Here is a 54347-nt window from a genome sequence, read left to right on the forward strand (position 1 = left end):
GGCGGAGACGGCGGAGACGGCGGAGACGGCGGAGACGGCGGAGACGGCGGAGACGGCGGAGACGGCGGAGACGGCGGCGACGGCGGAGACGGCGGCGACGGCGGCGACGGCGGAGACGGCGGCGACGGCGGAGACGGCGGCGACGGCGGAGACGGCGGCGACGGCGGAGACGGCGGCGACGGCGGAGACGGCGGCGACGGGCCCGACCGCGGCCACCCCGGCAGGCAGTGAGTGATGTTCCTGCACGTTCCAACTGGTCACCGCGTTGAGGGAACACGCTTCGGGCACGCGTGACAGTTTCACGATTCCCCGAAACGATCCCTTCCCGGAGGACAAGGCGCGGACGGCCCGCAGATGCCCCGGGGACCCCGGATCTGTTCGCACAACCCGTTCTCACTCAAAGTCAGGGCGCACCCCCTTGTGGGAACTGGGTTGTGAGGGCATCCGGGCCATGACGGGCCCGCACAAAGCCACTCCGTCCGACGCCGACGATGTCGAGCGTTACCCGTGCCCGCGGTACGCGGGCGAGCCCGGCTCGTCGTGCCACTCGCTCGCCGGGGCGGTGGCCGGGACCTACCACACGGGCCGCTTCACAGGCACTACAGGTCCAGGACGGCGCGCAGCGCCTGGTCCACGCGCACCATGGCCTCCTGGCCGACGTCGCCGCGCAGCTTGGCGCCGTCGAAGCGGCTGCTGCGCAGTTGTACGAGGTTCACGGCCACGGCCGTGCAGGGCAGGGGGTCGTCGATGACGACGGACATCGCGGTGTCGGGGTAGCGGCCCGCCGGGTGCAGCACGATGACCAGGACCGCGCCGTAGGCCTCCTCCAAGCCGGTCAGGGAGACGATCAGAACGTCCCGGCCATCGGGCAGCGTCCAGATCTCACCGCGCCTCACAGGCTGTCCCCCTCGCCCGCCAGGTCCTCACCCAGGCCGAGCCCGGCGAGCTGGTGGGCCGCGTCCAAGGTCGCGGCGCGCCGGGCCGCGCGCACCACGTAGGCGTTCACGCTCAGGCCCGCTTCGGCCGCCGCGGCCCTAATCGCGGGCGCGAGATCGTCAGGAACCCGCAGGGTCATTGTGGTCACAGACATGCCACCACAATAGCCACCACACTGTGGTGGCACGGGAAGATGGCAGGGCCCAGAGTCTGGTCCTGCGCGGGCTTGGAGCTCGGTAGGGCACGCACACCCGGCTCCCCGCCTGTCCCGCGGCGGCGTGTGCCGGGTCAGTCCAGGGCACCGCCGAGGGCCGTCAGCAGTGCGCGCTCGCATGCTCCGGGGCCGTTGACGAAGTCCACGAAGTCCGCGATCAGCGCGAGCGCGCACCCCATCGCGATCCGCTCACTATCGGGGACTGCCCCGGCCGCATCGCGCCAGGCAACCGGATCACGGTCCTCGAAGGCCACGGTCACCACCTGGCGCACCATCGGCAGATCGGCCGCATCCACCTGCTCCGGCCACTGCTTGACGATCTTGTTCATCAGCTTGTCGATGAACCGTTCGGTGAACCCTGCACCGCCGGGGCGGCCCGCGCCGAGCAGGTCGACCGCGCCGCCGATCAGTGCCACGGTCCCCCGGGCCACTTCGTCGGTGCCGTAGAGGGCCGTGGCCTTCGCGATGCGATCGGCCAGGGCAGAAACCCGTTCCAGGTCCTCTGCCGAGCGCAGCACACACACCTGGTCCCATGCCGCCTGCACCGCACCGACCCTGATCCGGGCACCGCTCGTCGCCATGAGAGGGAGCCTAGCCACGCGCCCCGGCCGCCAGAGGGCGATCGGCACATGAAGGCCGGGGCGGGCCGCTGGTCGAACTCTTGCGTCACTTGTCTGTATATCCTGCTCAAAAGTGGCTGATTTCAGCCACCCAGAACAGGACACAACACCATGACCACGACGCCCCCGCCACCGGCCACCGAGCCGGACCCCTCCACCTTCCACTGCTCCAGCGACCAAGTCGGACTCTGCGCCGCCTGCCACCGCAAGACCCAGCGGTACGGACGCGGCGGATCACCACTGTGCCAGTGGTGCGCGGCGCCGGTGATGGCGCAGTGGGGCCCCAACGTGCGCTTCACCGACACCCGCGGCCAGCGGTAGCGATCGGCCCGACGGGTGGGGGGCGTGGCTGCTCCTGGCGTGCCGCGCCGCCGGTGGCCGGGGCAGGGTGAGGGTGGCCGCATGGGACGTGAGACGCCGATGGGTAGGGAAACCGCCGACCGGATCGGCGCCGCAGCCGAGCAAGATCCGCACAGCGCGACCGCCGTGTCCGGGTTCGACGAGCGGGCCGACGCAGCCGCAGAGCGCAACGACCCTGACGGCTACGACGACCTGGACGACGATCTGGACGACGCCTGACGCCGGTGCCCGCGCCGTGGCCGCTCCCGGCCCCCATGCTCGCGGCCTCCGTGAACGATCCGGAGCTCCCGGCGGGCTGGGCAGCCGAGGTCAAGTGGGACGGCTTCCGCGCCCTGCTGTCCGTCGACGGCGGCCAGGTCGTGCTGCGCTCACGGCGCGGCACCGACATGGCGCCCGCCTTCCCCGAGATCGTGAGCGCCGCAGCCCATCAGTTGCCGGACGCCACCGCCCTGGACGGGGAGTTGATCGTGTGGGAGGCGGGCGAGGCGGGCCGGATCGCGTTCGAGCGCTTGCAGAACCGGCTGCACCGCCGCGGTGCCGGCGCACGGCAAGCCGCCGCCCAAGCGCCCGCCCACTTCGTGGCGTTCGACCTGCTGCGCCGCTCCGGGACCGACACCACCCACTGGCCCTACCTCCAGCGCAGGACCGCGCTGGAAGCCCTCTTCCGGCAGCAGCGGCTGACGGCACCGTGGGCACTGTGCCCCTCGACCACCGACCCAGCGACCGTGCGCGAATGGCTGACGACCTGGGGAGCGGTCGGGGTGGAAGGTGTCATCTTCAAGCGGCTTCAGGACCCCTACCGGCCCGGGGTGCGGGGGTGGCGCAAGTACAAGGTGTACGAGACCGGCGAGGCCATCGTCGGCGCCGTCACCGGCCCGCTGACCACCCCGCGCACCCTGCTGCTCGGCCTCTACGACGACACAGGCCGCCTTCAGTACACCGGCCGCACCACCACCCTCGCCCGGACCGCAGGCACTACTACCGGAAACCTGCTCACGGCCGCGGGCCCAGGGCACCCATGGACGGGCTGGACGTTCTCTGCCGGTTGGGGCACCCGCACCACGCTGGACGTGACACTGGTCGACCCCGAGCTGGTGGCAGAAGTCGGCGTCGACGTCGCCCGCGACAGCTCCGGCCGATGGCGGCACCCCGTGCGTTTCCACCGCGCACGCCCCGACCTCTCCCCCACCGACATCCCGCGCCTGTCGCCATCGCCACACTGACGGCGGTGGGGCGAGGCTTCGGAGACCGCGCCGCCGGGCATCGAGGAGCCGTCACCCCTGCTGGGTTGAGTCCAGAAGATGAGCAGCATGGTTCGGGTCTGGTGTGCGTGCTGTCCGGCTTCGCCCAACTTCAGTGTGACGGTTGCCACTTGCCGGAAGGGAACTCGTCATGTGTAGGTAAACGGCAGTTCACTGGCGCAGCTCAGAGGGTCTTTCTGGACGGTTGTGCACCACTCGTGAACACGTTCCGCAGTTAATCATGATCACAGGGTCATTTTTTTGTGCAGTCGTTGAGTGAGCGGGCGCGTTTCTCGGCAGGGTGGTCATTAGAGCCGCCCGGCTCACCGGTGAGCGCCCTGGTGGGACACGCGCCGCCAACCTCCGTACATACAGGGATATGTGATGACCACTGTGAGGTCTGCGTGACCGATGACGATCACGCGCTGACGGACGCGTTCGGGTTCCCCCTGCAAAGCGGCCCCGACACGCCTTCCGCGCTGCGCACAGGACTGCCCATCGACTACGAAGGGTTCTACCTGGGCCAGCAGGAGTTCTTCCACGCCTTCGCCGAACTCCACCTCGGCCACCGCAGCGCGGCCGAACTCGTCGTGCACGACGTGTTCCTGGAGATACTGGCGACCTGGGACGACCTGCTGAGCGAAGCCGACCTCGAGCAGCGCGCGATGGCGGTCCTGAGCCGTCACGTCAGCGGGCGCCTCACCCAGGAGCAGCGTCCCCCGGCGTTCGTCATCAACGCCCCCATATCCCGCAACCTTGCCGCGATCCGCGCCGAGATGGAGCTGGCCCCCAGCAACGCCGGCCTGTACGAGGCCATGCTGGACTTGCCGACCCGCCAGTACAACGCGGTCGTGCTCAGGTACGTACTCAACTACCCGGTTACGCGCATCGCCCGCTACATGGGGCTTGACACACGCACCGTGGACTACCACATCCGCAAGGGCCGCGAACGCCTGCGCGTCCTGCTGCAGCTTCCCGCCGACGGGGACCGCCGCAAGAAGGCCGCCCCGACCAGGGAGAACACCAAAGAGACCAAGGGGGAATGATGAGGACGCTCGATGACGTGCTCGCCGGCGCCGCCATGCCGGTGCACACGCCCAGCAAATTCGACGTCGGCGCGGCACTCAAGCGCCTGGCCGTCGACGCCGGCCGCGCAAGGACCACCGCGGACACCCAGCTCGCCGCCCAGGCCGGACAGCGCCTGACCGTGATCGCCCGCTGGATGCTCAACGCACCGCACGCCGCTCACCACGTCGACCAGCTCGCCCAGGGCAACCCGGACCTGCCCGTCGAGGAGACCAACCTCGACGTCGAGGGCGCCGCGGTGTTCGCCTCGCTCCTGCACCTGACCGGACAGCACCCCGAATCCGCCCAGTTCTGGTGGCAACTGGCCGCAGGCGCCGGACACCGCGCCTCCGCCTACTGCCTCCACCTGCACCACACCGCCCTCGGCGAGCAGCGCGAGGCCTCCCACTGGTTGCACCAGGTCATCTACGACCTCGGAGAGAAGCTCGACGACGCCTACTTCGAGAAAGTCGAAGCGATCACCCGCTACCTCTACCCCCGCCCCGCAGGGACCGCACCCCTCACCGGAGGCCTGGAGATGGAAGTCGACCGCCTCGCCGACGACGGCGCCCCGTGCGTGATCGTGCCCCGCCCCGACCGGCGCCTGGCCCAGGCCCTGCGCGAACACAGCCGCACCTGACCCCGACAAGCAGCAAGGAGCCCCTCCTTTCGCGTCCCCGGTTTCCTAGGCCAACGGGACGCAAGGGCTCCTCGCATCGCACGACATCCCCCGACACACCGCTGCGACGAAGGACGCCTCTATGAAGGTTAGCCGCTGGCACCGGATCGCACACCGCATCCGCCAGACCACACTCGACACCAGCCGCGCCATCGCCCGACGCGGCCGCCGCACCCGCGACTGGGCCCACGCCCGCCGCCGCCCCGCCCTCAGCCAGGTACTGCGCGGCATCTGCTTCGGCTTCGGCAGCGGCCTGGTCACCCTCACCGTCTTCTGGCTCACCCACCGCTGACCCCCGGCACCCCGCCGTGCGGCGGGCAGTGTTCCGCCTGCGGCTGCCCGCCCATGTTGGGTAGAGCGCGGGTCCTGTTCCTCGGGTATCAGGCCGTTACGCCGCCGAACGACCGAAGCACCATGCACCGCCGCCCGCCTCATGTGTGTCAGTTACCGACACCTGACGCTGAGTGACGCAGCGCCTCCAGGCCCGCGTTGACGATTGGGTGGCTGGTGCTGCCGCGCCGTACGGCGGTGAGCAGTTGTCGTACGGGAGTCGATTCGCCCAGCAGAGGGACTCGCTCTACGGCGTGCTGTGGCAGGGGCACGATCCTTGGCAGGAGGCAGACGCCGAGCCCCTCCGCGACGAGCGAGGAGACTGCGTACCACTCCTTGACCTGGTGGGTGATGCGCGGGGTGAAGCCGGCGGCTGCGCACGCCGCCAGGAGCAGGGGGTAGGAGTCGTTGTTGTGTTTCTTCACGATCCACGCTTGATCGGCCGCTTCGAGGAGGTGGACTCCCTCGGGGCGGGCGAGCCTGTGGCTGGCGGCGACCAGCAGGTCCTGGTGGTCGGTCAACAGCGGAGTCTGCTCGAATCGGGCGTCGGTGACGGGCGGTGCGTCCGGGCCGGGCAGCACCAGGGCGATGTCTGCTTCGTCGGCGAGCAGCAGCCGGTAGCTGTCGGTGCTCTCTTCCTCGGTGATCAGCGGTTCCACCAGCGGATGGGCTGTGCGCAGGGCGGTGACGGCCGGTGCGGCGAGCGTGGCCAGTGCGGAGGAGACTCCGCACAGCCGCAGTGTGCCCTGGACGGCCGCGCTGTGCTGGGCCAGTTCTGCCTGGGCCGCCTCCCACTGGAGCCGGAGCGTGTCGGCGTGCCGGAGCACGATGTGGGCGGCGGGTGTCAGCCGCACGCGTCGGCCCTCGGGTCGCAGCAGTTCCACCTCGAGATCACGGGCCAGCAGACGCAGCTGTTGGGAGACGGCCGAGGGGGTCAGGTGCAGGACGGCAGCGGTGGCCGTCACTGTTCCGTGCTCGGCGAGTGTCCGCAGGACGTACAGCCGGTGGTCGATCATAAAGCCGAGCCTAAACGTTTATCGTCAAAAACCTTTGCTGGACGTGGATGCTTGGGGCGTCAAGCCTGGAGTCATGAACAAGCTTCCCGCTCCCGCGCTGATGCTGGGCAGCGTGCTGAGCATCCAGTTCGGGCAGGCCATCGGCAAACAGCTTGCTGGCGCCGTGGGAGCGTCCGGGGTGGTAGCACTGCGCCTCGGGCTGGCCGCAGTGCTCCTGCTCCTCCTCCACCACCCTGCCATGCCGCGCAGCCGTACGGACGTAAGCGTGATACTCGGCTTCGGTACGGCGATCGCGGGCATGAACTTGATCTATCCCGCGTTGACCCTCTTGCCTCTGGGCCTGGCCAGCGCTCTGCAACTCCTCGGCCCGATCACCCTCGCGCTGCTCACCTCCCGCCGCGTCCTCGATGCGGGATGCGCCGTCCTGGCCGCGGGCGGCGTGTGGCTCTTCTACGCTCCCAGCGGCGCCCGCTTCCCGCTCGGTGGCGTGCTTCTCGCTCTGGCCTCCGGGGCCTGCATGGCCGCCTACCTGCTGCTGAGCAAGCAAGCGGGAGCCAAGAGCACGGGAGGAGGCTCGCTTGCCCTGGCGTTGGCCTGGGCGGCGGCGCTGACGGTGCCGCTGGGCGTGATGCAGGAAGGGACGCACCTGCTCAACCCGCAAGTACTGCTGACCGGCATGGTGGTGGCGGTGTTGTCGGCCGTGCTGCCGTACTCCCTGGAGTTGGCAGCTCTGCGACGCCTGCCGACACGGACGGTAGGCGTGCTGGCCAGTCTTGAGCCAGCGAGTGCGGGCCTCGCAGGAGTACTGGTCCTGGACGAACACCTGAGAATGGTGCAATGGGCGGCCCTGGCATGCGTGACCACGGCAAGCGCAGGGACGGTGATCCGTCAGGAAGCCGAACAGCCCACCGAACCGCCAACGCCGCACCGCCCCATAGGAACCTCCACTGCCAGCGAGTCACCTCTAAAGACGTCATCCCGAACTCTGCCCAAGCGCACCGAATAGCGCACCACCGAAATATCGCCTCTTCACCAGTTGGACAGCAGTGTGGAGGCCGCGGAGTACCGGGCGGGGGTCCGGGCCCCCGAGCACGTGCGGCCGGTCAACGGCATCGACTACGACAAGGTCCCCACCGAGCCTCTTCCGTCAGCGCCGACGTCGATGGTGCGCGAGGCCCTCGGGGAGCGCCGGCTTTCGGGCTGGGTGCTGACGAAGGGGCGGGGCACGGCTCGCGGTGTACTGCACCCGCCGGACTGCAAGGAAGCGCCGCAGGGGGCGCCGCTGCTCGGTGTGGAGCAGGCCCTGAACGTCGCGGAGAACCGGGGGGGCACAGCTGTGCACGCTGTGCGGGTGCGCTCAGGAACTGACGCCGATGCTGCGCGGCTTCGACCACATCGAAGACGCCTGACGCGCGTCGGTCAGGGCGTGTCGCCGGAGTGGAAGCGGCACACCACACCCAGGCCGCCCGATGGGCGCGGGTCGTCGGGGCGCGGGTCGTACAGCGCCCGGCCGCCGAGCCACCGCTCCAGCTCGGGTATCAGGGCGACGCCGTCGTCTATCTCTTCCGGCCGCCAGCCCGTGATGTCGAGCAGCAGCCCGTCCAGCGGCCCGCCGACCAGTGCGGCGTACGTCTGGTGCGGCAACGGGCCCGGGCTGGGGGCGTCGTGGTCACGGCCGTACACCCGGCCGCGCAGCAGTTGCTCGTCATCGGCGTTCATCCGGCCAACCTCCCAGCCACCGCCGACAGCGAAAGGCCGGCGGCGACCAGAAGTCCGGCCTCTCCCGTCCTGCGGGAGGGCACGGGGGCGCCCTCTCGCAGAACGGGCGTCAGGCGCAGGGCAGCCGGTCGCAGGCGGGCCAGCCGATGCGCACCCCACTGCGGATCAGCGCGGTGATGCGGTCGACCTGGCACGTGAGCGGCTGCTCCTGGGTGAAACGGCGCAGCGCCCGGTACACGCCGTCGTGCAGGTGGCCGTCGGTCATCGTGGACGCCTGCTCCTGCAGATCGTCGAGGATCTGCCCGGCACGGGCCGCACGGGACAGGGCGACGTCGGCGAGCGGCCCTTCGGCGAAGCCGTTGCGTATGGACAGGCCGGGCTCGATGGAGGTCATGGTGATGGTCCTTCCCGCCCGGCCGCGCTGGTCTCCCGGTTGGAGACGCCGTCGCGGGACCGAGCAGGCGGGAAGGTAGAACACCGAGTTCGTTGGCGTCGCGTCGTGCGTCTATCGGCGACGCCCGAACAGGCCGCGGCCCTTCTTCGCGTCCGCTTGGGCCGCCTCCCGCGCCGCGGCCTCCTCCGCCTCGCGGCGTGCAGCGCGCTCAGCCTCCGCGCTTGCGACGTCCTCCTGCTGGCACGGCCCGCACAGGGTGTCTCCGGTGCTTCGGCATGAGATCTGGATGACCGACTGCCAGCGTTCGTCGGTGAACTTCGTCCCGCACCGGGTGCACACCGGCCGCTGCGCTTCGCGCTCCGCGGCCTTGCGTTTTGCCTGCCGCCGGCGGGACTGCTCTTCCTCCCTCCGGTAGAGCCGCTCGCCGTCCGGGTTGTCCAGGGCCTCGCTCAGCGTCTGCCACTCCCCGCGCCCGAGCCGCCGCCACACCGGGCCCGCGGCTCCGGCCGGATCGGCGCAGATCCGCTCCAGCTCGGTGACGACCACGGGCACCGCACGGTGGTAGTCGACGGCCGTGAACCTGGCCCACGGGTACGGGGTGCCGGCGAAGTAGCGGCGCGCGGCCTGCTCCAGGCGCCGCATCCGGCTCTCGCGCTGTGCGGCCGTCTTGCCTGTGAACACGAACGCCACCGGCACGTAGCCCTCCCGCCCGGGCGCCGGGTAGATCCGCGACCACAGCCGGAAGTCGTGCACCGCCGCCCCCTGCCGCCGGGCCGCCTTCTCCCTGTCCTTGTCGGCCTTCGGCGCCAGGAGCTCGAACCAGTCGCTGTAGCGGCGCAGCTTCGCCGTCAGGTCGTCGACGGGCTCGTTGACGCGGTCGACCTCCAGGAGCATCGCGGGCACCCCGGCGTCCGGGGCGCGCATCGTCAGGTCGGCGTACTGGGTGTACCCGTACGGCAGGCGGTGGGCGATCTCGGTCTGCCAGGACAGCGGGGTGCCGTACCCGGCTCCGGTGAGCACGGCCGCGGTCGAGGTGACGGCGGCGGCGTGTTCGTCGTAGCCGTCGCCGTCGACCGGCTCTCCGTCGTCGTCGTACTGGAGCTTGCGCAGCACGGACATCCGCGCGCTCTTCGGGAGTAGCTGCTTGGCTTCCTTGTGTCCTCGCTCGGTCAGCACCCACAGCTGATGTCCCGACTCCAGTCGTGTCTCCACCCGGACCTTCCCTTCGCCCTTGAGGGCGTTGAGGGTGTCCCTCGTGCACCGGTCATGCCGGTCGCCGGGCCGGAGCATCCGCCACAGGTGTTCAGCGGTAGCCCTCTGAAAGATCCCCAGAGCCGTCAGCACTTCCTTCTTCCTGGTGTGGGTCGGCTTCCATGTCTGCTTCTGCTTCAAAGACTTAGAAGGGTTGTCGAACGTGCCGGTGGCCCTGTTCTGGCGGGGCTGACCTGCGGATACGCGCCCGGCGGGCGAAGTAGCCGTGGAGGGGGCGATGGAGGGGCCCGTGGAGGGAGCCTGCGGGACCTGGTCGACGTCGCTGGCGGGCGCCTGGTGGTCGGTGTCGCGCGGTTCGCGGGCGGGGTCGGGGGTGAGGTCGGCGGGCACGGTGTCCTCGGTTTCTCCGGCCTGCGGGCCGGGTCGGTGAGTGTCCGGCCCGCACGCGGAGGTGTGCACGAGCCGGGGCCACCGTCGGAAAGCACCCCTTGTCCGCTGTCTGACGCTCAGCCCTGGGAGGTGTCCGTTTCCGCCTTGACTAGGTATCTGCTGAGCGGTTTGTCCGTGAGCGACGCCACAGCCAGCCACCTCGTCCCGGCGGGCGCGGCCTCTGTCCACAGGGCCCGGCTTCGAAGGTGTGATCACCGGCCGGGCGCAGCAGGCGCGCGGCCCCCAGGTAAGGAGTCGTCATGGAGACGACGTCGTCGAAGCTGCCCGCGTTGACCCCGGGGCAGATCTGGCGGGCCGCCGATTACGTGGAGTTGGTCTGGCACGACCAGGACACCGAGGAGGCGCGGGCCCGGCTGGAGAAGTTCCGCCAGGACGGCAAGGACCGGCCCGGCTGATGGGCGAGTTCGGTGCTCTGCTGCTGGCCGACCACCTCACTGCCGTGCCCGATGAACACGCCGACTGTGAGTCCGCGTACGTGATGGACAAGCTCGTGGCGGTGGCGAGCCGGTACTTCAATCGGTGGTGCTACTCGGGCGGCGGGGCAGAGGTCGCCTACATCGCGGCGGGGTTCCTGATCGAAGTCATGCAGGAGGTCGACCAGGTGAGCCAGTTCCGCGCCGACGTCCGCGGGGACGTTCCCCGGTGGCTGGCGGCTGCGGCTTGCTGAGCCGGGCCGCCGTCGGGACGGTGCCCGGGGACGGAGATTTACTCCTCCCCTGGGCGCTGTCCCATTCGGGTGGGATGTAGCAGGTAGCGAACCCGGTCAAGGAGCGATGCGCCGGTCGGGCCCCGGCAGTGGGCATCGGATGTAGTGCACTCTCCACTCCGATGCCGTGCACTCCCAGTCCGGTGTCGCGCATCGGATGCCGTCCACTCTCCGCATCGGATGCGGTGACATTGGGTGGGCTCCACTGCGCACGGTGGCGTCCACCCCCCACCAGTGGTGCGCACCGTCGTTCGCGCGCCGCGCGCCATCGGTGCGGTGGTGCGGTCTGGTGCGCGCACCATCGGTGCGGCCTCGGTGGTGGTGCGCGCACCAGTCGTCCCGCACCGCGGCGCGCGGCGTCCTGCTGGGTGACGCGCAACGCCTCCTTCACGAGGCCGGATCGAGCGAAGTTCCTATATCACAGCCCCCCTTGACTTCGATCCGCCCAAAGTCCCGAATGTGCGTTATGAGACCTCTGCACGTGTGGCAGATCACAGATAAGAGGTCGGGAGGCGGGGCCGGTGGGCGCGCGCCGCACCACGGCCGCGTGGTGCGCACGCACTTGGGCAGGCGGTGCGCTCGGTGCGCGCACGGTGCGCGCGATGCTGTACATCGTCGACATCGGGTGCGCGCACCGGATGCCGAGTGGTCCCACTCCCCCGTCGGCCAGTGCCCTTGGAGTGGGCTCCACTCCCACTCGGTGGACATCGCGGTGGGCACCACTCTCCACTCGATGTGCGCCACGGTGGAGTCCACTCCCACTGGGTGGCGCACCAGGATGGGCTCCACTCTCCGGGCGGTGCATCGTCGGGCCGTACAGACGCGGGCGCCCCACGGACGGCTGGTCCGTGGGGCGCCGGATGTGCCGCGGTCAGTTCTCCAGCATGACCTGGAGGTCGCCCAGGCTCAGCTCGTTCGTCCACGGTCTGCGGCAGTGCTCTGCGTCCAGGCGACGATCGCCGGGTGAGCATCCTCGTACCGCGTGCCGGCGGGCGTGGTCCCTCCGTCGTTGCGGGCGAGCTGGGTGAGGCAGGCGGCCAGGGCGTGCGGGCCGCCGCCGCTGTAGCCGATGTTGTAACCGACGCCGTGCTTCTGCGGCAGGATCGACAGGCCCCCTTGTCGGTCCGGGCCCAGAACAGGCCGCGGCCGGTATGGAAGCTGCTGAAGATGTCGTCAGGGCGCAGTTCGAGCGGGGCGTAGGTGGTGTAGCTCCACTGGTCGCCTCCCTCGCCTCGGAGCCTGCGGTGCTCGCCCACAACCGGCAGCCCGAACTCAGGGTCGTAGAAAGTCCGGCGACAGCGACAACCCGTCCCCGCGAAAGGCCGCCGGGCTGTTCTTGTCCTCCTCCACGCACGGGTGGAACAGCACTGGGATGTCCGTGGGCGTCACCAGCGTGCAGTGCATTGCGTTCGGCTCGCAGCGCTCCAGCCTGATCCGCCACTCCTGGAAGTGCGGTGTCACGGTCTGCTGCGCCTCGATGTCCAGCTCGGCATTCAGCGACGACGCGACGGTGCCGCGCTGGAGCTCGGTGTAGAGGACGAAGTGCAGGTAGCCGGTCGTCGGGTCGGACAGGTTCAGGTCGTGGGCCTCGAAGGTCAACGTGGCACTCCCATGCGGGCTGCGTGGGTCAGGAGAGGCGGTGTTCGGGGCGCAGGACCAGGCCGCGGTCGAGGAACTGGGCGGTGTCGTCCGGTCCGAGTCCGAGGGCGCGGGCTACGGTGGTGCCTTCGTCGTCGCGGTCGAAGGCGAGGAGGATCTTGCGGCTGGCGGGGTCGGCCATGGTCCGGCGGGCGGCTTCGACGGTGTGGGCGACGCAGCCGGTGGTGCCGTCTTCGACGATGTCCCGGCGCGTCTTGTCGTGCCAGACGTTGAGCTGGAGGTTGGCGCCCTCGGTGGAGCAGTCCTTCTTGGAGTCCGCACCGAGCACGCACCGTCCGAGCATCGCGGCGTGGGCGTGGTGCTGGAGGTAGACGGCCGTGGCCAGGAGCCGGTCGACTTCCTTCTCCGTGTTCTCGCGGGCCTTCTCGGGGCTGACGAGGGAGGTCTTCGGGTCGTGGGGCTGGACCCGGATCTTCAGCGCGGACAGGCTGCGGGCGAGGTCGTCGGCGACGCTGAGCATGCCTACCAGGTTCACGTCGCCGCGCTGGCGGGGCGGGGGCAGTTGGTCGGGGTAGTTCTCCAGCGGTTCCAGGGGTTCGTGCAGGTCGGTCAAGGTTCCTTCCGTGCCGGTGCCAACGCCCCGATTTTCAGTCCGGCCCGCCGGGCCTCGCGGGTGAAGTCGCCAATCGGCCAGCCGCTGGCCGATTGGTGTCCTCGTCAGCGGCCCTGGCCCGCTCCCCTGCCCTGCTCCGGCTGCGTCGTGTGGTGCTGCTGACGGGCGGAGTCGTCCGCGTCCTTGGCCGGCTGCTTCGGCTGCGCTCCGTCCGCGATGATGCGGCCGCGGGCTTCGGAAGCCTGGGTGAAGGCGGCCAGCAGGGCGAGGTTCTTCGGGGTGTACAGCCACGTCGCCGGATCCGTCGTACGGCCCTCGAGGTACTCCTCCGGCATCGCGGCCTGCTGATGGGCCTGGACGGCGGCGGCCCGCTGCGCCGGAGTGAGGGCGGCGTCCCGGCCGGGGTGGTCGACGGCGTGCGGCGCCGCCTGGTCGTGGTTGTGGTCGTCGGTGCGCCCGGTGGCCGACGCGGTCGCGGCCGGCGCTTCGTCCCGCGCGCCGGAGAGGATCCGGGCGTCGCGGATCGCGTTCTGCAGGGCGAGGCTGGCGACCCGGGCCCGCTCGTACCGTGACGACTCCCGCGGCGGCTTCCCGTCGATCCCGGCGATCCACCACCGGTGCGGCCAGGCGAAGTCCGCGGTGTAGGTGATCTGGTCCGGAGCCGGGGCCCGGCGGCCGGGCACGGGGACGGTGAGCTGGCGGGCGTGCCTGGACAGGGCCGCATCGGCGATGTAGTCGTCCAGGCCGCGCGTGAAGCCGCGGCCGCGCAGCGTCTCCAGCAGGTGTCGACGCGCTTCGGCCAGGACGTGGCGGCGGGCAAAGGAACGGCGCACCGTGAAGACGATGGCGGCGACGTCGACGGCGGCGAGCGCGGTGTCCACCACCGGCCTCACCCGGGCCCCAATCGCTTTCCCCGCGGCCTGGCACCGCTCCAGGAGCCCGTCGATCATCTCCTTGCCGAAGCGCAGGATCGCGGACGCCCGCCACCACGCGCGCAGCTGCTCCTGCATTTTCGGGGTCTTCTTCTCCCGGCGGGTGTCCTGCGCCGCCCACCACCCCAGGCTGTTACGGCCGCGCTCGCCAGGCAGCCGCTTGTGCTTCTTGACGTACTTGTCGGTGATGCGCTCCAACACCGGCGTCATCTGCTCGCGGCGGGTGGAGGACCAGTCGATGAGGTCCGGGTCGACGCCGGCCACTTCCATGACGGGGCGCAGGCCGGGCGTCACCTCCCGGGGCATGGTCACCAAGCCCAGCTCCTCACACACCTCGGTCGTCATCGTGAGGGTGTAGAGCGTCCCGGAGGCAACTATGTGCTGGTAGAGGCGGCGGGTGTCGAGCGCGCCCCAGGTGCCGTCCGGGCGCTGCACCCGGTTAAGGATCAGCACGTGGTCGTGCAGAAGCGGGAAACCGTCGCGGTTGTCGAAGTGCCTCCACCGCGAGGCCACCAGGGCCGGTGCCTTCGCGCGCCGGCGCCCGGAGGACCACCGGGTCTGTGCGACCTCATCCTCCAACCAGCGCAGCACCGCCTCGATGGCCCTCTCGTGGGCCCGCTCGATGACGCGCCGGGTGCGGTCGTCGCCCAGCGCCCACAGCACGATCAGGGACGCCTGCGGCCGGAACACGAAGTCGAGGGCGAACAAGGGGGTCGCCTTGCGCCTCTCGATCTCTTCGACCGGCTGCCCCAGGACCGTCGCCAGCCGGGCCGTCTCCGGGTCGACGCCGTCGTCCAGGAGCTCGCGCTCGATCCGGTCGGCATCCGGGTGCCGGCCTTCCCCGAAGACGCGCTCCATCTGCCGCTCGGTCACCTCCTGTCCGGCGGTGAACCCGAGCGCGGCCAGGCCGCGCCCCATCCACACCCCGGGCGGTAGCCCGGCCATCTCCTGGGCGTCCTTCAACGCCTGACGGGCCGGACGGCGACCGTCACCGAAGGCGACACCACGGACGTAGTAGCGCCAGGAATTTCGCTTCTGAACCTTCGCAACACTGAGCATCCCGGCAGCGAACACGGCTCTGACCTGCGAAGAAAGACCAATCCCGTGCGGCGGGAGGGTTCACCGGAACTTCACGGCCGATCCCGCCGGGCGGGCGCCTGAGACAACGCCGTGCCCGCCTGGCGAACGCCCCCGGGGCCAGGCAAATGCTGCGCGACCACCAGTCTCACACGCCTCACACGCCCCGAAAACGCCGAGTAACCGACTCCAGCGGTATCCAGCGCACCTTCACGTACCGCTCCCCCACCCAACGGCCAAAGACGCCCCACCCCGCACCACGTCACCGACCCCCTTCAACCCGAGCGAGACACCCATTGCCCCCGGCAACGCCGGGGGCTTCGTGCTTCCTGGAGGACCGACGTGCCGACCTACGAAGCCCTGCCCCGCTTCACCACCGACCTGAACCGCCTCACCCCTGTCCAGCGCCAGCGGTTCCGCCAGGCCGTCGCGGCCTTCGTCCATGACCTGCGTACCGGAGGACGAATCCGCGCGAGCCTCCGCGTGAAGAACGTCAGCGGGTTCCCCGGCATCTACGAGCTCACCTGGTCCATGGGCACCGGCCCCGCCGGACGCGCCACATGGGAGTACGGACCCGAGCATCGTCCCGGCGTGTTGACTGAACTAACTTCGACGTTTTCGCAGGTCAGAGCGACTCTCTGCTAACTTCTCGTCATGCTCGATCACAGCGGTCCCGGGAGGGATCTGAGGAGTTTCGCCCTGCCCGAATCCGGTCAGCTGCTGGCGACAGGAGACGTCTGGGAGCCGTACCGGTTGGTCGATCAGCATGGTCTGCCAGTCGAGCCGGTCGCCGTGTACTTCATGGACCTGCTCGCGGCGGGCACCCCGGCAACCACGCTGCGGTCGTACGGCAACGACCTGCTGCGGTGGTGGCGGTTCCTGTGGGCGCTCGACATCGAGTGGGACCGGGCCGTCCGAGAAGACGCACGGGACTTCATGCTCTGGATGCAGCTGGCCGACAAGCCGGTGCGCGTGCACTGGCGGCGTCGTGACGCACCTGCGGGCGAGGGCCGACCTGCTCCGAAGGCCGCAACGGCAGCCCCCGTACCGGGATCTCCGAACCCGGTGACCGGGAAACCCAGCATCGGGAAGCAGTACGCCGCGAGCACCCGGGCCCACTGCGAGACGGTGCTGCGGACCTTCTACGACTTCCACCTCGCCAGCAACTCCGGCTCGCTCCTGATCAACCCGTTCCCTCTCGACCGTTCGCGGCGCCGCGGGCGAGCCAACGCCCATCACAACCCGATGGAGGACTTCAAGGCCCAGCGGACCGGTCGATACCGCCCCCGCGTCCCCGAGCGGATCCCGCGCCGAATACCGGACGACAAGTACACCGAAGTCTTCGCCGGGCTGCGTTCACACCGGGACCGGGCCCTGCTGGCTTCCTGGGTCTCCACCGGTGCCCGGTCGGAGGAACTCCTGACAAGCCGGGAACGCGATGCGATCCCCGGGCAGCAGCTGATCGGCGTGATCCGCAAGGGCACGAGGGTCTACCAGCAGCTGCCCGCCTCGCCGGACGCCTTCGTCTGGATGCGGCTCTACCAGGAGGAAGCCTGGGCCAACGGAGTGCCCCGAGGCCGTGACCAGCCATTGTGGTGGACCCTCCGGAGGCCTTGGCGCCCGCTGAACTATCACGCTGCACGCGCGATGTTCGTCCGTGCGAACAAATTGCTGGGCTCGAACTGGACCCTTCACGACCTGCGGCACACGGCCACATTCCGCATGACGCAGGACCCGGAGCTGTCCATGGCCTACGTCCAGCACATCCTGGGCCACAAGTACCAGAGCACCCTGCAGAAGTACGTCAATTCCAGCACGGACGAGGTCATCGAGGCCGGGCTCGCCCATCATGCCCGACAGGAGCAAAAGCGGGCCCACCCGTCTCCCCCTCCGTCGGCACCCGCCTACAACCCCGAGTCCCTCGGCATCCTGTTCGGAGGGAACCTCGCATGACGACGTCGAGCCTCACCCACGCCACCTCTGTCCCGGCACCACCGAACCGGGTGCTGTTCGGAGCAGAGGCGGTCGCGCTCCTGAAGCGTTTTCCCGCCCGGCCCCGGCTAACCAACTGGCCCGAGACGGCCGCGACCCGCGACGAGGTCATCGCTCGTCTCAGGCGGCCGCCGCTCAGGGTCGAGGGCCACTCCACACAGGACAGCCGGATGGTCGGGGTGCGCATCCTGCTCTCCTGGCTGGAGACCTTCCCCGGCGATACCTGGCAGCAGCGCTGGGAGGCCAGCCCGATCGCCGCCGAACCGGAACAGTGGTACGAGAAGGTCCGGGAGTGGACACCGACGGTCGACAGGGCAACCAAGACGGGCCATCTCCAGGCCGGGCTGCTGGCCCTGCTCTGCGCGGACGTGGTCCGCCCGGAGACAACATGGCTTGCCGTGAACTACTCCAGACACCTGCGGCCGGCCCTCGCCCGGTCACGCGACCCGGAAGGGTTCGCCAGCCTGGAAGCCTGGATCCCGCAGAACGTGCGCGTCACCCGGCACGCTTCGGAAGCGCTGGCGGCCCTCGCCCAAGTCCTGGCGACCCGGGGCGGGAAGCTCCAGGACATCGTCGTCGGGGACCTTCTGGAACGGTGCTACGCGCCCGTCGTCTACAACCGCACCACTCGGGGAGTACGCCTCGCCTATCTCTGGCTCCGCGAACGCGGCCAGTTCCCCCACGACGCCCCCACGACCCTACTGTTCACCACGCATCGCGCCGGACAGGTCACTCCGGCAGAACTCGTGGACCGCTACGCCCTGAAGTGCCAGCCCGTCCGCGACCTGCTCGTCGACTACCTCACCGAACGACAGCCCACCCTGGACTACGCCACCCTCAAGAGCCTGGCAGCGATCCTCGCCGGCAACTTCTGGGCCGACCTCGAACAGCACAACCCCGGCATCGACTCCATCCGGCTGGCACCAGAGGCCGCCATGGCCTGGAAGACCCGCCTCGCGACGAAGACCGCCCGCCGCAGGCAAGCCGACGGAACCGTGATCACGGTGACCGAACCGCGGACCAGCGCGCCTGCGATCAAGATGACGGTGCGGGCGTTCTACCTCGACATCGGCGAGTGGGCCCTGAGCGAGCCCGAAAGGTGGGGACAGTGGGCCTCTCCTCCCCCGCTCACCGAGGCCGAGTGCTCCGTCAAGAAACTGGAGAAGCAGCAGAAGTCCAAGTCCGACCGGCGCACCCGGGAACGTCTTCCCGTCCTGCCGGCGCTCGTCCGGGTCGCCATCCGCAGGCTGAAAGAGGCCACGGCCAGGCTCGATGCCCTCAACGCGGCGCCGCTGGGATCCACCTTCACGGTCCTCGGCGAGACGTTCACCGTCCCCAAGAGCAGCGTCCGTCCCGACGGCCACCCCACAGGTGTCCTTGACGCCGTAGGCGAGCGGCGCGACCTGGGCGCCGAGGAACGGCGGGCGTTCTGGGCCTGGGCGGCCATCGAGATCTTCCGTCACACCGGGATCCGGATCAAGGAGCTCCAGGAACTCAGCCACCACAGCATCATCAGCTACCGGCTGCCCAGCGGAGACGTCGTGCCGCTTCTCCAGATCGCGCCCTCGAAGACGGATCAGGAACGGCTCATCCTCATCAGTCCCGAGCTTGCCGACGTGCTCAGCGCGGTCATCTCACGCGTCCGCGACAGCACCGGCCGAGTCCCGCTGATCCCCAGCTACGACCTGCACGAGAAGACCTGGAACTCGCCCATGCCCCTGCTCTTCCAGTGAAGCATCAGCCACGAGCGCAGGCCCGTCTCGGGGAGCATGATCCGCAAAGCCCTCGATGAGACACTGAGAGCCTCCGGGATCACCGACAGCTCCGGGCATCCGCTGCTCTTCCAGCCTCACGATTTCCGCAGGATGTTCATCACCGAGGCGATCCTCAACGGCCTCCCGCCCCACATTGCCCAGGTCATCGCCGGCCACAGGAACATCAACACCAGGATGGAATACGCGGCCATCTACCCCGTCGATGCGCTCGAAGCACATCGCGCCTTCATCGCCCGTCGCCGCGACCTCCGCCCAGCCGAGGAGTACAGGGCTGTCACCGCCGCAGAGTGGCAGGAGTTCCTGTCCCACTTCGAGCGGAGGAAGCTGGCGCTGGGCGAGTGCGGGCGGGCCTACGGAACCGACTGCATCCACGAACACGCCTGCGTCCGCTGCCCGGTCCTGATCGTCGCCCTGGACGAGAAGCCCCGCCTGGAAGAGATCCGCGACAACCTCAAAGACAGGATCGCCGAAGCCGAACGCGAAAGATGGTTCGGCGAAGTCGAAGGCCTGTCCACCAGCCTCGCTGCCGCCGAAGACAAGATCGCCCAGATTGAGGCCCAGCAAGAGAAGAAGCAATCCCCCGTCTTCCTGGGCCTACCCAACCTCGCCCAGCTCACCGCCCGCACCGGCAAAGCCACCGAGTAGCCGCGACTGGCGCTTCGGGTGCTCCAAGCGGTCGCACTTTCTTCGGCTACGCGGTGCGCTCGGCCTGCACGATCTCAAGGGCCCGCTCGAAGGAGATGCCGGAGAAGTACTCTCGATGGGTCTTCTGCACGCCAGGGACGGCTTCGATGGCATCGCAGACGCGCTTCTCCCAACGACGGACGTTCGGCCACGGCTTGGAGACCCAGCCATCGAAGATGACGAGCATGCCTAGCTCGGCATCGTGCTCGTACTCCTTGAGACGCTCAGGAAAGATGCGCTCTGTGACGATGCCGGGCTTCACATAGCTCTGAATCCCCTCAAAAGACAGCAGGTACAGGCGCGCGCCGGGAGCATCGAGGGGATCGCCGGATCGGGTCATGGCGTCGTATGCGCTCTGCATCACACGCACAGAATCGTCGATGTGCGGCACGATCTGCTTCTCGAAGCAGTACCGCAGGTGCTGCTTCGAGACCCGCAGCGCGATCTCTTCGAGTCTCGGGTCGACCGGGTGATCGTCGTAGATGGTCACTGTGCTTCCCCCCAATTCCGGGTTACAGCTTGTCTCCCGGGTAGTCACATGATCTGCGGTATGACGGCCAGCGTGACGACGGTACCGGCGCTGGCAGCTACCAAGTCAACGCTCTCCCCCAGGGGCGTCCCGGTCGCTTGATCAACTCCTAGTTCAGAGAAGACACCCCGCACATCATCTGGCGCCGCATCGGCACCCACGACATCCTCGCCGGCCCCTGACCGCGAACAGGGACGCCGACGGCCCACAACAGGGGCGGTCGTGGGCCGTAGTCAGTTCGCCGGGGAGGTCAGACCTTGGGGGCGTGCAGTGCCTTGTTCCGGATCGCGGTGGTCTTCGCGATGATGGCCTGCCGGACCTTCTCGTACTCCACCGCATCGTCGGGGCTGGCGGCAGCCTCAGCGAAGACGTCCTTAGTGACGGCTCGGTTCACCGCGTTGAGCGTCTTGAGCGCGTCCTTGAGGGTGACCAAGTGCTCGGGGACGATCTCGGCGTCCTCGATGTCATCCTCAGCGTCGCCGGAGGTTTCGGACGCCTCCGCCGGCTCCTCTTCGTCGCCGTGAGGGATCTCCCCGAGAGCACCGTCGTTCGATTCGGATTCGAACGCGGGTGTTTCGGTTCCCAGGCCGAGCGTGCGCCGGGTGGTCTGGACGATCACTTCCCGCTGCTGCTCAGGCTCTTCAGGAAGTTGGCGGGGCAGGCTCTTGTGCACCGCCATCAGGCTGTCGGCCGTGGGGTGGGCGCCCAGTTCGAAGCTGACGTCGCGGACGACCTCGTAGAGGGTGACGGCGGCTTCGCGGCCGTACTGCTCCTCGGTCTTGCTGGTGACCTTCACCTGCGAGGGCTTGGGGACGGTGCCGGTCTTGTGGGCCGTCTCCAGGGCGAGCGGCGCGTTCTTGCGGAGCTGGCGGCCGTAGACAGCGGAGCGGCCGATCTTCGCTTCCACGTAGCTGCCGAGGCTGGTGTGGGTGCGCCGCCACCACCGGCCCTTCGCTGCGCGTTCCAGACCCTGCGCGATGACCCAGACGGCGGCATCGCCCGCAGCGAGCGCCGTGCTGATGACGGCCTCGGTCTGCTCCTTCTGCTCCAGCTCCGTCTTGGTCAGCTCGGAGGTGTCGTGGTCGTCGACGGCCCTGACGTCGTCGAGGCTCGGCAGTCCGTCGGCAAGGCGGAGTACGGCGTCGATGCTGGAGGCCGGTGTCGGTCCGTCGAGGATCGCCTCGGTGCGGGTCACCACGGCGGCTCCGCCCCCGGAGGAGTAGCCCTCCTCTTCGCCGAAGAGGTCGTCCAGGGCATCGGTTGCGTCGTAGCTGGGCATCAGGCGACTGCTCCGTTCCCGAAGAGGATGCTGGCGCCGCGGTCGTAGTCCAGGACCGTGGTGGCGCCGGGCGCGAAGATCCGCAGCGGCTGCTTGGCGAGCTGGGCTTCCCCGATGCGCACCGAGGTACGGGCAGGATCACGGCGTTGGGGTACGCCTTGGCGAGCCTGCCGCCAATCTGCCGGGACAGGGTGGACAGCCTCACTTCAGGTGCCGGGCAAGAAAACGGCCCGCTTCGTCGCCTGCGGACTGCGGGACGCCGGTGTGCCCGCCCATGTTGGCGTGCAGGGTCTTCTCCTTGGAGCCGAAGGCGTCGAACAGGTCCAGGGCCGCCTGTCGATCGTTCCCTTCGTCGTCCCACTGCAGCAGGACGTGCAGCGGAATGGTGACCTGGCGGGCCTCCTCGAACATGGCCCGGGGGACGAAACTCCCGGCGAACAGAACGGCAGCCGAGACGCGCGGCTCGACTACCGCCAGCCGGGTCCCGATGGAGATCACTCCGCCCGAGTACCCGACCGGGCCGCCGATCTCGGGCAGCGACAGGAGGGCGTCCAGGGCGGCCTGCCATTCGGGAACCGCCTTGTCGACCAGCGGGAGGATGAGGGCGTCGACGATCTCGTCGCTGATCAGCTCGCCGGCCCCCATCGCCCGGCGCAGGTCAGCGCGGGCCTCCTCGGCAGCGGGCCAACGGGGCCGGTCGCCGCTTCCGGGAAGCTCGATCGTGGCCGTGGCGAAGCCGGCCGCTGAGCAGGCCCGGGCTCGGGCCACCAGTCGGGGGTACATCTTGCGCAACCCCAGGGGAGGGTGACCGAGCAGGATCAGCGGCGCCGGTACGGATGCAGGCGTCCACAGGATGCCGGGGAGTTCACCGAGAGTGAACTCGCGCTCGAGGACGCCGTCGTCGAGGCGCTGCTCGGAAGTGAAATGCATGGTCGTGCCTTTCGGGAGTGCGCTTGAACGGCGCTCCCGGACGACCTGTTTATCGCCCGACCGTGACCCCGGAGGGGAGCACCCATGTCGATACTGCGTTCACGGATACCACCCCCTCGATCTCTGGCACGGCCGCCGGAAACGTAGCAGTGGTCGCCCTCGTCCGCCAACGGGTTTTTGCGGAGTCTCCGTGGCGCCGCCCCAGAGCCGCTACGCAGGAAGTGGGGCGCACCAGCACTGTCGCTTCTCATGAACAACGAACACGACGCACCGCCGACGCCTCCCGAACTCGTGTACATGTGCTGACAGTGCACGTGAACAACGCCAGGTCGGCGTGGTCCGGCTCCTGCCACCGGCCCCGGCCGGGACCTCGATCGTGCTCTACCCGAGCCAGACGATTGTCAGGACGGTACGACTTACCGCCCACACGAGTACTCCTTATCCCCGTTCCGGCCCGCCACCCCCTCTGCTCCCAGTACGAAGATCACGTCTTGTACTCGTGACCTTCGGAGGAGCCCATGCGCATCCGCACCGCCGTCCTGGCCGCACTCGCCGCCCTGTTCACACCCGTCACCGCCGCCCACGCCGCCCCCGGCGACGACGTCCGCATGCCCGTCCGCGACGCCCTCACCGCCCTCGACGTCACCGACGAGTCCCGTGAGGGCTACAGCCGCGACAAGTTCAAGCACTGGACCGACGCCGACAGGGACGGCTGCTCCACCCGCAACGAAGTGCTCCTGAACGAGGCCGTGGCCGACCCCGACCGCGCTGGCCGGTGCACCCTGACCGGCGGGACCTGGTACTCGCCGTACGATGACCGCTACGTGGAGGGACCCCGCACCCTCGACATCGACCACTACGTACCGCTCGCTGAAAGCTGGGACTCCGGCGCCAGCACCTGGACCGCCAAGAAACGCAAGGCCTACGCCAACGACCTTGACGAAGAACGCTCGCTGATCGCCGTCACCGCCGCCAGCAACCGCTCCAAGGCCGATAAGGACCCGGCCCAGTGGATGCCGCCAGCCGCGGGTTACCGCTGCGAATACGCCACCACCTGGGTCATCATCAAGACCCGCTGGCGTCTGTCCGTCGACCCAGCCGAAGCCGCAGCCCTCACCCGCATTCTCGGCGAGTGCCCGAACGTACCGGTGACGGTCGAACGCGCATGATAGGCAACAACCGGCAACTCTGAGCGCCGAGCGCGCGCCGGCCCACCAACGGCTGCAACGCCACGGCCGCGTCGGACTCGGCAGAATGGCACCTGACATTGCCGACAGGCCCCGGGGCGCGCTGTGCGCGACCGGGGCCTGTCCCGGGCTACAGGTCCAGTACGGCCCGCAGGCCTGGTCCACGCGCACCACGGCCTCCGGGTCGACGTCGCCGCGCAGCTTGGCGCCGTCGAAACGGCCGGCACGCAACTGCACCAGACTCACGGCCACAGCCGTACACGGCAGCGGGTCATGGACGGATCAGCAGGCGGCCCAACCATCGAAAATGCAGATTGAGGTGTCGGACTAGGCGGCTACATTCAGTGAATGACCTCGGCTGACCAGATCCTGACGCTGGTACGAACCGCTCTGGACGAATTCGACGACCGCCCGCTTACTGTCTCCGTCCGACGAGCTATACGCATCGCCAGTCTGGCCGGCGACTCTCAAGTCGCGGTACGGCTAGGGATGGAGTTGCACCCTTCAGGCGGTGACCCACAAGCAAACGGCGAGGCGACACGGCGTCTGATGGCCGACCCCGCCCTGTGGGCATCGGCGGACAGTCCCGCAGAGGCCGCGATGCGCGAGTACCTCAGCGACCGCACCCTGGACAGGAAAAACCCCGATTCTCACATCGCAGGGCACTCCCTCAGCGAGATCGATCACCTGCTCGGGATGCTCGAGCCCTCCGACAATGTGTCGCCGAGTTCCTTCGAGAACGCGGCAATGCTCAGGAGAGTCCAGGAGCTGACCCGACATCGGACGTTCGCATATCTGTGCGAGTGGGAGCGGCGCTTCGGCTACAGCTCGATCAACGACTCGATCTTCGGCGACTACAAGGCCGTGGTAGACCGTCTGCTCAGCGTGCACGCACCGGACCTCATCGAACGGTTCAACACGCTCTACCGCCGCCTGAACGAGGCAGCCGACCAGGACCATACCCGCCCGGCGAGCGAGGAGCTGTCGCAGGCACTCACCACCTGCCGCCGAATCCTGGAGGCAGTGGTTGGCCAGGTCCTCCCGGCTCAGGCGGAGCTCTCCGCCGCAGGCTACAAGCTCGACCAGGCCTCCTATCGGAGCCGCCTGTTCGAGTTCATCAAGATTGCGAACGAGAGCGAGAACGTCTCCGCGGCGACAATCGCCATGGCCGAGGGCCTGCACGCCAGATTCGCTGCGTTCGACAAGCTCACCAACAAGGGTGTGCACGCCGACGTCGCGCTCCGGGCAGCCAACATGTGTGCCTTGAACGTTTACATCCTCTGCGGTGAAGTTCTACTCCTTAAGCAGGAGACTGAGACTGACGCCGCAGCCGAAGAGGGAAGTGACGACCTCGGCAGCGACACCAGGTGAGGATCGCGCACGCCTCTCGACGTCCGCGTCCTGCTCCGGCGTAGCCTTCACCTCTGATCGTGGACCGAGGGGGGAACATGAACGAGAGCAATTGCCGTGGTGACGTGGGCTGGGGCCTGTACGGGGACGCGGACCCCGGCTGGGGCTGAACCAGCGGACTACGTGTGTCTGGCGGGCCGACTCGGTGAGTCGGCCCGCCAGTCGCATGCCCGGCCCTGTGTACTGCCCTTTCCTATTCCGCGACCTTGGGCGTGATCTGTTCGTCGCAGACAGGGCAGCGGGCTGTGCTTTGGAGTACTGCTGTGAGGCGGAACCGGCTGACCGCGTCGCACGGAAGGTGCAGGGCGGACCACGAGGCGGCCGGGCCGGGATACTTGTCGAGGGTGATGAGGCCGGCCTCCTCCATGGACTCTTTGGCCTCGGGTCCCGACATCAGGAACAGCTTCTTGCTCGTGCGGGATTTCGTCTGTGCTTCCTGACGCTTTCTTTCCTGCTCGTCCGCCCCGCGAGACACGTCTTGTCTCAACCGGCGGGCAGCGGCATGGCCTTCGTCGGAAACGGCGACGGCCCCCTGGTGGGCAGGGAGCCGTCTGCAGAAGACCGAACATCCCCTGTGAAGGAGAAGCTCATGTCCAAGGGCGAGCGTACGGGCAGCGACCCGCTTCCGGAACCCCCGAACCCGCGACCGACGGGCCGGTGGGGCGCCCGGGCGCGCAGGGTCCGCAACGAGGCCGGCCTCTACTTGCTCCGTGGCGCGGCGACCGCCGTCGGTGGCGCGATCGTGGCGTACGGGGGCGTCTGGCTTCAGAGCCGTTGATTCCTCCCGGACGGCGGGAGGTCGTTGGTGAGTCCGGAACGGACTCCATTTATCGTCACTGTGACGGTAATATGGGGGCGGACGGGCCGCTCCATGCGACCAATGCTCCGTCATGTCGTCGTATGTGGAGGTCAGTTGTGGAACCGCATGTGAATCTCGCGTTCTCTGTGCGTGCCACCCCGGGCGGGTATGCGGTCCTGCTCGGGGCCGGCGTCTCGATCGCGGCGGGCATGCCGTCTGCGTGGGACGTCCAGCAGGATCTGATCCGGAGCGTGGCGGCGGCGGAAGGCTTCACCGAGATCGGTGATCCGCACACCTGGTACAAGGAGCGCTTCAACCGCACGGCCACCTACGACGACCTCCTGGCCCGTCTGGCGAACACCCCGTACGAGCGGCAGGCGCTGCTGCAGACCTACTTCGAGCCCAGAGAGGAAGACCGCGAGGAAGGCCGCAAGCAGCCCACCGACGCGCACCGGGCGATCGCCCGACTGGTCGCCGCTGGGCTCGTACGCATCGTGCTGACGACGAACTTCGACCGGCTCATGGAGACCGCGCTCCGGGAAGAGGGCGTTGAGCCGACGGTTGTGGCCACTCCGGACGATGCCACCGGCCTGGCTCCGCTGCACACCCTCAAGTGCCTCGTCGTCCACGTCCACGGCGACTACCTCAACCCCACGAGCATGCTCAACACCCCTGAGGAGCTCGAGAAGTACGCGCCTTCGGTCGATAAGCTGCTGGACCGCATCTTCAGCGACTATGGGCTTGTCATCTCCGGCTGGTCCGCAAAGTGGGACCCTGCGCTGCGCAACGCCCTGTCCCGGTGCCCCTCGCGAATCTTCACCTCGTACTGGACCGATACTCGGGAGCTGCCCGAGAAGGCCCAGGACCTCCTCGTCCGGCGTGGCGCCGTATTCGTCCAGGCTGACGCTGACTTCTTCTTCACCCGGGTCGCCGACGCCGTGGCCGCGCTCGCCGACACCGACCGCCAGCACCCAGCGAGCGTCGCCGTCGCTGTCGCTTCCGCCAAGCGCGCTCTGTCGGGGGTCGGACTGGCGATCAACCTGCACGACACCTTGCGCCGTGAGACCAGTCGTATCGCCGCCCTCCCTCTGCGCAGTGGCCCTTGGCAGTCCTCCGACTCTAACGAGCACAGCCGGAGACTCGGAGTGCTAAAAGCCGAAGCGGAACTGTTGCTCGCTCTGGTTGCGACCACGGCCTACTGGGGCAAGGAGGAGACCGACCGGTGGTGGATCCGCGACATCGAGCAGCTCGGCACCGTCAGCGGGGGAGGCGACGAGGCCCTGATCCGGCTTGCCCAAGCCCCGGCCACTATGGTGATCTACGCGGCGGGCATCGCCGCCCTCGCCGCCGAACGCTGGCGCACCCTGGTCCGCGTTCTCAGCGAACCTCAGGTACAGCACCCGTATAAGACCAACATGCTGCTACCCGCAGCCGCGCTCCTCGACCCGCAGACGACCATCGGTCATGGCTTCAACGGCGCGGAACACTTGCACCTCCAGCTCCGCCCCGTCTTCACGGAGCACCTCATGCTGGGCGAGACGGCGTACCGCGACACGTGGGAGCGCTTCGAGTTCCTGCGCCTGATCGTGCAGCACGACTCAGGCGAGGGATTCGACTGGCCTCACATCCGCGGCACAAGATACGACGGATACCGCCTCGCTCCAGCAATCTGGCTCAAGCAGGAACTGGACCGACATGGAGATTCGCATCCGCTCCTGCGAAGAGGCTTCCTGAACGGCGACGCTGAACGTCTTCACACCGCGAGAAAGGCAGTTCAAGCCACATACGCAGAATGGGCCAGGACGCTGCCGAGGTGACCAGCGGCCATGCGCAGAAGGCATGCCCCATGCGGGTATCGGAGTACGCGAGCAGGCGGCCGGTGTCCCAGGGGCGCAGGCTGAGGGGATGGAGTGGCCCGTAGACGTCGCCCTGGCACGCCCGGTGACGCAGCTTCCGACGGGACCGCGGGCCTACGAGATCAAGGTCGACGGCCACCGGACCGTGCTGTGGTGGACCGCGGACAGTGTCCGGCTTCAGTCGCGTACCGGCCGCGACGTCACCGCGCTCTGGATGGATCTGGCCGTGGCCGCCATGCGCCTGCCGCCCGGCGTGATCCTGGACGGTGAGGCGGTGCTGTACCTCTCCGACGCCGTTGGCAACGCGCGGATCAGCTTCGAGGCGGCGCAGTCCCGCGCGCTTTCCCTGCCGCGCCGGGCCAGGGAACTCGCCGACCGGCACCCTGCGACGTACGTGGCGTTCGACGTCCTGGCCCATCCTGCGGCGGGTTTTCCTGACCTGCGCCCGCGTCCCTATGTGGGGCGCCGCCAGGTCCTCCTGGACGTGCTTGCCGACGCCGGTCCGTCGATCGTGCCAGTGTGGTCGACCACCGACCTGGACGAGGCCCTGCTCTGGTACGCGGCGCTCGAAGGAACAGGCGTGGAGGGGATCGTGGCGAAGCCGCTGCGAGGGGCTTACAAGGCGGGCCGGGTCTGGGCGAAGATCAGGCACGCGGACACCATCGGGGCGGCCGTGGTCGAGTTCACCGGCAGCGCCCGGCACCCGAAGGCGCTCGCCGTACGGCTGCCCGACGGACGCATGGCACTGTCCCAGCGGCTGACCACGGCGCTCGCCTCCGTCGTCGCCCCGCGCCTGGTCCCTCAGACCGGGCGGGCGTTCACGAAGGCCGGCGACTCCTACACGCCCGCCTTCGGCGACGTGGTGGTGGAGGTCGTAGCGGGCACCACCCGGCACTCGGTCGTCACCGTGGTGCGGCTGCGCTGACCTCCGGCACGGCGTCGGACGGCTCCGGGGCCGGGCTGATGGGCTGGTGCAGGCCCAGTTAGCAGCGCAGCCGTACGCCGGGCTGGTCGACGTCGTGCGTCGTGCGTTCCGCAGCCGCTGTCGCGCACCGGTCGGCGAGCATCTGCTGGAAGGCGAGCGCGGTGGCGTCGGCGGCGGCCGCGACGTCGACGACGACCAGACCCGGCCTGCTGACGTGCACCTCGTTGATCCGATTCATGTACGGCACTACGTCCGGGCGCCCTAGTAGGAGGGTTCCGTCGGGCGGTGTCTTCACCCGAGTGAGCGCTCAGTCTTCGGCCTGTGCCGGTGGCGGCATGTCACCTGACTTGCTCGAGTGTGGTCAGTAGGAGTCGGCAGTTGGTGACGGCCTCGTAGCTGCTGCCCAGGGGTTGATAGCGATAGGAATGGTGGTGGGCTGACCACAGGCCCTTCCATACGGCGTACGGCTGCATCGCATCTACCAACGTGCACTGCCCCAGCCAGGCCTGGGCTCGCGCTGTACTGCGGAAGTACCGGTTCAGCTCGCGCTCCAGGACGGCGCGGTCGAAGGCCGCGTTGTAGGTGAGGCAGCGGCGGCGGTGTAGGAGCTGAGCGAGGCGCGGAACGAACACGGCGAAGGGAGGTGCAGTGGCAGCTTGCTGCGGGGTAATGCCGTGCAGCGCTGTTGCTGCGGGAGCGATGTCGGCGAGGGGGTTGAGGTGTTCGTTGAAGAGCACGTCGCCGTGGCGGTCTGTCAGGCTGATCTGCACGGCCCAAGGATCGGTGAGCGTGGTGGTCTGCACATCGAGTACGACCAGGCGCGGATCAGTGAGGATGCCGCGGGCCCACCGTTGGATGCGTTCGTGGTCTGCCCGCCAGGAGGCGGGCCGACGCATCGCGCGGATGGCGTCGTCCAGGTGGACGTGCTGTTCCCGGAGCGACTGCACGTGCCAGTGTCGGCCGGTGTCGAACTGGGCGTGGATGGTATCCAGGTAGCGGGTGCCTTCGTAGACCGCCCAGGTGGGCCGGTCGGTGTCGCCGGGCCGTACGAAGTGGACGGCTCTGGTGTCGACGGTGCGCGTGAAGAGATGGCCCATCTGGCGTAGAAAGTCAGGCGACGGCATGGTCGGGGGCCTCCGAGATGAAGGGGGTGAGGGGAAGGCCGTGCGCCATCCAATTGTCGAAGGCCTCCGCGGTGTAGAGGACACCGCTGCCCGAAAGGCGGCCGGGCTGTTTCGGATGGCACCTGTTGATCCGCAGGACCAGGTGCAGGCCGTCGGCCTGGTTGGATTCCCCGAGGTCGAGGTGGACCGGACGGCGACAGACGTCGAGGGTCTCGCGGGGCCTGCTCCAGGCGAAGTTGACGTGCTGTCGCCCGGGGAGCAAGCCGAGCCGCAGGCGACCGCTGCGGTGAGCGTCGCAGGCATAGAAGAGCCAGACCATCGTGCCGTAGACCCGCTCACGGAATTCGATGTTGACGCGAGACAGAGGCCCGTACTGCAGTTCTACGATGTGCCCGCACGGAGTCAGGACGTCGCCTTCCAACTCTCCGCGCGGGACGAACTGCTGGTTGCGGCTCAGCCTTGTACGCCAGCCCTGGTTCCAGGGCCCCTCACCGCGTACGTGGGAGGGGCCGAGGTCTGCCCCGCACTTGGGACATCTGGTAAGCAAGGGCACTAGACCGCCTTGAGCTGGGTGTCCAGCCAGGTCACCGTGTCCTTGGTGAGACCGAGGTCTTCCGGCGCCCGGCCGGCGGCGCGCAGCACCCCGGCGATGGTCGCCTCACCGCGGTGGGTGTTGATCAGGTCCTCCAGAACGGGGTCTGCTGCTTCGGCCCGCTCAAGGAAGTCCAGCTCGTCGCCTTGAACACGCATCTGCCGGGCGGCATCCGCCTGGATGTCGTAGAGGCGCCGGTGCTCGGTCTGGGCCTTTTTGCGGCGTGCGGGGATGCTGGCCCTGAAGTTGGACCAGTGGACGATGAAGAGGGTTCCCTGGTGGCCGGTGCCGGTGTTCTGGTCCTCCTTTGTGGTGCGGCCGCCTCCGCAGCCTCCGGTGACCGTCACATTCGGTCCGGTGTTTCCAGTCGTGCCGTCGCCGGGTCCGGGCTCACTCGTCCCCATCCTGTCCTGGCCCTCTGCGCCGGGGGTTTTCTGGTCCGGGGTGCCGTCCCGAGCGCCGGTCGTGCCCGTGTGGCCTTCAGTGGTGTCCGGTCCCGTCTCGATCACCGCGGAGCGGGCCTGGTCGTACTTCAGGTACTGCGCTTCCAGGTACTTGGCGGCGGGGGCGTTCGCGACGATGACCTGTTCGGCCACCCGGAAGGCGTGGGTCATGCCGTCGCGCAGGTTCATGACGATGAGCTCGCACATGGTCTTGCGGAACTCATACGGGCCGTCACCCGCCTTCGCGTTGGCCTCGTCGCAGATGCCGGACAGCCAGTGAGCAGTGTCGGGCGGGTAGCGGTCGAAGAAGAACGGGGCGTTGTTGCCGGGGGCGTCGTTGTTCATGCGGTCGTGCTCTCTACGAGGCGCAGGCCGCCGGGCTTGCGCGCGTTGGTGATGGTGGCAGCCCACTGGGCTACGTCGTCGGCGAGATGGGTGACGAGCCGGAGGAGGTCGTCGTCGGCGTTGGCGGCGACCTTGTCGGCGGGGTACCAGTCGGAGACGAAGGCGGTGAAGCGGCCGACGGCCCGGGCGAAGTCCTGCCGCCACTCGGCCAGCAGCAGTTCGTCGCTGGGCCGGTTGCCTCCGAGGACTTGGACGAGCTCGCGGAAGACGATCTCCCCCGGCTCGGCGTCCGGCTCCTCAGCGTCCGGAGCGGGAAGAGCGGATTCCTGCGCGACCGCCTGGATCAGGTCGGGGTCTTCACGCAGCACGGCGCGGGCTAGCGCGGGCCGCTGCACGAGGTAGGAGGCGGCAACGGCGCGGGTGGCGTCCTCATCGGCCTTCACCGCTCCGACGATCGCCTCGCGCACCTCGGGCTGATGCGCTTCGAACTGATGGACCGCAGTGACGACCGCCCGGCGCTCGGACTGGGCACCGGGACGCCGGCTGGGCGGGATCGCCTTGCGGACGGCCTTGAGGTAGTCGGTCTCGGTGACTTCCAGGATGTCGTGCTGCTCGGCGAGGGTCATCAGGCCGAGCAGGACAGCGACCTTCTCCTCGAACTGCTCCTGGTCGAAGTCGCCCGGACCGCTGCTGAGGGCAACCTGATACATGGTGGTGAACGAGACGTACACCGGGGAGTCCAGGACGGGCTGGCGCTGCTGCGGCTTCCACCGGTGCGCCAGCAGACGGCACTTGCGCAACGTGTTGGGCGACAGCTTAAGTCGTGCGGTGAGCACATCGAGCTGCGCCTCCGTGGCGTATCGGGATCCCGGCTTCGCCGGCGGCCCGAACTTCGCCAGGAGCCAGTCTCCGACCGTGAAGCGCGTGGCTCGGAACTCCCGGCCCGTGGTCGATCCACGCGTGACGATTCGTTCGATCTCTTCGAATTCCGAGGGTGTGCAGCCGGCTTCGTCTGCGGCTCGGGGTTCGGTCCAAAACGATGTGGGCGGCGTGGTCATCTGATGCCCTCAGGGTAGGAAGGCCGCCCGCATCGAGCGACCGGACACGGAGGGTAACTGTGTCTGCGCATTGCCTACTTTGAGTGATCATCTTTTTGGGGCGGAGAGAGGGCAGCGTCTGCGCGCGAAGCATCAACCCGACGTGCGGGAAGACCACCGCATCGGGTGAATGGGGGCATTGGCGCCCTCAGCAGCGCGCCGCGCATAGTCACAAGCCGTCGCCCACAGCCAGCGCAGGACCAACGGATGCGAAGCCGCCGCTGCCGCCTCCGCGTTCGCCGCGGCGTAGCCCCACCGCTCCCGCCGCAGCCCAGAGCACCGCTGCTCAACTACGCGGAGGCACAGGGCAAGGTCACGGATACGTTCCCTCGGCGGGCAGGGCTCATCGAGGAAAAAGGATGGAGAGCAAGAGGTCCGACTGGCGCTTGTCTCCGTGGTCAGCGGTTCGGTTGCGAAGTCCGGCCCGGACGCGGGCGGGATGAGCTGAGTGGGCATGAGAGGACCGTAGGAACGGGCAGTGACAAGGAGTCCTGCGTCTGGAGTAACCCGATTCACCCTCTGGGCGACCTCTCACCCGATCGGACCTACTCCCCCCATACGCTGCTGGACCCCTCCCCCCGACCGCGAGATCTCTGGCGACTCCCGAGCGGGCGCGACCCGGCACGCGGTGGTGACCGTGGTGAGGCTCGCTGACCCACGACAAGGCTGTGGTCGGCCCACTCCAGGGTCCAGCCGGGCATGGAGCTGGACGTTCCCGGCATTCGGCCCAGGAACAAGTCGGTCGTGTTCTCATCACGGGCCTTCCACAGTCGCTGTGTGACCAGCAAATGGAGACGGCTGACTGACCGTCTTACGGGGAAGACCGAGCCGGAGCCGCTGTGGACGGAGGGTGTGCCCGACCACCTCGACGTGCCCATCCGTGAATGGCTGTACGACGTTCTGAGCCATTACGACATGGCGCAGCCCGTAGCTGTGCGGCTGAAGCTGCCGTCCAGGATCCTCAAGGCCCGCGACCCCTACGCCGAGCTGGCCGTTCTCGATGACCCGAAGAACCCGATGCTGCGCCTGGAGGTCATCGACGCGACGTTGGGATGCGTGCAGCAAGCGCTCCAGGGGGCCGCCTGGCAGCACATCCAAACGGCCGCCTCGTACGTCCGCCAGCTGGAGGGCATCCTGCGCGAAGGCGACTCCGCCTTCACAGTCTCCGAAGACGGCAGCGGGCTCGAGCGCCGGATGGACGAGACGCTCCACGCCACCTATGACAAGGCCGTAGAAGCGGGGGCTTCGAAGGCAGACACGGCGGCCAATCATCTCCGTGCGGCCTTCACCGAGGCGTACGGGATCAAGCCCGACCCGAGCGCCGCCTACTCGCGTGCCATCAAGGCCGTTGAGGCCGTCGCGAACCCGCTCTTCCTGCCCAACGCACCGGAGCCTACCCTCGGCAAGGTGCGCGCCCATCTGGATCAGGGACGGCACAAGTACGAGATGGTCATCGCCGACAAGACGGGGGCGCCCGCAGACATTGACGCGATCGTCGCGATCGTCAGCCTGCTCTGGCACGGACAGCGGGACCGCCACGAGGGAGGACCCACCAGTGCTCCTGTGACCCTGGAGGCTGCAGAAACGGCCGTGCACACCGCCGCGATCCTGGTCCACTGGATATCCAGCGACAGCATCCGGAAGAAGTAACTGGAGAAGCGCCGGCGGCACACACTACGAATCGAGCGGCTGGTTCAAGTCCAGGTAGCAGCGCAGCCGTACACCGGGCTCGCCCGCGTCGCGGGTCGTGTGCTCCGCTGTCGCCGTCGCCCACCGGTCGGCGAGCAGCTGCTGGAAGGCCAGGGCGGTTTCGGCGTCGGCGGCCGCGACGTCGACGACGACCAGACCCGGCTCACTCACGTGGACCTCGTTGATCGGGTTCATGTACGGCACTACGCCCGGCCGCCCGGGGAGAGTTCCGCCCTTGCGGTGTCTTCACCCGACCGAGCGGCAGGCTGTTAGGGGCTGTCGCCGCCCCAGTCCCAGCGGGCCGGATCGCCGGGGCGCGGGTCGTACAGCGCCCGGCCTCCGGGCCCGAACTGCCCGAGCTCCGTGAGGAGGGAGACACCGTCGTCGACCTCCTCCGGCCTTAGCCGGTGATGTCGAGCAGCAATCCGTCCAGCGGCCCGCCGACCAGTTCGGCGTAGCTGCGTCCCGGCTTCGGGCATCGTCTCTCTTGCTGCCATCCGCACAATCGGCAGGCGAGACGTCCAGCGGATGCAGTATCGCTTTGTTTAGGGGCTGGGCGGACGTTCGGCCGCAGACAGATGACGTCCGATGTGATCAATGGCAGTCTTGGATGTCGATCCCCGCCTTGTATGTGCTGTTCAGTGAGGGGCGCGGGCTGCGATGACGGTGTACGCGACTTCCGCTCGGCGTGCGGAAGAGGCGTCGTCGGGCGCATGAGCCAGGAAGTCGCCGGTGATGCCGGTGAAGGTGATGCGGCCCTCGGTGAGCACTGTGATGTGGCGGGCCTCTTCGGCAAGATCCCGACCTCGTGGGCGGACATCAGGATCTGCACGTTTGTGGCGCGGTTTCCTTGAGCCGGGCCCACGCGCGTCGCCGGGGTCCGGGCGAGTGCCCTGCGTAGTACGTCGGCTGTGACGGGTTCGGCTTGAGTGATGCCCTGTGGTGGGCCCTGGAGTGGATGTGGTTCCTGCACGGTGAGGAGCACGAATACAGCGGCGCACAGCCAAGGATGCGTAGGAGGATGACGTGCCTGACACCGGTGAGGGCTTCGCTCCGGCCGATTGTTCGGGCTGTGGGCAGCTCGCGGATGCAGCGGCGGGGATGTTCGTGGAAGTGCAACGGGCAGATACGAAGGCAACGACGCTGTGTGGCGTGACCGGCGGCCTGCTGGCGGTGGATGCCGCTGCGCTGTCAAGTGTGTCGAGGTCTGGTTGGCTGGCTGTGACAGTTTTGGCGTGTGTCGCGGTCCTCCTGGGAGCGGCGCTCCTCGCGGCCTTGTCTGCGATCCGCCCAGTCGTACCACGCGGCGGTGAGCTCCGGATTTTCGCAAGTGCTGTTCGAGAAGAGGCTGGGCTTGGGAATGCTTTGGCGGCGTTCGCAGTGATGAATTCCGATGAGCGCGCGTGGGCGGAGGCGGAGCGGCTGGCGCTGTACTCCAGCCTGGCGGCACGGAAGTTCCGTGCGGTGAAGTGGGCGGTGGATCTCACGATAATTGCCGTAAGCATGGCCGGAATTGGCTTATTGAGCTTATACATCACCGCTTGAGAACATCGTGGCGTGACGGGCACCACATTCGGGGGGTGTATGTATCAGCCGCATGTCTCGGTCATCGGTGATGATCTTTGGTCACAGTTGTGTCAGCTGGCTCCGCTCCGTGTGCGTCCGGCCAGGAGCGTGCTGTTACGGCAGGGGGATCCGGGCACCCACGTCATCCTGCTGGTCTCCGGATCAACCTTGATCACGCTCACCGGATCGCATGGCGAACGGACGCTGCTGGCGGTACGGGGCGCAGGTGAACTGCTGGGCGAGCTGGCGGTGTTGGACAACGCGCCTCGCACCGCATCGGTCATCGCCGCGGAGGACTGCCGGGTGCACATCATCCCGGCCCCTGACTTTCTGGCCTTCGTGGACCGCCACGATCTGCAGGCCGCGCTGCTGCGTCATGCCATCGCACGGGTACGCGAAGCGGAGACCGTACGCCTGGAGATGGCCACTTCGGCCGTGCCCGTGCGTCTGGCTTCGGCGCTGGGACGGCTGCTCCAGGCCGCGTCGGTTGGCGGCGCCGAATGCCTCGTGCGACTGACGCAGCTGGAGCTGTCACAGCTGATCGGCGCGTCCCGCAACGCTGTGGGAACAGCCTTGAAACCGTGGCGCGAGCAGGGATGGCTCGCCACGGAGGCCGCTGGCGGACTCATCATCCGCGACATCACATCGATCCAGTCACACGCTCACGCGCAGACGTGACCGACCACACCGGCGCGGTGCCCAGCACTGGGCACCGCTGGCAGCTAGGCACGTCCAGCATGAGGCAGCACACCCACTCGGACTTACCCGACACGATGGAAAGGCTGCTGCCTCATGCCCTCTCTCGTCCCGTCCGACCTCGCCGATGTGCCGCCGGAGCGCGCTCTGTTGACCGTAGACATGAAGGAGTACAGCAAGCTCCCCGAGGCGAAGATGGCGCCCGCGCGGGCCGATCTGGACAGCATGCTGACGACGGTGTTCGCTCAGTGCGGGATCGGCGACGCGACGCTGCTCGGCACCGTCAAGGACCGTGGAGACGGCGCCATCTTCGTGCTGCCGACCCGGCACGTGGCACGGCTGATCGATCCGCTCCTCATCCACCTTGGTCAGGCACTCGAGCGGCGCGAGCAGACCCGGCTGGCCAGCGCACCGACAATCCGGCTGCGAGCCAGCGTGCACGTCGGTCCCCTGGCACCGCCGGACCACCGGGGGGACGCGGCCAACGACGCCTGCCGGCTGGTCGACAGTGACGTGGCCCGCCGGGCCATGACCGCCGCGGTGGACCACGGAGTGCTGCTGGCTGCCGTGGTGTCGGACACCGTCTTTGGCCGCACGGTCGCCGCGGGCCGTACGCCGGCTTCCAAGGAGCGGCACTTCCACCGGGCCATCGCCCGCGTCGAGGGCAAGCCGGGCTTCGAGCAAACCTGTTGGCTCTTCGTCCCCGGGCTGGTTCCTTCGGTACTCACCCCCTACCTCACGCAGGACAACGGCGCCGTACCCGAGGGCCGTCCCCGCCAGGCCGCTGAGCGCAGTACAAAGGGCACCACCACGAACGGAAGCAGCGGGACCGTACGCCAGAAAGGCAAGGCCAGTGGCAAGGCCCGGCTGATCCAGGTCGGCCGTGACTACGTCCCCAGCCAGGAGCAGTCATGACCGACGCCGAGGGCACCGCGGCGGTGCAGCAGCAGATCGAAGCGTCCGGCCAGGCACAGGTGACCCAGGTCGCCGGCGACTACGAAGAGCACCACCACCAGTACGTCCGGGGCTGGCAGTACCTGCGCAGCGCCAGTGTCGACGACGGCGAACTGGACCTTGCAGAGCACGCGTTCGTTGATCCTGCCGGGCCGCAGGGATCCGGCCAAGTGGCGCAGGCCATCAGTATGCTCAGCCGCCCCTACGGCAAGAGCCACGTCCTGGTGCTGTGCGGGGAGGCCGGCACGGGACGGCGCACTGCTGCGCTGCATGCCCTGCGCAAAGCGGGGGTGCCCAGGAAGCAGATCGGCTGGCTGGTCCTGGACTGGGACCAACCGCGCATCGAGCAGATCCCCCACGCCGAGGGGCGCGCTTGCATCCTGGACCTGACGGACTACCGCGATCTGTCGGAGGACTTCTACACCGGGCTTGTCGACTACCAGAAGCAGGCACAGGCCGCCGACGCCGTTCTGGTCATCCTGGTCGATCCGAACGGCTGGAACCCTAGGACCCTCGCGACCGTGCCGACCGTGCACCTCGCGCGCCCCTCGGCCGCAAAGGTCGTCGAGGCCCATCTGCGCTACCTCGCTGCTGGCCGGATGGACTGGCTGACGCACGATCCGCTCAACGACCTGCTCGCCCGCGAGGCGCCAGCATCCGACGGCGCCCGGCTGGCCCGGCTCATCGCCGAGGCCAAGGACGACGGCCAGTCGGCAGTCGGCGAGCAATTCACCGACTGGCAGAATCATCTGGAAACCTGGTTCGAGCGGCACTGCGCGTCGGGAGACCTGCAGGAGCGCGCGCTGCTGATCGCGGCCGCCCTGCTGGATGGAGCTCCGTCCGCCGTCGTACTAGCGGCCGCAGACCAGCTGTTCACGCAAGTCGGTGGTGAACTGCCGCTGGGCGGTGCGCTGTCCGGCCGTGACCTGGACAAGCGGCTGAAGGCAATCGACGCCTCGTACACGGATGACGAGGGCATCTCCTTGGAGAAGAAGCAACGTGGGCTGTCCGCAGCTGCGCTGAAATACGTGTGGCGGCAGCGGCCTCAGCTGCGGCCCGTGCTGCTGGAGTGGGCCTCCCAGATCAGCGCACCTAACAAGATCGCCGTTCGGCATCTGCAGCGCATCGCTGACTGTCTAGTCCCGCTGTCGTTGCTGCCCGGCGGCTCGACCGTGCTGTTCGTGGCCAGGCGGTGGATCGAGACCGACCGTGTGGCACACCGTCAGCTTGCCATCCACATCCTGGAGACCATGGCGCTCCATCCAGTCGCCGGCGTCGCCGTACGTAAGCAGCTGTACGACTGGGCCCAGCAGAAGACAACCAGCCAACAGTTGATGGCCGCGGTCGCCACGGTCTGCGCGGGCGAGCTGGGCCAGCGGTATCCCCGGGTCGCCTTGACCCGGCTGCGGCTGCTGGCCTCCCGCGATGACGCCCAGGCCCGCGACGCCGTAGCCGACGCGGTGCGCACCCTGGGAAGCGCTCCCGAGCCACGCGTCCTGGTGCTGTCGGAGATCGTGAAATGGGCCGAATCCAGCGACAGCACCATTCGAAAGGCCGGAGCGGGCACGTTTCTGTCCCTGACCGACATCACCCGCGATATTCTCCTGCCGCTGCCCGCGAACCAAGAGAGCAACGGCGAGGCCCTCGAAGCTCCCGATGTGCTGGCCGGTCAGCTGTTCGTCCGCGGCTGGCGCGCGGCCCTGCAGGAGCCCACGGCAGCGCAGGCGGCGTACCAGCATCTGGCGGCCTGGCTGGACTCGCCCAAACTCCAGGACGACCAGGTCCTGCCCCTGGCGGCACAGGTGCTGCGCGGTTATCTGGGCCAAGAAGGCCCCTCCGGCCTGCTGGTGGGCTCGCCCGACAGCTCCGACCTGGGACGGGCCCGGCGCGCTCGGCTGTTCGCCCAGCTAATCTCCGAGGTGGCCTCCCCTGCCAGCCCCAGCGTCCGGGCGCGGTCCGGCGGTGACGGTGCCACAGTGACGGCGTGAGTTGGCTGCGCTGGCGCAGCAGATCGGCCCAGCTCGCAGCAGGTACGGCAGGCCCAGGAACGGCTCATCCGCTCGTGCTCAGCGACGAGCGGATGGCCAGCCGCATCAGCACTGTCCGCTTCACCGTCCGCATTACCGGGAGCTGGCAGTGGACGCATCCTGGTGACACGGGCCAGGGCGACCCGGCGATGTCGGCGCGTGAGCACCTGCGCCGGCAGGCCGCGGGAATCTTGTGCCAGCACTCCGTTCTGGATCTCGCAGCGGCTAACGACGCCATCAACTCAGCCCTGACACAGAGCGGTTGCCCCATGCCCGGGATGGAGGTCAGCAGCACGGCCGAGCTGAGCGTCGCGGCAGCGGACCGTGCCCTGGCCGAAGAACATGCCCGCCGGCAGCAGGCAGCAGACCTCAAACACGGCGAGGAGCTGCACCGCCTAGCCCAACTGCAGCGGGTGCTCGCCGACCCGAACCTACGCCGCGTGTGGTGGATGGCCCAATTCCCCGACCGCTTCAACGACCTCGACAACCTGGCGCAGGCGCTGGAGGGGCTGCCTGCGCCGCGAGCAGCGCAGGACGACGACCTACGCGGTGACATCCGGCGTTTCACCGACGACCTCGTCACCACCCTGCACACCCCGCAGCAGCGCGAGGTCTTCGTCCAGGCCCTCGTCCAGACCCTCACGATCCTGGGCCACCACCACCTGACCACTGCCGCCGCCCTCCGGCACCGCCCTCACGATCCCGGGAGCACACCGGCATGAACCTCCACACTGCACGCTGGCTCCTGGCACCTGTGCGCCAGCTGTGCACCCGCCGCCTCATGGCCCGACACGGTCCGACGCTGACGTACGACACCGCCTGGGCCCTGATCACCCTGCACAGCGCACCGGACGAAATCACCCTCGTGCGCGCCTGGGCCCGCGAGAACCCCGGCGTTGCCCCCGGCATCCACTACGACCACTGGCACACACTGAGCCAAGCCGAACAGCAACGCCGCCTCAAATGGCTGCGCAGACACGGTCAATCCCCCATCCAGCTCCTCCAACTCGACGCCAGCCTCATCCACATCACAGGCCTTCATGTCCTCGACTGGGGCCGCCCACCGAACCCTCCCGAACAAAACAGCGCGACGCCACCTCCCTGGTCGCAAACCCGCGAGCAGCCCTAGCAGTCCCCTGCACATGCATGGCGCCGATCAGCGCGGCAGACGACAGGCCCCCCTTCGAAGCGACGGCCACCGACGAGCAGAGTCTGGCGCAGCTCGGCGGAGCGTCCTCCGTGCGGCACTCCGCGGCATCCCGCCCGGTCATCGCCGAACGAGGTCAGCGTGGTCGAGCGCACGATCGGAGTGGGCGAGTTTGGTCGCGATAGCTGGCGAGCTCATCGCTGTTTCCCTCACTGAGTACCGGGACGGGATTCCGGCCGAGCGCTACCAGACTCAAACGGTCTCGAGGGAGGAGGTTGTCGTCGCTGTGCTCGGCTGGGCGAGTTCTACGACGCGATGCGCGCCCTCTACGAGAGCTGACGGCGGCCGTGCGAATCGCTGCGCGGTCGCCCAGTCACACACGCCTCACATACTCCGAAGACCGCCTGTAGACGACTCTACCGTCAAAGAGCGCACATCTACGTGCCGCTGCTCCCCCACCAGCGGCCAGGGTGGTGATTATCATCGCCAGGGATCCTCATGTACGTGAGGTCAATGAGAGGCGTTCCCGGAAACTTCCCTCATTGACCTCACGTACATGAGCTGTGGTCTTCGAAACCGCTCAGGTTGCGCGGCGCAGGGGGACGACGACGTCTTCGCCGGTGCTTTTGGGGCTGAGACGGTAGTAGCTGATGTGGGCGAGACGTTCCGACTCGTCGAGCCAGCCGGCCTCGACGACTTGGCGCCGGGTCCGGGAGAACACCGTGGGCGACATGCCGACGAGTTTCGCCAGGTTCGCTCCGGTCTCGATGACGGCACCGGCGCGGTCGGTGGGGTGCATCGCGTAGAGCATTACGATCAGGCGCTGGTTGGCGGTCATGCCGGAGGTGCGGTGGAGGACGTCCAGGAGCTTCTGCTTGTCGTCGTTGTTCACTGGGCCTCCCACAGCGCAGGGGTCGTGTTGTCGAAGCCGGGGATGTCCGGCGGGTTGCAGGTCTTGATCGCTTCCCGTTGTTCGATCCCGGGCCCGTGATAGGCAATGTACGGGCTGATCCGGTAGAGCCTGTAGTTGCCGATGCGGCCGCGCTCGATCAGGATGCGCCTCTTGAGCAGCTTCCGGTTGATCTTGCCGACGGCGTCGGCGGTCATCCCGACCCGTTTAGCGATGTCCGCGCCGGTAGCCCGGAGTGGCGCCATGCCTTCAGGCGAGACTCCGATCCACCACAGCACCAGAAACTTCTGACTCGGCGTGAAGTCCTTGCTCTCCGTGATCGCCTCCACTCTGGCTTTGTCGACCTGAGTGTGGCCGCCCGAGAAGGCATAGGGCGCATAGGGGACAGCTTCGCCGGTGTCGGCGTCCACCAGTCTGCGTACTGCTCCCAACGGGCCCTCCATCACTGGGCTTTGCCTAGGTGCTCATCATCACGACCGTGAGGCCGACTTGATGAACTTAACGTACATGAGCGCGGAGTTCATGAAGCACGCCTCCGGGCATGTCGCTCTACCCGTCGTGATTGGCCGCAGCCAGTGATGCAGGGGAACAAGACCGCTGCTGATGAACGTCACGTCAATCTGGTCCGCTCCTACAACCGTGGTCCCAGATCCCCCAGCATGGGTACCGCGGCTCACGGATCTGTGTCCCGCGATCCTGGAAACCCGGTGCACGATGTCCAGAACTGGGTGCAAGATCCTGAGAACCGGTGCTCAACAACGTTTCTGCAGGTCAGAGCCTGATTAGGTCTTGCGCCCTCTTATACAAGTAGGACAGCCTTCCGTTCCGGCAACCCGTTACGGACACCGTCCCCCCTCGAGCCTGCCGTGCGGCATCATCGGCCAGTTGCTTTTTTGCTGGCCTACTCAGCGCTGCCCCTCCTACCGATCGGCTGAAAGTCTTGTGTCACCCTCCCCTCGCTCAGCCCACGAAAGCACGCCACGACGCAGCCGCTGTCGACGGATTGGCCGCCACGTATGTCTCCATCGGCCACGACTGGCCTAGGCCACTGCGTCCTTGCATTCCCTCAGTCCTCCCGCAGTCGCCCCACATCCGCGGGCCCCATCGGTTCACCGCAGGCCCCCCAGGGGCCGAGGATGCACCGACCCTGGGCGGGAAGAGCCGCCCCCACAGGTGCATGTGCTGTACAAAGTCTCTTGCGCCCGTCACACAGTCGCCGATGCGCGGCCAGGCCTTTAGAAAGCACGGTGGCCACTCCCCCGGAGCCACGAAGGCAGACACGCAAAAAACCTGATGGATCGTCATTTAATTCACCAGGAACGATCCTAAGCTCGGGGCCTTCTGGCGCTTTCCTCTGACCTACTAGCGAACGGTGAGCTGACGGGCCCTCTGGTGAGACTGACTTTCCCCAGGGGCCCGAACAATGATCATTCACCAGGTCGATCATCTGGTCGGCGTGAGCGACCGCATTGGAGCAGGCGGGCAGCCAGACGTCGTCTGGAAAGGCGAAGTGTTCGACGGCGGTGAGCATGCGTCCTCAAGATGATCTGCTGGTGCTGCAACGCTGAGGTGCAGGGGGCAGTGCCGATGGCGTGGGCGCCAAAGCGCTCTTCCCGGTCGTAGGCGACGGCGGAGAACGTGTCGGTGTCGTGGTTTGAATAGCCGGTCTGGGCATCGGTGGCGGGCGTCTCGGTTCCACGTAGTGCTGGGACAAGTCCGAGGCGTACATGAGGGTGCTGGGTCCGGAAGGCTCACGCGTACTGCTCGGCTATCGTGTCGGGGTCCTCGACGGGTGTGAGGATGGATGCCGACCGGGGCAGGTCTGGCCAGAGGGGGCGGCGTCGGCCGGACCGTGGTAGCCAAATTCCTCCAGCGTGGTCGCCACGTTCGGGATGCAGCGGTCGTAGGAGTGGTAGCCGCCAGGTGCCCTTCACCGGGAGCGCGACCTCCGTGGCGTAGGAGGCGAGGGCGCCGATCCCGACGGGCGGTCGACAGCGGCTTGCGCGGCTGCGACCGCTTCGGCCGGCTCCCCCGCGACCCGGGCAAGGTTCGGCTTCGGAGCGGCAGCGGTGACCGTCTCGTTCACCGTCATCAGGTGCGAGGCGCCGGAGCAAACCGCCTCTTTAGCATGCTGCCCATCTCATCTATCTCGCGGTCCAGGTCGATCGCAGCGGCGGCCAGACCGTCCTTCGTGGGCAAGCGGGTCTCCTCACCGGCCGGCGTCCGGCCGCCGTCGACGGCCAGGCCCTGACACCGAAGGTCGTTCACCGCAGCCCGGTGCGAAGCAGTCCGGGCTTCTTTCCGCTTCATTACCTCCAGCAGGTACCTGAGTGCTGAGCAGATGCGGTAGTTCACCGAGGTCATGGGCTCTCCGCCGCCGCGCTCGCCAAGAGCCGGACTGCTGTCATCGACACGAAGGACATCGACAAGGAGGTCGCGAATGCCGAGAAGACCGCCCCTGGCTCGGAGTAAGGCCTCGTGGACGGGGTGCCTTTCGAGTGGGTCGAGGACTCGGTCCCCCTCAAGGACCTCACCACGTTCTTCGCTGAGCACCGCGTGCGGCTCATCGCACTCGTACGTAAGGCCTTCCGTGACTACTCCTGGCTGACCGTCGGCCGCTACCCCGAGGATGTCGTCCAGGACACCATGGTGTCGGCGGTGCGGAACTGGCCGCGGATCGGGTGGATGGCGAACCCGGACGCGTACCTGCGCAAGGTGGCGGCCAAGAAGGCAACCCGCGCCATGGTGAAGGCCAGCCGAGAGATGTCCGTGTCCGCGGAAGGGTTCCTATCCCTCTTCGACGACGTGCTCGTCCACACTCAGGAACGGTCCCCGAGCAGATGGCCACGACCCGCCGCATCACACTGATCGTGTCGAGGGAACCGTTCGCTGCAGAACTTCTCCATGTGCCGACGGTGCGAGCGTACGGTGGCTGCGGACAGGCCGAGCTGGTCCCCGATCTGCGAGTCGGACCAGCCGTCCGCGGTCAGCAGTAGGACCTGGGCCTGCCGGTGCGGCAGTTGGGCGAGGATCTCTCTACAGTCGGCGGCCCCACTCACCGTCTCCAGAGCACTGACACACGCAGGCACCGCCAGATCAGCCAGGCTCCCCCCGCGCTCGAACAGCACGGCAACGACGAACACGGCGGTAAAGCGGGCAACGAGCACAGTAGAGAGCTCTCTGATGAGGTACCGCAGAGCAGGACAGGTCAGTAAGCGGAACCGGAAAGGCTCGCGAGCAGCTAGCCGCCTTCGGCGAGCGCACGGACCTCGAAGTAGAGGTGCAGGCAGTCGAGGTGGAGACGGAAGTCGAAGAACGGGCAAGCACCGCTGCTCCGCGGCCGCCAGTCCGGCGATCCGCGCAGCCCGGGCGACGAGCAGGGTCAACGGGCACCGCAGCTCGGGTCCTGCCGTCGACAGCGTCCCGCCAACTGAGCGGCGCGCTCATGCAGGCCTCGTCAGTTAGCTGGCAGGCCACCGGCCCGGCGCAGTCGGTTGGCTGAAGCGCACAGTGAGGTACTCCGAGCCACCAGAGGGTCCGGCATACGGCTATGGCCCTGCTGGCTGTTATCGCCTCGACCGTCACCGAGTGAACCGGTCCCCCATCCTCAGCGGTCTGCTTCAACACCGTGAGTGCCATGAACGGCGACGCCACCCCACAGCATCTCCAAGTCCCACCCTGACGCGGGTTACCCCTTTTGCCCATATGCATTGCACTATGGACAGCAGCTTTACCGCGGTAAAGCCCGCCGAACTCCCCTGCGGCAGCATCTTCCTAACGTGTCGTTGCAGTTGTTGATGTTGAACGTTAGTAAGGTAGCCCCCATGAGTTCTCCAGCCACCTCCAGCGACCGCGAGAAGGTCGTATCCAAGCTGCCGGGATGGCTCCGGCAGAACCTGAAAGTCCGAGCAGCCCAGCACGGAATCGAGATCCAGGCAGCAGTCGAGCAGGGCATCAGCGGATGGATGGCCCTGGCTTCAACACCTGGCACCGTCGATACCGCCGGAGCCGACTCCTTCTCCACTTTCCTCCCCCCAGGCCAGTGGGACGAGTTCCGGCAGACCGCCGCCGACCGCCGAGTGTCACTGACTCAGGGCCTCGCCCAGTCAGTACAGCTGTGGCTGGAGCGGAACCCGGCTCCCAGTGTCCAGCGCGCCAAGCACCCGAGGCGGCGCATCGTCTGCAACCAGAAGGGCGGCGTGGGCAAGACCGCGGTCACGGCCGGCCTGGGCGAAGCCTTCGCCGAAAACCCTGACGCTCTGCATCCGGTACAGATCTCCCGGCACTTTGCCGCGCAGCTCAACCAGAGCGCCCAGGACGATCCCCTGGATATCGAAAGCCTTCCCGGCCTTGGACGGCGCACCCTGCTGGTCGACTTCGATCCGCAGCGTCATCTCACCAAGCAGCTCGGCCGGGACGAGATCCCGATGGACGCGGACGTCGACAGCCTGAGCAAGCACATGTCGGGGGAGGCCAAGGGCGACATCCGTGATTTGATCGTGCCGATCGAGGACGACCGTTACGGCGGTCGCCTGGATCTCCTGCCCGGCTGCCAGGACGGCTTCCTCCTCGACGTCGCGCTGTCCAAGGTCCGGTTCCGGGAAGCCGCGCTGGAGCGAGCCCTGGCCCCGATCGAACCGCTCTACGACGAGATCATCGTGGACTGCCCACCGAGCCTCGGCCTCAGCATGGACGCCGCCATCTACTACGGGCGCCGCCGCGACGAGGAGACCACCGGCAGCTCCGGGCCCCTCATCGTGGTGCAGGCCGAGGACAGCAGCGCCGACGCCTACGACCTCCTCATCACACAGATCGAGGACCTCCGCGACGACATGGGCGTGGAGGTCGACTACCTCGGCATCGTCGTCAACCTGTACGACCCGCGCCGCGGTTTCATCGCCACGTCCTCGCTCGAGGCATGGATCGACATAAAGGATCCAAAGGTGGTCGCCGTCATCGGCGACCTGACAGACCAGCGCAAAGCCGTGCGACTCAAGCAGCCCCTGCTGTCCTTCGCCCCGCGCGGCGAGCAGGCAGCCACCATGCGCGCACTGGCCAGGGAGATTTCATGAGCAGCCGCGTAGCCGACCAGCTAGGGACCGGGGCGTCCTTCGGCAGGGCCCGCGGGGGTGTCAGCGCACGCCGACAGGCCGTTGCCGCCACAACCGGGGCGCCGACGACCGGAGCGCCGGACAGCCGACTGCGGGCCCTGCCTCTCGAGCAGCTGGTGGCGACCCGCTTCAACCCGCGCCGGAACTTCGGCAGCGATCAGGACCTGCGCGAGTTCGGGCTGAGGCTGGGCAAGAAGCAGCTGCAGCCGGCTGTCGCCGTCACGCGGGAGGCATACCTGGCGCTGTGGCCGGGAGAGGCAGACAACTGCGGGACTGCACACTACGTGCTCGCCAACGGCGAGCGCCGCTTCCGCGGCTCCAGGGCCGCTGGTCTGCCGACCCTCGATGTCGTCGTCGACGACGACATCGCCAAGTCGCGCGCCGACTTCCTGGACGCGGTGTTCTCTGAGAACGACGACCGCGAGGACCTGGATCCGATAGAGCGGGCGCTCGGTATCCAGACCATGGTCGAAGAACTGGGCGGCAAGGCGAAGGTCGCCGAGTACTACGACAAGTCAGCGGGCTGGGTCACCCAGCAGATGTACCTGCTGGACCTCGCCCCGGAGCTGCAAGCCCTCGTCAGCTCCGGAGAGCTTCCTGTACGAGAGACCCGGCCGCTGGTGAAGCTCCCTGCCGATGAGCAGATCGCCGCGTGGGAGAAGCGCACCAGCCAGCGCCAGGAGGAGAAGGCACAGCCGCGGCCTGCACGGAAGAAGGCCGTACGAGGCGGCGTCGCTGAGCCGTCGTCCGGACGTACCGAACCATCTGGAAGCTTTACCGCGGTAAAGAACCCCGGATCGACCGGAGGTCAGGCCTCTGACCCTGGGGGTTTTACCGCGGTAAAGCCTAACGACGGAGCGGAGGCGGTGGCAGGCGCTGCCGTGCCTGCCCAGGTCGCACCAGGCTCCCCCGCCGAAGCAACGTCGCCACCCCCGCCTCGTTCGGGCGGGACAGGGACGGAGACCACCGAGATTCCCGCCCTTCCGTGGAGCGATCCGCTCTGGTTCGACCATCATCTCCGTAAGCACATGTCGCAGGAGAACCGGAACCGGCTGGTTTGGCTGCTTCAAGCCTCCGAGGACGACAAGGGCTAGGAAAAACTGACCTGTCCCGGTGTTTGTGGCCACTGCAGTACAACAACCGAAGGCCCGGCGCCCCGCGTATTCGCGGGGCGCCGGGCCTTCGGTTGTTGTCGAGGGGGCCAGGACGCGGGCGCGCCTTCGTCGGGGTCAGGAAGCCCGACAGCGGTCACGGCGGCGGCCGGGCGCTTCATGGCAGCGACCGTGACAGAGCCTGACGCAGTGCAGGTACTGGTGCGAGGCGGTGTTCCAACCCTTCGCTGTTCTTGTCGGGATGCGGTGTTCCTTGCGTTCAGGTCCTCCGCCGCTGCGGACACGCGTAACCAAGCTGTCCAGCGTACTTCTGGGATCCGCCGCAGACCTCAGCTGTCTGACGTGGGTCACTCGCCGTGAGTTGCGCAGCAAGTCTCTCGGCCTGGCTTGCAGGATCGCCGTAGGAGACGTCGAGCACCATCCGAAACTGGAGCCATGGGCGGTTTTCCCTGATGGCAGAGCGGCCCGGATGGAAGAGGAAGAGGTTGATCTGGTCGGGCTTCCAAAGCCAGGCGGACACACCGGCAAGTTCACATTCCCATCGTCCGAGCCAGTCGGCGCGCTCTCTGAGGTCCAGCTCCAGCAGCCGGGCAACGGTGCGTGCTGGCCACTCCCAGCTGTGGTCTGCAACAGCTCGTTCTACCTCTGCCTGGTACTCCTGAGCAACGAACCGGAACTCGGGCAGGTCAACGTTGTCCTTGTTGGGGTTGCGCCACTTGCTCCAGATCACGTGGTCGCCGTCGCGCCGGATGGTTACGTAGAGAGCGCCGCAGCACCCTTCGGTACACGTCGCCTCGGCCAGCCGCACCTCGTGCGGCTCAGGACCAGCTGTGAGAGGGCCATCCGGCAGCAGGAGGTACTTGGGATCTTCGCCCCGGCCGTCCGTGAATACCTCGGCCAAGACGTCCTCACCGTCGACCAGCGGTCGGACTTCCACGCTTGCGCCCCTGCGCGGAGAATCAGGAACGACAACTTGGAGGATGAGGCAAGGATTCTCGGCAGTCATTGAACGATTGTCGGGCCTGCCGCATCGAGATGTCGCAGCATTTCTCGCGGATGGCCCCGCCACTGGCCCTGCAGAATCTCTCCGGCGGCTTCGCGTCGTTGTTCGTGCAGGCAGCGAGGTAGTCGGTCCAGCTCAGAGCACGTGTGGTCGACGGATACGGCTCGGGAACATCCATCTGGTTGCCTGCATTCTCTGGCACACCGCCGCACGCCGTCCGCCGCTGGACCCCTGGCGCAACGGCTAGCACCACTTCTCTTCGCACCCGCAGTCTCGCTACTCGTACGCGGCAAAGCGCGCGACCTGCCCTGCACGACAGTCCAGCACCAAGCAAGCATGTGGCCTCTCGCGCAGTCTCCGGTCTTTACCGCGGTAAAGACCGCCTCCGAGTACCGGCTCGGCGGCCCCGTGGCAATCGTCACGAGGGCTGACCTTTACCGCGGTAAAGCCGGGCGGCGGCGCATGTCGGTACGGACGGCATGACCGCAGCTCCTCCCGACCGGTCTCTCAGCGGCCGGTGGAGTCTCGGTCGGGTTGAGACGTCTGGTCTTTGATGCCGTCCGTGGATTGGCGGGAGACTGCAGGCAGCTGGAGGGGGAGTGGTGGCAGAGTTCTGTCCATGCAGATATCCCGGGGTACCGCCGCAGCGCTCTACCTGGGTACCGCCTTGGTCCTGACGGCGTGCGGTCAGGAGCGCGCCGACCAGACGGTGCCAGGCTCCGCCCAGAGTCATGAGGCCGATCGTTCTCCCACACCCACGCGTTCGCCCCTCGGGCCGAAGGGCAACGTAGAGTCCGACGTGCACGACGGGGCTCCGCACTACCGCGAGAACAACAAGTTCAAGGCCTCCAAGGAGATGTCTGCCGCCGACGAGCAGGCCGCTCGCAAAGAAGCCGCCCGCATCGAACCCGTCATCAAGCGGCTCTGGAAGAACAAGGTGTGGGATCCGGGGAGGGTCCGCGCAGCGCTGGTCAAGCTCGGCTACCGGGCTGAGGGTCCCGGTGGCGATTCCGGAGACGGAAGCCTCAGCGTGTATGCGATCGACTCGTACTTCGAGACCGACCATTACGTCACACCGGAAGGCGCCAAGGTGGCTCTCCGTGTTGGCGAGGATGCCTGTGTCACCGCGTTCACCCAACCGACGAATTACCAGGTCTCTGTCAACGGCCTGTTCCTGGAGGGCGGCTGCTTCATGCCGAAAGGCGGCCACTGAGCAAGGAGGCCTCGGGCGTTCTGATCAGAGCGTGTGCTGGTGGCCACGTCGTCTAGTGCGTCGTGCTCAGGGCTGTGCTGGCCCGTCGTGTCAGCCTCGTCAGCGTGACCAGTCCGCCAGTGACAACAGTAGGTGCGCCGACTCGGATCGCAAGTGGTCCGAGTGCGAGCCTGCTGGGTTCAGGCGCTTGCCCCGTACGTAGAAGTCGGAGGCGTCCACGCTCACGAATCGGTGGTCAAGGCTGCCGTAGGGATAGGGCTGGCCGGTGGGCCGCATGCGGATCCTGGACGGTGCGAGGGGGACAGGGGCCATGCCGCTATGGCCGATGCCGCGCTCGCCTTCCGCCTGTAGGTGCCAGAAGCCGTTGGCTCTGTCGTAGCGCGAGAAGGTGCTCACGATCGGCCCGCGCAGCGGTGCCCCGTCTCGCGGGGTGCCGGTCGCTGTCTCCTTCTCGGGGAGCAGGGAGGGAAAGAGGGTACCGAAGGCATCGAGGGGAGCAGCCATCTGGAAGAGCAGCATGCTGTCAGCGGTGAAGGGGCGCGAGGGCTGTTGTCCGGCGAGGTTCCAGCTGAGTGTGTCTCCCAGCGAAGCCTCGGCCGCCCACTGCACGGCTTCGCACAGCAGGCGGCAGCCGAAGGAGTGCCCGACCAGGTGCAGGTACTGGCCGTCGCGGTTGGCCAGGACGGGCGCGTCGGTGGGGTCGGGTCGTTCGGCATCCAGGTAGCCGAGCAGCCGGCCGATGACATGTGCGGCATGTCCGGTGCCGCTGCGGGCGCCCATGGCGTGGGCGCGGTCGCGGATCCGCTCGTAGCCGGACCGGCTCAAGCGGCTGGAGGACGGCCAGCGTACGGCCAGCGTCCAGGGCCGGTAGCCCTCCTGCGTGAGGCGCGGGTAGCGGCCCGGCACGGTGACGAGGTGTTCGGCGTATTCCTGCAGCCGCCCGGCGGCGCGGGACGCCGAGTCTGGCGGTGTCTGCCAGCCGTGGACGTAGACGATGAGGTCGGTGGCCCAGGCCGGTGGCGCGAGCCGTTCGGTGAAATAGCGCGCCAGATCGTGTTCGGCTAGGGGCTCACCGTCGTCTTCGTCCAGCAGCCAGCCGGTCTCGTCGAGGTCGATCGCAGCCACTTCTGTGTTCGACGGGCCTGGTGTCATGAGCTGGGGTCCGTTCTCGTGGCTGCGCGGACCCGGGCGTCCATGCCGCAGTGCAGGGCGTATGCCAGGCCCAGGGGATTGCGGAAGGCTGCCGCGAAGTGGCGGGCAAGGTCGTGGGTGATGCGGCCTGCGGTGTCGTCGGGGCCGCTGCGCAGGTAGCGTAAAACGAATTCCCGGGCGTATTCCGCGGCGAAGGCCTGAGGCATGTCGATTTGCGGGCCGAGAACCCCTTGTGCCCCGTATTCGATGAGGATGCGGCCGAGGAAGGCCCGGTCGGCGTCGCCCGCTGCGTGGCCGGCTTGGCAGGCGTTGAGCAGCACGAAGGGGTGGAAGGTGCCGGTGCGCCGGTAGTCGGCGCGGACTTCGCGGACCGTGTCGCCGTCGAAGGGGATGTCGTCGCCGAGCCGGATGACGAGCTGGGCGGGTTCGGTGCCGTTGGTCTCGAACCCGCCGTGGCCCCAGAAGTACATCAGCTGTTCGTCGAAGTCGGCCTCGGCGAGGTCTCGGGCGAGGTCGTCGTAGGTGGTGCGTGGCTTGCAGCGGGTGCCGTCGCTGAGGAGGGCCGCGACGGCTGGGGCGCAGGTCTTGAGGCCGATTTTGGGGTTGTGGTTCAGGCTTACCGCCACGGGGCCGGGGGAGGGGGCGGGCAGCCAGAGCCGATGGTCGGCGTCGCCGGTGTGCTCGATCTGGTGGCGGTGGCCGAGGAAGCGGGCGAAGAGGGCGTCGAGTTCGTTGCTGGGGGCGGTCGGAAGCGGGGTGTGGGCGAGGTGTTGGGGTTTGAGGCACAGCAGGGGCCAGGGCAGGTGCAGGTCGCGGGAGTCGAAGCGGATCCGCAGATTCTCACTGGCCAGCATCAGCGCGAGGTAGCTGCGAAAGATCTCGACTTGTTCGTCGTGGCCGCCGAACAGCACGTCGAAGAGAACTGAGGCACCCCTGCGGGCCAGTTGTGCCACGATCGCCGTCAATTCGGCTTCGGGTTCGTTGCGCAGGTCTGCGGCTGTGGCATACGGGCGATGCCGGTTGTGCTGCGGGCGGCCGGCGACGTCTTTGGGCTGGTGGTCGACGAAGACTTGCTTCCAGCGTCGGCACAGTCGGGCGGCTGCGGAGCGGACTTCGACGGGGCTGGCGGACAGGACGGCTTTGTGTTCGCCGCCGCGCAGGGTGGGCAGCGCGGGCCCGGACATCCTGGCCTGCAGTCGGCCGCCGTTGAGGATGTCGAAGCTGATGCGCAGGTCGTATTCGGCGATCGCTACGTGGGGCAGTCGCCGGAAGCCGTCGCTGGGGTCCTGCACGATCCGTACGGGCAGTTGCGCGGTCACTGGTTCACCCCTGCCGGCGCTCTGCCGTAGGGACGAGCAGTCCGGCGTCGATGTCGGATCCGGTGACGGTCAGTTCGGTCTCCACTTGCTGCAGAGCGGCTCCGCTGGCGTTCTCGTACAGGGTGAACCGGATGATGTGGCGCCCGGGCCGGCGGGGCGTGAAGGTGAACTCCAGGTCGGTGCGGTGGTCGTAGAAGGCCCGTGCTGGTTCGATGTCGGCCGGTCCCGGAGTGAGGGCCAGTACTTCCAGCGTGGGTCGGCGCCGGGAATCGGAGACAGCCCAGGGGTGTCCGGGGTCAGGACGCACGCGCAGGGTGATACGGGTGGACTGTTCGACGCCGGGGTGGGTGTCGTCAAGGAGGAACAGTTCCACCTGGCAGCCCGGGGGAGTATCGGTGCCGTCATCGTCGCTGGGGGGTGTGCCGCGTTGTGTGGTGTCGCCGACCATGGCTTGCCAGTAGGCGAGGTCAGCTCGGGCGGCGAAGGTGTCGGGGTGGTTCTCGCCCAGGACGTGGATACGGTCACGGACTACGAGTTTGTACTCTTGGGCCGCTTCTTGGGCGTTTCCGGCCTGTCCGCGCCACCAGGCCAGGTCGGCTCGTGTGGCGAGGGTGTCGGGATGGTTCTCGCCCAGGATGCGGATTCGGTCACTGAGCACGTGGGCGTAGGCGTCGGCGGCTTGACCGGCGTCTCCGGTCTGGCCCAGCCACCAGGCGAGGTCGTGCCGGCCGGCCAGGGTGGCGGGGTGGTCGGGGCCGAGCACCCGCAGCATGTGGGTCAGGAGTTCGTCATAGGCCGCGGCGGCTCCGGGAGCATCACCGGCTTCGCCGCGCCACTGGGCCAGGCTGTGGCGCACGGTCAGTGTGGCGGGGTGATCAGGTCCGAGCACCCGGATGAACTCGGGCAGCAGCTCATCTGTTGCCGCGGCCGCGCCCGTGATGTCACCGGCTTTGCCGTGCCACCACGCCAGGTTGTGGCGGGCCGTCAGCGTGCCGGGGTCGTCGGGCCCCAGTACGCGCAGAAAGTCGCTGAGCAGTTCGGAGGAGGTGGCCACGGCCTGGGTGATGTCACCCGGGCGTCCCTGGCACCAGGCAAGGTCGGCGCGGGCGAAGATGGTCTCCGGACTGTCCGGTCCGACGCTGTCGCGCAACCGCACCAGCAGTTGTTCGTAGAGGTCGAGTGCCCCGGTGACGTCTCCGGTTTCGCTTCGCCAGTAGGCGTGCCGCCGCAGCGCGGCCAGTGTGTCGGCGTGTTCCGACCCCAGGTAGCGGGCATTGGCCGTGGCCAGCGACGCGAAGTACTCACGCGCGGCCATGACCTGTCCGCCTTCGCCCAGGCTTTCCCCGGCCGTGAACAGAACCCGATGGGCACGACCGTCGGCGTAAAGCCCTGGCTGGGCGTGCAGGATGAGGGTGTCGACGTTGGCACGCAGGGCCTGGACGAGTGCGTGATCGCGCGTGGTCTGCGGCCAGACAGCAAGAAGGGCGTCAGCGAGCGCCCTGGCCAGGGTGTGCAGGTCATCTGCGGTCAGGGATTCACGAGTCGTGCGCTGCACAGTCTTGAGCACACGTACGGCCTGTTGTGGGTGCGCCGGATCGTGGTCGAGGAGACTGAATCGGTGCAGTGTACGCAGCGCACCGGCGGCCTCGGCCGCCGTCACCGGCTCGCCCGCAGTCGAGGTGAGAGCATCTCGCTGATCAGCAAGGCAGTGAAGGGAAGGTGGGCTGGTCAGGACGGCCTCGGGTACCCCGTTCGGGTCGAGCAGCGAGGTCAGGCGCAGCATGGGCCGGGACAGACCGACCGGCCGCATCCGGTCAGCGCTCTCCACGGACAGCGACCATGCGGCGGCCAGCGTGGTCGTCTGGTCATCGGGCAGTGCCCCGGACTCTGGGGTGAGGTCGGTCAGGTGCGTGGCGCGGTCGGAGAGCAGGCTGCGGTAGTGCCCACACCCGATACCGGCATCGACGAGGTACGCGGCGGCCTGGCTGAGCGCCAGCGGTAGGCCTCCGAGTTCTGTGGCCAGCGGGCGTACCTCCGATTCCGGTTCCTGGCGTCCGGACGCGGCGAGTTGCTCGGTGAGATAGGCCAGCGACTCGTCTTCGCTGAACGGCTTCACGGGGACGATGCGGTCGGCCTTGTGCCGTAAGGACGCATCCCGGCGGCGGGACGTCACCACGACACGGCCACTGGGATGCTCCGGCGGTCACAGGCCGCGCAGATCGGACGGGTTCGCCACGTCGTCGAGGACGATGAGCCAGCGCAGAGGGCCACGGAGCCGCGGCAGGCGATCTTGCGTCAGAGCGGCATTGGCCAGCCAG

General features: G+C 68.1%; 61 protein-coding genes and 1 pseudogene (1 of these 62 cut by a window edge). 30 read left to right on the forward strand and 32 right to left on the reverse strand.

Annotated elements, in window-relative coordinates; genetic code table 11:
- The 4 genes from ACH4DX_RS34065 to ACH4DX_RS34080 form a co-directional block, all read right to left on the reverse strand.
- Positions 1-288: hypothetical protein (locus ACH4DX_RS34065; RefSeq protein WP_398157917.1), on the reverse strand; the 288-nt coding region annotated here is incomplete at its 3' end.
- Between the two features lie 311 nt (positions 289-599).
- Positions 600-896 (reverse strand): hypothetical protein, encoded by a 297-nt coding sequence (locus tag ACH4DX_RS34070; protein ID WP_398157918.1) that lies wholly within the window; start codon positions 894-896, stop codon positions 600-602.
- On the reverse strand, positions 893-1090 hold the full coding sequence (locus ACH4DX_RS34075; RefSeq protein ID WP_398157919.1) for a YlcI/YnfO family protein: 198 nt from the start codon (positions 1088-1090) through the stop codon (positions 893-895). The genes ACH4DX_RS34070 and ACH4DX_RS34075 overlap by 4 nt, the downstream gene beginning before the upstream one ends.
- Before the next feature lie 134 nt (positions 1091-1224).
- Positions 1225-1731 (reverse strand): hypothetical protein, encoded by a 507-nt coding sequence (locus ACH4DX_RS34080; RefSeq protein WP_398157920.1) that lies wholly within the window; start codon positions 1729-1731, stop codon positions 1225-1227.
- 150 nt (positions 1732-1881) lie between these two features.
- On the opposite strand from ACH4DX_RS34080, the gene ACH4DX_RS34085 reads away from it, so the two are divergent.
- The 6 genes from ACH4DX_RS34085 (at position 1882) to ACH4DX_RS34110 (ending at position 5407) form a co-directional block, all read left to right on the forward strand.
- Positions 1882-2091, forward strand: a complete 210-nt coding sequence (locus ACH4DX_RS34085) for a hypothetical protein (RefSeq protein ID WP_398157921.1) — start codon at positions 1882-1884, stop codon at positions 2089-2091.
- An 81-nt stretch (positions 2092-2172) separates the two neighbouring features.
- Entirely contained in the window at positions 2173-2349 is a 177-nt protein-coding gene (locus ACH4DX_RS34090) for a hypothetical protein (RefSeq protein ID WP_398157922.1), read from the forward strand.
- Between the two features lie 35 nt (positions 2350-2384).
- On the forward strand, positions 2385-3353 hold the full coding sequence (locus ACH4DX_RS34095; RefSeq protein WP_398157923.1) for an ATP-dependent DNA ligase: 969 nt from the start codon (positions 2385-2387) through the stop codon (positions 3351-3353).
- Positions 3354-3775: 422 nt separating this feature from the next.
- Positions 3776-4417 carry a sigma-70 family RNA polymerase sigma factor gene (locus ACH4DX_RS34100; RefSeq protein ID WP_398157924.1) on the forward strand — a complete coding sequence of 214 codons (642 nt, stop codon included), beginning with the start codon at positions 3776-3778 and terminating at the stop codon, positions 4415-4417.
- On the forward strand, positions 4417-5076 hold the full coding sequence (locus ACH4DX_RS34105; RefSeq protein ID WP_398157925.1) for a hypothetical protein: 660 nt from the start codon (positions 4417-4419) through the stop codon (positions 5074-5076). Before ACH4DX_RS34100 ends, ACH4DX_RS34105 begins: the two co-directional genes overlap by 1 nt.
- 121 nt (positions 5077-5197) lie before the next feature.
- Entirely contained in the window at positions 5198-5407 is a 210-nt protein-coding gene (locus ACH4DX_RS34110; RefSeq protein ID WP_398157926.1) for a hypothetical protein, read from the forward strand.
- 148 nt (positions 5408-5555) lie between these two features.
- On the opposite strand, the gene ACH4DX_RS34115 is transcribed toward ACH4DX_RS34110, so the two are convergent.
- Positions 5556-6461, reverse strand: coding sequence for a LysR family transcriptional regulator (locus ACH4DX_RS34115; protein WP_398157927.1), 906 nt, complete (start codon positions 6459-6461; stop codon positions 5556-5558).
- Between the two features lie 73 nt (positions 6462-6534).
- On the opposite strand from ACH4DX_RS34115, the gene ACH4DX_RS34120 reads away from it, so the two are divergent.
- The gene (locus ACH4DX_RS34120) at positions 6535-7467 is read left to right on the forward strand and encodes an EamA family transporter (RefSeq protein WP_398157928.1); all 933 of its coding nucleotides are present in this window, start codon (positions 6535-6537) and stop codon (positions 7465-7467) included.
- 413 nt (positions 7468-7880) lie between these two features.
- Here the strand turns inward: ACH4DX_RS34120 and ACH4DX_RS34125 are convergent, their stop codons facing one another.
- The 3 genes from ACH4DX_RS34125 to ACH4DX_RS34135 form a co-directional block, all read right to left on the reverse strand.
- The gene (locus ACH4DX_RS34125) at positions 7881-8180 is read right to left on the reverse strand and encodes a hypothetical protein (RefSeq protein ID WP_398157929.1); all 300 of its coding nucleotides are present in this window, start codon (positions 8178-8180) and stop codon (positions 7881-7883) included.
- Positions 8181-8289: 109 nt separating this feature from the next.
- Positions 8290-8574: a hypothetical protein gene (locus ACH4DX_RS34130; RefSeq protein ID WP_398157930.1), complete on the reverse strand. Its 285-nt coding sequence runs from the start codon at positions 8572-8574 to the stop codon at positions 8290-8292.
- 111 nt (positions 8575-8685) lie between these two features.
- Positions 8686-10176 carry a replication-relaxation family protein gene (locus tag ACH4DX_RS34135; protein WP_398157931.1) on the reverse strand — a complete coding sequence of 497 codons (1491 nt, stop codon included), beginning with the start codon at positions 10174-10176 and terminating at the stop codon, positions 8686-8688.
- Positions 10177-10475: 299 nt separating this feature from the next.
- Between ACH4DX_RS34135 and ACH4DX_RS34140 the strand changes: the two genes are divergently transcribed.
- Together ACH4DX_RS34140 and ACH4DX_RS34145 are read left to right on the forward strand one after the other, a co-directional pair.
- Positions 10476-10631: a hypothetical protein gene (locus ACH4DX_RS34140; RefSeq protein WP_398157932.1), complete on the forward strand. Its 156-nt coding sequence runs from the start codon at positions 10476-10478 to the stop codon at positions 10629-10631.
- Positions 10631-10903, forward strand: a complete 273-nt coding sequence (locus ACH4DX_RS34145; RefSeq protein ID WP_398157933.1) for a hypothetical protein — start codon at positions 10631-10633, stop codon at positions 10901-10903. The genes ACH4DX_RS34140 and ACH4DX_RS34145 overlap by 1 nt, the downstream gene beginning before the upstream one ends.
- A 1311-nt stretch (positions 10904-12214) precedes the next feature.
- Here the strand turns inward: ACH4DX_RS34145 and ACH4DX_RS34150 are convergent.
- The 3 genes from ACH4DX_RS34150 to mobF all read right to left on the reverse strand — a co-directional run bounded on the left by ACH4DX_RS34150 (position 12215) and on the right by mobF (position 15145).
- On the reverse strand, positions 12215-12541 hold the full coding sequence (locus tag ACH4DX_RS34150) for a hypothetical protein (RefSeq protein WP_398157934.1): 327 nt from the start codon (positions 12539-12541) through the stop codon (positions 12215-12217).
- Positions 12542-12569: 28 nt separating this feature from the next.
- Positions 12570-13154, reverse strand: a complete 585-nt coding sequence (locus ACH4DX_RS34155; protein WP_398157935.1) for a hypothetical protein — start codon at positions 13152-13154, stop codon at positions 12570-12572.
- Positions 13155-13258: 104 nt separating this feature from the next.
- On the reverse strand, positions 13259-15145 hold the full coding sequence (gene mobF / locus ACH4DX_RS34160) for a MobF family relaxase (protein WP_398157936.1): 1887 nt from the start codon (positions 15143-15145) through the stop codon (positions 13259-13261).
- A 360-nt stretch (positions 15146-15505) separates the two neighbouring features.
- Between mobF and ACH4DX_RS34165 the strand changes: the two genes are divergently transcribed.
- The 4 genes from ACH4DX_RS34165 to ACH4DX_RS34180 are packed head-to-tail and all read left to right on the forward strand — an operon-like array spanning position 15506 to position 19575.
- Positions 15506-15808, forward strand: a complete 303-nt coding sequence (locus ACH4DX_RS34165) for a hypothetical protein (RefSeq protein ID WP_398157937.1) — start codon at positions 15506-15508, stop codon at positions 15806-15808.
- A gap of 9 nt (positions 15809-15817) precedes the next feature.
- Positions 15818-17116 carry a tyrosine-type recombinase/integrase gene (locus tag ACH4DX_RS34170; protein ID WP_398157938.1) on the forward strand — a complete coding sequence of 433 codons (1299 nt, stop codon included), beginning with the start codon at positions 15818-15820 and terminating at the stop codon, positions 17114-17116.
- On the forward strand, positions 17113-18888 hold the full coding sequence (locus ACH4DX_RS34175; protein ID WP_398157939.1) for a site-specific integrase: 1776 nt from the start codon (positions 17113-17115) through the stop codon (positions 18886-18888). Before ACH4DX_RS34170 ends, ACH4DX_RS34175 begins: the two co-directional genes overlap by 4 nt.
- Positions 18889-18891: 3 nt before the next feature.
- Positions 18892-19575: a tyrosine-type recombinase/integrase gene (locus ACH4DX_RS34180; protein WP_398157980.1), complete on the forward strand. Its 684-nt coding sequence runs from the start codon at positions 18892-18894 to the stop codon at positions 19573-19575.
- 46 nt (positions 19576-19621) lie between these two features.
- On the opposite strand, the gene ACH4DX_RS34185 is transcribed toward ACH4DX_RS34180, so the two are convergent.
- From ACH4DX_RS34185 to ACH4DX_RS34200, 4 genes are all read right to left on the reverse strand, one after another.
- Entirely contained in the window at positions 19622-20104 is a 483-nt protein-coding gene (locus ACH4DX_RS34185; protein ID WP_398157940.1) for a hypothetical protein, read from the reverse strand.
- Between the two features lie 289 nt (positions 20105-20393).
- Entirely contained in the window at positions 20394-21422 is a 1029-nt protein-coding gene (locus tag ACH4DX_RS34190) for a hypothetical protein (RefSeq protein WP_398157941.1), read from the reverse strand.
- Positions 21422-21544, reverse strand: a complete 123-nt coding sequence (locus tag ACH4DX_RS34195; RefSeq protein ID WP_398157942.1) for a hypothetical protein — start codon at positions 21542-21544, stop codon at positions 21422-21424. Before ACH4DX_RS34195 ends, ACH4DX_RS34190 begins: the two co-directional genes overlap by 1 nt.
- A 79-nt stretch (positions 21545-21623) precedes the next feature.
- Positions 21624-22352 carry a dienelactone hydrolase family protein gene (locus ACH4DX_RS34200; RefSeq protein ID WP_398157943.1) on the reverse strand — a complete coding sequence of 243 codons (729 nt, stop codon included), beginning with the start codon at positions 22350-22352 and terminating at the stop codon, positions 21624-21626.
- Between the two features lie 518 nt (positions 22353-22870).
- On the opposite strand from ACH4DX_RS34200, the gene ACH4DX_RS34205 reads away from it, so the two are divergent.
- The gene (locus ACH4DX_RS34205; protein ID WP_398157944.1) at positions 22871-23521 is read left to right on the forward strand and encodes an HNH endonuclease family protein; all 651 of its coding nucleotides are present in this window, start codon (positions 22871-22873) and stop codon (positions 23519-23521) included.
- Positions 23522-23887: 366 nt separating this feature from the next.
- On the forward strand, positions 23888-24910 hold the full coding sequence (locus ACH4DX_RS34210; RefSeq protein ID WP_398157945.1) for a hypothetical protein: 1023 nt from the start codon (positions 23888-23890) through the stop codon (positions 24908-24910).
- A gap of 232 nt (positions 24911-25142) precedes the next feature.
- On the opposite strand, the gene ACH4DX_RS34215 is transcribed toward ACH4DX_RS34210, so the two are convergent.
- A complete protein-coding gene (locus ACH4DX_RS34215) occupies positions 25143-25343 on the reverse strand; it encodes a hypothetical protein (protein ID WP_398157946.1) in 201 nt (66 codons plus the stop codon).
- A 195-nt stretch (positions 25344-25538) separates the two neighbouring features.
- On the opposite strand from ACH4DX_RS34215, the gene ACH4DX_RS34220 reads away from it, so the two are divergent.
- The 3 genes from ACH4DX_RS34220 to ACH4DX_RS34230 all read left to right on the forward strand — a co-directional run bounded on the left by ACH4DX_RS34220 (position 25539) and on the right by ACH4DX_RS34230 (position 28529).
- Positions 25539-25727, forward strand: coding sequence for a hypothetical protein (locus ACH4DX_RS34220; RefSeq protein ID WP_392859105.1), 189 nt, complete (start codon positions 25539-25541; stop codon positions 25725-25727).
- Between the two features lie 149 nt (positions 25728-25876).
- Positions 25877-27565, forward strand: a complete 1689-nt coding sequence (locus ACH4DX_RS34225; RefSeq protein ID WP_398157947.1) for an SIR2 family protein — start codon at positions 25877-25879, stop codon at positions 27563-27565.
- Between the two features lie 88 nt (positions 27566-27653).
- A complete protein-coding gene (locus ACH4DX_RS34230; RefSeq protein WP_398157948.1) occupies positions 27654-28529 on the forward strand; it encodes a DNA ligase in 876 nt (291 codons plus the stop codon).
- A gap of 58 nt (positions 28530-28587) precedes the next feature.
- Here the strand turns inward: ACH4DX_RS34230 and ACH4DX_RS34235 are convergent, their stop codons facing one another.
- From ACH4DX_RS34235 to ACH4DX_RS34255, 5 genes are all read right to left on the reverse strand, one after another.
- The gene (locus ACH4DX_RS34235; protein WP_398157949.1) at positions 28588-28767 is read right to left on the reverse strand and encodes a DUF6207 family protein; all 180 of its coding nucleotides are present in this window, start codon (positions 28765-28767) and stop codon (positions 28588-28590) included.
- A 100-nt stretch (positions 28768-28867) separates the two neighbouring features.
- The gene (locus ACH4DX_RS34240) at positions 28868-29626 is read right to left on the reverse strand and encodes an exonuclease domain-containing protein (RefSeq protein ID WP_398157950.1); all 759 of its coding nucleotides are present in this window, start codon (positions 29624-29626) and stop codon (positions 28868-28870) included.
- Between the two features lie 13 nt (positions 29627-29639).
- Complete coding sequence (locus ACH4DX_RS34245) at positions 29640-30200, reverse strand: hypothetical protein (protein WP_398157951.1); 561 nt, start codon at positions 30198-30200, stop codon at positions 29640-29642.
- 5 nt (positions 30201-30205) lie between these two features.
- The gene (locus tag ACH4DX_RS34250) at positions 30206-31033 is read right to left on the reverse strand and encodes a hypothetical protein (RefSeq protein ID WP_398157952.1); all 828 of its coding nucleotides are present in this window, start codon (positions 31031-31033) and stop codon (positions 30206-30208) included.
- A complete protein-coding gene (locus tag ACH4DX_RS34255; RefSeq protein ID WP_398157953.1) occupies positions 31030-32091 on the reverse strand; it encodes a hypothetical protein in 1062 nt (353 codons plus the stop codon). The genes ACH4DX_RS34250 and ACH4DX_RS34255 overlap by 4 nt, the downstream gene beginning before the upstream one ends.
- Positions 32092-32907: 816 nt before the next feature.
- Here ACH4DX_RS34255 and ACH4DX_RS34260 point away from each other — a divergent pair.
- Positions 32908-33780: a hypothetical protein gene (locus ACH4DX_RS34260; RefSeq protein ID WP_398157954.1), complete on the forward strand. Its 873-nt coding sequence runs from the start codon at positions 32908-32910 to the stop codon at positions 33778-33780.
- 24 nt (positions 33781-33804) lie between these two features.
- Here ACH4DX_RS34260 and ACH4DX_RS34265 read toward each other — a convergent pair whose 3' ends face one another.
- Together ACH4DX_RS34265 and ACH4DX_RS34270 are read right to left on the reverse strand one after the other, a co-directional pair.
- Complete coding sequence (locus ACH4DX_RS34265; protein WP_398157955.1) at positions 33805-34014, reverse strand: DUF6207 family protein; 210 nt, start codon at positions 34012-34014, stop codon at positions 33805-33807.
- Between the two features lie 74 nt (positions 34015-34088).
- Positions 34089-34324, reverse strand: a pseudogene (locus ACH4DX_RS34270) (hypothetical protein).
- Between the two features lie 208 nt (positions 34325-34532).
- Here ACH4DX_RS34270 and ACH4DX_RS34275 point away from each other — a divergent pair.
- The 7 genes from ACH4DX_RS34275 (at position 34533) to ACH4DX_RS34305 (ending at position 40191) form a co-directional block, all read left to right on the forward strand.
- Positions 34533-34673, forward strand: coding sequence for a hypothetical protein (locus ACH4DX_RS34275; RefSeq protein WP_398157956.1), 141 nt, complete (start codon positions 34533-34535; stop codon positions 34671-34673).
- A gap of 172 nt (positions 34674-34845) precedes the next feature.
- Positions 34846-35364, forward strand: a complete 519-nt coding sequence (locus tag ACH4DX_RS34280) for a Pycsar system effector family protein (RefSeq protein WP_398157957.1) — start codon at positions 34846-34848, stop codon at positions 35362-35364.
- A 12-nt stretch (positions 35365-35376) separates the two neighbouring features.
- Complete coding sequence (locus tag ACH4DX_RS34285; protein ID WP_398157958.1) at positions 35377-36063, forward strand: Crp/Fnr family transcriptional regulator; 687 nt, start codon at positions 35377-35379, stop codon at positions 36061-36063.
- Positions 36064-36243: 180 nt separating this feature from the next.
- Positions 36244-36996, forward strand: coding sequence for a hypothetical protein (locus ACH4DX_RS34290; protein WP_398157959.1), 753 nt, complete (start codon positions 36244-36246; stop codon positions 36994-36996).
- Positions 36993-39023, forward strand: coding sequence for a hypothetical protein (locus ACH4DX_RS34295; protein ID WP_398157960.1), 2031 nt, complete (start codon positions 36993-36995; stop codon positions 39021-39023). The genes ACH4DX_RS34290 and ACH4DX_RS34295 overlap by 4 nt, the downstream gene beginning before the upstream one ends.
- Positions 39024-39097: 74 nt before the next feature.
- Positions 39098-39784, forward strand: coding sequence for a hypothetical protein (locus ACH4DX_RS34300; protein WP_398157961.1), 687 nt, complete (start codon positions 39098-39100; stop codon positions 39782-39784).
- Positions 39781-40191, forward strand: coding sequence for a hypothetical protein (locus ACH4DX_RS34305; RefSeq protein WP_398157962.1), 411 nt, complete (start codon positions 39781-39783; stop codon positions 40189-40191). Before ACH4DX_RS34300 ends, ACH4DX_RS34305 begins: the two co-directional genes overlap by 4 nt.
- A 598-nt stretch (positions 40192-40789) precedes the next feature.
- Here the strand turns inward: ACH4DX_RS34305 and ACH4DX_RS34310 are convergent.
- The 3 genes from ACH4DX_RS34310 to ACH4DX_RS34320 form a co-directional block, all read right to left on the reverse strand.
- On the reverse strand, positions 40790-41101 hold the full coding sequence (locus ACH4DX_RS34310) for a replication initiation protein, RepL2 (protein ID WP_398157963.1): 312 nt from the start codon (positions 41099-41101) through the stop codon (positions 40790-40792).
- A complete protein-coding gene (locus ACH4DX_RS34315) occupies positions 41098-41550 on the reverse strand; it encodes a MarR family transcriptional regulator (protein ID WP_398157964.1) in 453 nt (150 codons plus the stop codon). The genes ACH4DX_RS34310 and ACH4DX_RS34315 overlap by 4 nt, the downstream gene beginning before the upstream one ends.
- A gap of 1660 nt (positions 41551-43210) precedes the next feature.
- On the reverse strand, positions 43211-43483 hold the full coding sequence (locus ACH4DX_RS34320; protein ID WP_398157965.1) for a hypothetical protein: 273 nt from the start codon (positions 43481-43483) through the stop codon (positions 43211-43213).
- Positions 43484-43597: 114 nt separating this feature from the next.
- Here ACH4DX_RS34320 and ACH4DX_RS34325 point away from each other — a divergent pair, with 114 nt between their 5' ends.
- Positions 43598-43987 (forward strand): RNA polymerase sigma factor, encoded by a 390-nt coding sequence (locus ACH4DX_RS34325; RefSeq protein ID WP_398157966.1) that lies wholly within the window; start codon positions 43598-43600, stop codon positions 43985-43987.
- On the opposite strand, the gene ACH4DX_RS34330 is transcribed toward ACH4DX_RS34325, so the two are convergent.
- Positions 43939-44286, reverse strand: coding sequence for a LuxR C-terminal-related transcriptional regulator (locus tag ACH4DX_RS34330; protein WP_398157967.1), 348 nt, complete (start codon positions 44284-44286; stop codon positions 43939-43941). The two genes, ACH4DX_RS34325 and ACH4DX_RS34330, sit on opposite strands and share 49 nt — an antisense overlap.
- Positions 44287-44943: 657 nt before the next feature.
- Here ACH4DX_RS34330 and ACH4DX_RS34335 point away from each other — a divergent pair.
- Both ACH4DX_RS34335 and ACH4DX_RS34340 read left to right on the forward strand, forming a co-directional pair.
- On the forward strand, positions 44944-46191 hold the full coding sequence (locus tag ACH4DX_RS34335) for a ParA family protein (RefSeq protein WP_398157968.1): 1248 nt from the start codon (positions 44944-44946) through the stop codon (positions 46189-46191).
- Positions 46188-47324 carry a ParB/RepB/Spo0J family partition protein gene (locus ACH4DX_RS34340; RefSeq protein WP_398157969.1) on the forward strand — a complete coding sequence of 379 codons (1137 nt, stop codon included), beginning with the start codon at positions 46188-46190 and terminating at the stop codon, positions 47322-47324. Before ACH4DX_RS34335 ends, ACH4DX_RS34340 begins: the two co-directional genes overlap by 4 nt.
- Positions 47325-47601: 277 nt before the next feature.
- On the opposite strand, the gene ACH4DX_RS34345 is transcribed toward ACH4DX_RS34340, so the two are convergent.
- On the reverse strand, positions 47602-48348 hold the full coding sequence (locus tag ACH4DX_RS34345; protein ID WP_398157970.1) for a hypothetical protein: 747 nt from the start codon (positions 48346-48348) through the stop codon (positions 47602-47604).
- Between the two features lie 616 nt (positions 48349-48964).
- On the opposite strand from ACH4DX_RS34345, the gene ACH4DX_RS34350 reads away from it, so the two are divergent.
- On the forward strand, positions 48965-49558 hold the full coding sequence (locus ACH4DX_RS34350) for a hypothetical protein (RefSeq protein WP_398157971.1): 594 nt from the start codon (positions 48965-48967) through the stop codon (positions 49556-49558).
- A 99-nt stretch (positions 49559-49657) separates the two neighbouring features.
- Here ACH4DX_RS34350 and ACH4DX_RS34355 read toward each other — a convergent pair whose 3' ends face one another.
- The 4 genes from ACH4DX_RS34355 to ACH4DX_RS34370 form a co-directional block, all read right to left on the reverse strand.
- Positions 49658-50683, reverse strand: a complete 1026-nt coding sequence (locus ACH4DX_RS34355; RefSeq protein WP_398157972.1) for a hypothetical protein — start codon at positions 50681-50683, stop codon at positions 49658-49660.
- A gap of 23 nt (positions 50684-50706) precedes the next feature.
- Positions 50707-52029 (reverse strand): hypothetical protein, encoded by a 1323-nt coding sequence (locus tag ACH4DX_RS34360; protein WP_398157973.1) that lies wholly within the window; start codon positions 52027-52029, stop codon positions 50707-50709.
- A gap of 4 nt (positions 52030-52033) precedes the next feature.
- Entirely contained in the window at positions 52034-54145 is a 2112-nt protein-coding gene (locus ACH4DX_RS34365) for a tetratricopeptide repeat protein (protein ID WP_398157974.1), read from the reverse strand.
- An 87-nt stretch (positions 54146-54232) separates the two neighbouring features.
- Positions 54233-54347, reverse strand: the 3' end of a protein-coding gene (locus ACH4DX_RS34370) for an NB-ARC domain-containing protein (RefSeq protein WP_398157975.1). 917 nt of this gene lie beyond the right edge of the window; 115 of the gene's 1032 nt are visible here — the last part of the coding sequence; its start codon lies beyond the right edge, outside the window; it ends in the stop codon at positions 54233-54235.

The organism is Streptomyces sp. NPDC017940, from assembly GCF_044328435.1.
Lineage (GTDB): Bacteria > Actinomycetota > Actinomycetes > Streptomycetales > Streptomycetaceae > Streptomyces.

What these genes read in the sequence shown, in the direction of transcription:
- mobF (WP_398157936.1), bottom strand. Translation starts at nt 15,145, where the DNA reads ATGCTCAGTGTTGCGAAGGTTCAGAAGCGAAATTCCTGGCGCTACTAC.
- ACH4DX_RS34250 (WP_398157952.1), bottom strand. Translation starts at nt 31,033, where the DNA reads ATGAACAACGACGCCCCCGGCAACAACGCCCCGTTCTTCTTCGACCGC.
- ACH4DX_RS34305 (WP_398157962.1), top strand. Translation starts at nt 39,781, where the DNA reads ATGAACCTCCACACTGCACGCTGGCTCCTGGCACCTGTGCGCCAGCTG.
- ACH4DX_RS34130 (WP_398157930.1), bottom strand. Translation starts at nt 8,574, where the DNA reads ATGACCTCCATCGAGCCCGGCCTGTCCATACGCAACGGCTTCGCCGAA.
- ACH4DX_RS34340 (WP_398157969.1), top strand. Translation starts at nt 46,188, where the DNA reads ATGAGCAGCCGCGTAGCCGACCAGCTAGGGACCGGGGCGTCCTTCGGC.
- ACH4DX_RS34075 (WP_398157919.1), bottom strand. Translation starts at nt 1,090, where the DNA reads ATGTCTGTGACCACAATGACCCTGCGGGTTCCTGACGATCTCGCGCCC.
- ACH4DX_RS34265 (WP_398157955.1), bottom strand. Translation starts at nt 34,014, where the DNA reads ATGAACCCGATCAACGAGGTCCACGTGAGTGAGCCGGGTCTGGTCGTC.
- ACH4DX_RS34125 (WP_398157929.1), bottom strand. Translation starts at nt 8,180, where the DNA reads ATGAACGCCGATGACGAGCAACTGCTGCGCGGCCGGGTGTACGGCCGT.
- ACH4DX_RS34105 (WP_398157925.1), top strand. Translation starts at nt 4,417, where the DNA reads ATGAGGACGCTCGATGACGTGCTCGCCGGCGCCGCCATGCCGGTGCAC.
- ACH4DX_RS34295 (WP_398157960.1), top strand. Translation starts at nt 36,993, where the DNA reads ATGACCGACGCCGAGGGCACCGCGGCGGTGCAGCAGCAGATCGAAGCG.
- ACH4DX_RS34210 (WP_398157945.1), top strand. Translation starts at nt 23,888, where the DNA reads ATGACCTCGGCTGACCAGATCCTGACGCTGGTACGAACCGCTCTGGAC.
- ACH4DX_RS34275 (WP_398157956.1), top strand. Translation starts at nt 34,533, where the DNA reads ATGAGCCAGGAAGTCGCCGGTGATGCCGGTGAAGGTGATGCGGCCCTC.
- ACH4DX_RS34140 (WP_398157932.1), top strand. Translation starts at nt 10,476, where the DNA reads ATGGAGACGACGTCGTCGAAGCTGCCCGCGTTGACCCCGGGGCAGATC.
- ACH4DX_RS34115 (WP_398157927.1), bottom strand. Translation starts at nt 6,461, where the DNA reads ATGATCGACCACCGGCTGTACGTCCTGCGGACACTCGCCGAGCACGGA.
- ACH4DX_RS34200 (WP_398157943.1), bottom strand. Translation starts at nt 22,352, where the DNA reads ATGCATTTCACTTCCGAGCAGCGCCTCGACGACGGCGTCCTCGAGCGC.
- ACH4DX_RS34190 (WP_398157941.1), bottom strand. Translation starts at nt 21,422, where the DNA reads ATGCCCAGCTACGACGCAACCGATGCCCTGGACGACCTCTTCGGCGAA.
- ACH4DX_RS34235 (WP_398157949.1), bottom strand. Translation starts at nt 28,767, where the DNA reads ATGAATCGGATCAACGAGGTGCACGTCAGCAGGCCGGGTCTGGTCGTC.
- ACH4DX_RS34170 (WP_398157938.1), top strand. Translation starts at nt 15,818, where the DNA reads ATGCTCGATCACAGCGGTCCCGGGAGGGATCTGAGGAGTTTCGCCCTG.
- ACH4DX_RS34220 (WP_392859105.1), top strand. Translation starts at nt 25,539, where the DNA reads ATGTCCAAGGGCGAGCGTACGGGCAGCGACCCGCTTCCGGAACCCCCG.
- ACH4DX_RS34110 (WP_398157926.1), top strand. Translation starts at nt 5,198, where the DNA reads ATGAAGGTTAGCCGCTGGCACCGGATCGCACACCGCATCCGCCAGACC.
- ACH4DX_RS34215 (WP_398157946.1), bottom strand. Translation starts at nt 25,343, where the DNA reads ATGTCGGGACCCGAGGCCAAAGAGTCCATGGAGGAGGCCGGCCTCATC.
- ACH4DX_RS34175 (WP_398157939.1), top strand. Translation starts at nt 17,113, where the DNA reads ATGACGACGTCGAGCCTCACCCACGCCACCTCTGTCCCGGCACCACCG.
- ACH4DX_RS34095 (WP_398157923.1), top strand. Translation starts at nt 2,385, where the DNA reads ATGCTCGCGGCCTCCGTGAACGATCCGGAGCTCCCGGCGGGCTGGGCA.
- ACH4DX_RS34345 (WP_398157970.1), bottom strand. Translation starts at nt 48,348, where the DNA reads ATGACTGCCGAGAATCCTTGCCTCATCCTCCAAGTTGTCGTTCCTGAT.
- ACH4DX_RS34335 (WP_398157968.1), top strand. Translation starts at nt 44,944, where the DNA reads ATGAGTTCTCCAGCCACCTCCAGCGACCGCGAGAAGGTCGTATCCAAG.
- ACH4DX_RS34255 (WP_398157953.1), bottom strand. Translation starts at nt 32,091, where the DNA reads ATGACCACGCCGCCCACATCGTTTTGGACCGAACCCCGAGCCGCAGAC.
- ACH4DX_RS34085 (WP_398157921.1), top strand. Translation starts at nt 1,882, where the DNA reads ATGACCACGACGCCCCCGCCACCGGCCACCGAGCCGGACCCCTCCACC.
- ACH4DX_RS34145 (WP_398157933.1), top strand. Translation starts at nt 10,631, where the DNA reads ATGGGCGAGTTCGGTGCTCTGCTGCTGGCCGACCACCTCACTGCCGTG.
- ACH4DX_RS34320 (WP_398157965.1), bottom strand. Translation starts at nt 43,483, where the DNA reads ATGACCTCGGTGAACTACCGCATCTGCTCAGCACTCAGGTACCTGCTG.
- ACH4DX_RS34090 (WP_398157922.1), top strand. Translation starts at nt 2,173, where the DNA reads ATGGGACGTGAGACGCCGATGGGTAGGGAAACCGCCGACCGGATCGGC.
- ACH4DX_RS34290 (WP_398157959.1), top strand. Translation starts at nt 36,244, where the DNA reads ATGAAGGAGTACAGCAAGCTCCCCGAGGCGAAGATGGCGCCCGCGCGG.
- ACH4DX_RS34350 (WP_398157971.1), top strand. Translation starts at nt 48,965, where the DNA reads ATGCAGATATCCCGGGGTACCGCCGCAGCGCTCTACCTGGGTACCGCC.
- ACH4DX_RS34205 (WP_398157944.1), top strand. Translation starts at nt 22,871, where the DNA reads ATGCGCATCCGCACCGCCGTCCTGGCCGCACTCGCCGCCCTGTTCACA.
- ACH4DX_RS34230 (WP_398157948.1), top strand. Translation starts at nt 27,654, where the DNA reads ATGGAGTGGCCCGTAGACGTCGCCCTGGCACGCCCGGTGACGCAGCTT.
- ACH4DX_RS34080 (WP_398157920.1), bottom strand. Translation starts at nt 1,731, where the DNA reads ATGGCGACGAGCGGTGCCCGGATCAGGGTCGGTGCGGTGCAGGCGGCA.
- ACH4DX_RS34120 (WP_398157928.1), top strand. Translation starts at nt 6,535, where the DNA reads ATGAACAAGCTTCCCGCTCCCGCGCTGATGCTGGGCAGCGTGCTGAGC.
- ACH4DX_RS34240 (WP_398157950.1), bottom strand. Translation starts at nt 29,626, where the DNA reads ATGGGCCATCTCTTCACGCGCACCGTCGACACCAGAGCCGTCCACTTC.